Here is a 55205-nt window from a genome sequence, read left to right as displayed (position 1 = left end):
AGCGGCGTCGAGTGGGACGCGGTCGAGCTCCCGAGCCAGTTCATGGAAAACTTCTGCTGGGAGTGGGACGTGCTCAGCCACATGACGGCCCACGTCGATACCGGCGAGCCGCTGCCGCGCGCGCTCTTCGACAAGATGACCGCCGCCAAGAACTTCCAGAGCGGCCTGCAGACGCTGCGCCAGATCGAGTTCTCGCTGTTCGACATGCTGCTGCACACCGAGTACCACGCGGCAGCCGCGAAGCCGGGCGACGTGATGGCGCTGCTGGGCAAGGTGCGCAGCGAAGTCGCCGTGATGCCCTCCCCGGCCTTCAGCCGCACACCGAATACCTTCAGCCACATCTTCTCGGGCGGCTACGCGGCCGGCTACTACAGCTACAAGTGGGCCGAGGTGCTGAGCGCCGACGCCTACGCAGCTTTCGAGGAAACCGTGGGTGCCGACGGCGAGCCGAACATCGAGACCGGCCGCAAGTACCGCCAGGCCATCCTGGAGGCCGGCGGCAGCCGCAGCGCCATGGATTCGTTCAAGGCTTTCCGCGGCCGCGAGCCCCAGCTTGATGCATTGCTGCGACATCAGGGCATGGCCGAGGCCCAGCCTGCTTGATGCGGCGCTGAAGATTGCGATACTCGGGAGATGTATCTGACCCCTTACAAATCCCTGTCGCCTCGCCTGACCGGCCTCGCCCTGCTGCTCGTCGCCGCAGGCGCGATGGCCCAGCCGATCTATCGCAACGTCGACAAGAACGGCAAGGTCACGTTCTCGGACCGGGCGCCCGCCGCCAGCACCGAGCCGGCAGCGGGCCCGCAAGGCGCCGCCACGCCGGCCAACACGGCGGGGCTGCCCTACGAACTGCGGCAGGTGGCACAGCGCTACCCCGTCACCCTCTACACCAGCGAAGACTGCGCGCCCTGCAGCGCGGCCCGCACGCTGCTCACCACGCGCGGCGTCCCGTTCGAGGAGCGCACGGTCAAGAGCAACGAAGAGATCGAGGCGCTGCAGCGCCTGAGCAGCCAGAGTTCGCTGCCGCTGCTCACCATCGGTTCGCAGCAGCTCAAGGGCTACGGGGATGCCGAATGGTCGCAGTACCTCGACGCGGCCGGCTACCCCAAGAGCAACAGCCTGCCCGCCGGCTACCGCAATGCGCCGGCCCGGCCGCTGATCGCTGCGCAACAGGCAGCACCCGCGCCCCGCGCTGCGGCACCCGTCGCGCAACCTGCGCCACCGCCCGCTGCGCCGAGCGATCCGGGTGCGGGCAACCCGGCAGGCATCAAGTTCTGACCCGGGCGGCGCCTCGCCCTCAGGCGAACTGCATCGTCTGCACGCCCGAGGGCGTGCCCAGCAGGCACACATCGGCCTTCTGGTGGGCGAAGACACCGACCGTCACCACGCCGGGCCACTGGCTCACCTCGGACTCGAACGCGAGCGGGTCGGCGATCTTCAGCCCCGTCACGTCCACGATGTGCTGGCCGTTGTCGGTGACCAGCGGCAGGCCGTCCTTCTCGCGCACCTGAGCGATTCCCCCCATTGCAGCGAACTGGCGCATGACGCGCTGCGCTGCCATCGGGATCACTTCCACCGGCAGCGGGAAGGCACCCAGTGTCTCGACCAGCTTGGAAGCATCGGCGATGCAGACGAAGCGCTTCGACTGGGCCGCCACGATCTTCTCGCGCGTGAGCGCCGCGCCGCCGCCCTTCACCATGAAGCCCCGGTGATCGATCTCGTCGGCGCCGTCGATGTAGACGGCCAGTTCTTCGACCTCGTTGCTGTCGAACACCGGAATGCCCAGCGCGCGCAGGCGTTCGGTCGATGCGACCGAGCTCGAGACGGCGCCCTTGATCTCGTCCTTGATCGTCGCCAGTGCGTCGATGAACTTGTTGACCGTCGAGCCGGTGCCAACGCCGACGATCTCGCCCTTGACCACGTAGGCCAATGCGGCGCGGCCCACCTGGGCCTTGAGTTCGTCCTGCGAAAGAGTGGCGGGCGCGGAAGATGGGGAGGCGGGTGCGGTCATCGCGGAGAATCCTTGGCTCATTGAAGTCGAGAATTATCCGATGCCCCTGCTGCTGCCCTCTTCGCTCTACGGCCTGGCCCGCCCTTTCCTGTTCGGTTTCGATCCCGAACACGCCCACGAAATCACCCTGGACGGCCTCGCGCGCACGCAGAACACGCCGCTGGCCTGCGCCTATTCCGCTTCGCGCGTGGACGACCCCATCACCCTGGCCGGGCTGACCTTTCCGAACCGCGTGGGCCTGGCAGCCGGACTCGACAAGAACGCCCGCTGCATCGACGCCTTTGCCGCCATGGGTTTCGGTTTCGTCGAAGTCGGTACGGTGACGCCCAAGGCGCAGCCGGGCAATCCCAAGCCGCGCATGTTCCGCCTGCCGCAACGCGATGCGCTGATCAACCGGCTCGGCTTCAACAACGACGGGCTCGACGCCTTCCTGGCCAATGTGCAGAAGGCGCGCTTTCGCAAGAGCAGCGGCGGCAAGACGCCGATGCTGCTCGGCCTGAACATCGGCAAGAACGCCGCGACGCCGATCGAACGCGCGGTGGACGACTACCTGGCCTGCCTGGATGGCGTGTACCCGCACGCCGACTACGTGACGATCAACATCTCGAGCCCCAACACGGCCAACCTGCGCACGCTGCAGAGCGACGAGGCGCTCGATGCGCTGCTGGGTGCGGTGGCCGAGCGGCGCGAGGCGCTGGCCACGCGCCACGGCAAGCGCTCGCCGCTGTTCGTGAAGATCGCGCCCGATCTGGACGAGGCCCAGGTCGCAGTCATCGCCGCCACGCTGCAGCGCCACCGGATGGACGGCGTGATCGCCACCAACACCACGCTGGCGCGCGATGCGGTGGCGGGCCTGCCGCATGCCGATGAAGGCGGTGGCCTGTCAGGCGCGCCGGTGCGCGAGGCGAGCAACCGCGTGATTGCGCAGCTGCGCGCGGCATTGGGGAAAGACTTTCCGATCATCGGCGTGGGCGGCATCCTGAACGCGGCCGATGCCAAGGCCAAGATCGCCGCCGGCGCGGACGCGGTGCAGATCTACACCGGTCTGATCTATCGCGGCCCGGCGCTGGTCCGCGAAGCGGCCCAGGCGCTGCTGCGCGATCGCAGCAAGGCCTGAGACCTTTTCACTTTTTCTTCAGCGCATGCGCCAGAGGATCGGCGCAATGACGGCCGCCCAGCGCAGCAGGCGCTTCGGACGGATCACCACCACGGCAGCTGCGGCGACGACGCCAGCAGCCACCGGATGCGCTCGCGCGATCCGCAGTGCGGCGGCCGTGGCCGTTTCGTTCGGCGGAGGTGCCTCGCGCTCGGTGCTCGCCGGCTGCGTCTCGCGACCGCCCTGCAGGGTTGCAATGCGCTCGCGCTGACGTTCCATGCGCGCCAGCAATTCCTCGCGCGTGGCCGGCCGAGGGGGACGCGGCGCTTCCTCGTCTTCCGGGTCCTTGCCGAGCCCGAAGCTGTCCTGCACCCAGGCCCAGTCGCGCTCGAACTCCTGGCGTGCCGGAATGAAGCTGTTGGAGGCATTGCGCAGGGTCAGCAGCAAGCCAGAGGCTGCGCCCACCCAGAGCACGATCCAGACGCCAGCCACCGACCAGGCGGCCGTGATGCGGTAAGGCGTTTCCCAGAAATGCACCACCACCGCCATCGACAGCAGGGCCACCGTGACGGTGGTCAGCCCCAGCACGGCCACCACGAGGATGAGCATCAGCTTCAGGCGCTGCTTCTCGTCCTTCCAGGCCATGCGCAGCAGCTGCACCCGGTCTTCGGCTGCCAGCGCGCCTTCGGCGGCGGCAATGCGCAGTTGGCGGATGCGGCTGCCCAGCCCGAACAGGGAGAGCAGCCTCATGGGCATGCGCCGGCCCCGCTCAGCGCGCGGCAGCGAATGGTCCGGCAGTGCGCGCTTGGGTCGGCGCGATCAGCGGCGGCCAAGCAACAGACCCACCAGCACGCCGACGGCCAGTGCGGCGCCTGCGATCTGCCAAGGTTCGTCGTGGGCGTAGGCGTTGGTGGCGGAGGCGGCCTCGCGCGCCTTCTTGGCGGCGAGCTTGCTCTTCTCGGCGGCGAGCTCGCGCGCGATGGCGAGCTTGGTGTCGATGCGCTGGCGCAGCGCCTTGATGTGGGGAACCGAATCCAGGTCCTTGCTGGCCAGCACGCCGCGCACGTCGCTTGCGATGTCTTCGGCTGCTGCTTCAAGATTGTTGGATGCACTCATTGGAATCTTTCCTCCGTGATGACACCGGCACCGCGCCGGCGGCTTCACGCCAGCAAATGGCGTGGTGTCATGTTACAGGCTCGAAAGCCCCTCATGCGCGGCAGATGTGCAGACTTGTGCACGCGTTTGCCTCACGCATCGGCCAGCAGCCGGGCCACGTGGGCACCGATCGCAAGGCTGCTGGTGAGCCCCGGCGATTCGATGCCGAACAGGTTGACCAGGCCCGGCACGCCGTGCGACGCGGGGCCGTCGATCCTGAAGTCGGCGGCCGCCTCGCCAGGGCCCGAGATCTTGGGTCGCATGCCGGCGTAGCCCGCGATCAGTCCGCCCTCGGGCAGCGCGGGCCAGTACTTGCGCACCTCTGCATAGAAACCGTCGCCGCGGGCGGGGTCCACCACGAGGTCATCGGCTGAATCGACCCATTGCACGTCAGGGCCGAACTTGGCCTGGCCGCCCAGGTCGATCGTCAGGTGCACGCCCAGGCCACCGGGCTCGGGTACCGGATAGATGAGCCGGCTGAACGGCGCGCGGCCCGAGAGGGTGAAGTAGTTGCCCTTGGCGAAGTGCTCCGTCGGAATCGCCGAGGCGGGCAAGCCTTCGAATCGGCGAGCCAGCGCCGGTGCGCAGAGGCCCGCTGCATTGACGACGCTGCGGCAACGCAGCGCCGTTCCGTCCTCGGCGATCAGGACGATGCCGCGGTCGGTGCATTCGGCGCGCGTGATGGGCGACTTCAATGCCAGCATGCCGCCTGCGTTCTCCAGGTCGCCGAGCAGGCTCAGCATGAGCGCATGGCTGTCGACGATGCCGGTGCTCGGCGAATGGAGTGCCGCCGTGCAATGCAGTTGCGGCTCCATCTCTTGAGCTTGCTGCGCGGTGATCTGCACGAGATCGTCGACGCCATTGGCCGCGGCCTTCATGCGGATCGCCTCGAGTTGGCCCACCTGCTCGGCGGAGGTCGCCACGATGAGCTTGCCGCAACGCTGGTGCGGCACGCCGCGCTCCGCCGCATAGGCGTAGAGCGCATGCCGCCCTTCGACGCACAGGCGCGCCTTCAGCGAGCCCTCGGGGTAATAGATGCCGGCATGGATCACTTCGCTGTTGCGCGAACTGGTCCCGGTGCCGATGGCGCCTTCGGATTCGAGCACCAGCACGTCGCGGCCTGCGAGCGCCAAGGCGCGCGCCACTGCCAGCCCCACCACACCACCGCCGATGACGGCGCAATCGAGTTCGTCCATGGCGCGAGCTTAGCGTGGCCCGCGCGGCGGATTCACGACACGCTGGGCGGAGGCTCCGGATCGGTGGGCTCGTCGGGCGGTGTGCTCGGCCCTTCGTCAGGCTCCACGGGCAGATTGGGCGTGACGGGGGTCGGAAGGTCGGGATGGGTGGCCATGGTCGTCTCCTTTTCCCTCTTCTATGCCGTTGCCGCAGACGGCCAGCCAGCATGCATCGGCACTTGGCGTCAGTGCGAGCCGACAGTTCGATCGACGGGCGCCCTCGCTGGCAGAGCAGCAGTGTGCCGCCCCCCGAACAAACTAGAGCTAGAGCCGGCAAGCGCCGGTGAACACGGCCCTCGTCTCCCCGGCCGTGCACAGGGCGACAGTGCGAGAACTCTTCTTCCAGAGAAACTTGCAGTTGGCCAGTCCGGTGCCGGCGCACGCGACCATCTCGGGCCTGTTGGCGCACCGCGCATCGCCGGAGCCGCATCTGTCGGCATCGCGCGCGTGGAACGGTTTCCACCCGGCATTGATCATTTTCGTGCGCACCGCGCCGTAGTCTTCGCCCGCCCTCAAAGAAGGAAGGTCGTTCGCCGCCAATGCGAATGGACCCAGCATGAGCGCAGCGCCCCAGATCACCAGGACTCGAATGGAAACGCTATTCAGGAAATTGGGCATTTCAATTTTTGGGGATTAAACAACGCGATCAATACCGCCATAACCAATTCGATTGGATCCTGCGAAATCTCGCCAAGAATTAGATGCGGTGATGAACCCATCGATTTTCCAACACGCTCGCTTGCGATCCGGACGTGCGCTGCTGTTTAAGATCGCCTTTGACGTTATTCAGCGGGCATCCAATCCGGATGCATTCATTTGTTTTAAAAAAACTGGAGGGAAATCAATGGGCATCAGAGACACGCTCGGGCATGCGCTGCTCGACAACGACAAGCTTCATTTCAGCACCGCGGAGACGCTCACGACAGAAGAGCAATGGCTGGTCACGCTGAGCGCGCCGCTGTCCGCGTTCAATGGCGATTACGTCAATGCCGTCGCCACAGGAAAAGACGACGACGAGTTGCGCGAGGGCATCGCGGAAGTGTGGAACGTGCACGACCGTGAGAGCTTTGAGGAAACGGCCCATTGGCTCGTAGAGGAAGGGCAGCGCTCGACCTACCTGTCCACGTGGCAAGCCATTGCCGCCATCGACGCGGCAACCCAGAGCACGCCGGCCGTGCTGCGCCTGGTCATGGATGCGTGGTTCCCCGCGTTCTTCCAGATCAAGGCGCGCAAGAGCCTGGACTACCGCGCGCTGGCGGCGGAGAGCGGGCGATCGGTCACGGACCTGACCCAACTGACGGCAGGCAGCTCAAGCTGGGTCAACGCCTTGCGCAAGCACTTCAAGGCGTCGCCGCCCCAGATTTCCAACCTGGTCGCCTGGGATGCCGTGCGATTGGCCAGCCTGTCGCGGTGGGCGGTGCAACTGGGCTTCATCGAACGCGGGGAATTCGCGGGCTTCGCCGGCGCACTGGCCTCGCAGGTGCGCGAGGCCTATGCCGACTGGTCGCAAGTGAGTGCCGCGTACATCGCCGGCGGCCTGATCTGGCGGTATTCCGACGCGCGCGAAGAACACCTCTTGCGCACGAACCGCATGCTTCTGAGCGATGCCCGCAGCCCTTACCGCGGCGTGCCTTTTCGCTGACATCGGCGGCACCAACGAAAACGGCACCCGAAGGTGCCGTGTCGTGGAATTGTGGTGGGCGGTGGAGGTTTCGAACCTCCGACCCCAGCAGTGTGAATGCTGTGCTCTACCCCTGAGCTAACCGCCCGTGGCACCGCGAGTGCAGTGCCGTGGAATTAATCGCGTTGCGCGAAGCCTTCGATTATGCCACAGCATTTCCGCCGCTTTGGCGAAAGAGCGTGCGGCCGTTGCTTGATTTGTCGAGCTGCGACAACACCGCTTCGTGTGCTGCCAGTTCCTGTTCGCCGGCCGTGATCACCGGCAGTTCGAACTGGCTCAGGTCGATCGTCACCTGGGTGGTGCCCTGCGCCGGCTCGTTCGATGCGACGTCGATCAGCAGCGCGTCCTGGCCGCGCGTGAGGTTGATGTAAACGTCGGCCAGCAGCTGCGCGTCGAGCTTGGCGCCGTGGAAGGTGCGGTTCGAGCGGTCGACGCCGAAGCGGTCGCACAACGCGTCGAGCGAATTGCGCTTGCCCGGATAGACCAGCTTCGCCATGGCCAGCGTGTCGGTCACTTCGCTCACGAAGGTGCGCAGGAGCGGCAGGCCGGCGCGCTCGAATTCCTTGTTGAGGAAGCCGACGTCGAACGCCGCGTTGTGAATGATCAGCTCGGCACCGCGCAGGTACTCGATGATGTCGTTGCCCAGCGTCGCGAACTTCGGCTTGTCGCGCAGGAAGTCGGTCGTCAGGCCGTGCACCTTGAGCGCGTCTTCATGGCTCTCGCGCTCCGGGTTGAAGTAGATGTGCAGGTCGTTGCCGGTGAGCTTGCGGGCGAACAACTCCACGCAGCCGAGCTCGATGACACGGTCGCCGTTCTCGGCAGAGAGACCGGTGGTTTCGGTATCGAGGACGATCTGGCGACTCATGCGTGCCCCCTGTCTCGGCACTTCGTGTCCTCGCCTTCCCCCAAGGGGGGGCGAGCTTGCCTGGGGCGGCCCGGCGCTGCGCTCATCAGTGGTTTTCCTTGGCGTGGTTGATCGAATACTTCGGAATCTCGATCGTCACATTCTCCTGCGCCAGGATCGATTGGCAACTCAGCCGCGATTGCGGCTCCAGGCCCCAGGCGCGGTCCAGCAGGTCTTCTTCGCCCTCTTCCGCCTCGTTGAGCGAGTTGAAGCCCTCGCGCACGACCACGTGGCAGGTGGTGCAGGCGCAGCTCATCTCGCAGGCGTGCTCGATGTTGATGTGGTTGTCCAGCAGCGCCTCGCAGATCGACGTGCCGGCGGGCGCGGTGATTTCGGCGCCTTGCGGGCAGTACTCGGGATGCGGGTAGATCTTGATCGTGGGCATGTTGTTGTTCTAGAGGGATTCGACCTTGCGGCCGGCCAGGGCGCGCGCAATGCCCGCGTTCATGCGTTGGGCGGCGAAGGCCTCGGTGTCGTTGGCCAGCGCCTTGGTGGCGGCCTCGATGGCGGCGGCTTCGCTGCTGCTCTTGGCGACTTCGCGCAGCTTCGCCATCGACGCGTCGATGACGGCACGCTCGTCTTCGTTCAGAAGATCGCCATCGGCATCGAGCGCGCTCTGCGTGGCGAGCAGCATGCGGTCGGCGTCGACACGCGCTTCTACCAGGGCACGGGCCTGCATGTCCTGCTGCGCGGTGGAGAAGCTCTCCTGCAGCATGGTGGCGATCTGGTCGTCGGACAGGCCGTACGACGGCTTGACTGCGACGCTGGCCTCGACGCCGCTGCCCTGCTCCTTGGCACTCACGCTCAAAAGGCCGTCGGCATCGACGGTGAAGGTCACGCGGATGCGCGCCGCGCCGGCCGTCATCGGCGGGATGCCCCGCAGCGTGAAGCGCGCCAGGCTGCGGCAGTCGGACACCAGGTCGCGCTCGCCCTGCACCACGTGCAGCGCAAGGGCGGTCTGGCCGTCCTGGTAGGTCGTGAAGTCCTGCGCCATCGCGGTGGGGATGGTCTGGTTGCGCGGCACGATGCGCTCGACCAGGCCGCCCATCGTTTCGATGCCGAGCGAGAGCGGGATCACGTCCAGCAGCAGCAGTTCGCCCGCGCCGTTGTTGCCGGCCAGCTGGTTGGCCTGGATCGCGGCGCCCAGGGCGACGACTTCGTCGGGGTTCAGGTTGACCAGCGGCTCGCGGCCGAAGAACTGGGCCACCGCCGTGCGGATCTGCGGCATGCGGGTGGAGCCGCCGACGAGCACGATGCCCTGCAGGTCGTCGGCCTCGAGCTTCGCGTCACGCAGCGCCTTGCGGACGGCCACGATGGTCTTGTCCGTGAGCGATTTCGTCGCTGCGTCGAAATGCGCGCGCGTCAGGTCGAACCGGGCGGCACCACCAGCCACATCGGCCTTGAATTCAACGGCGTCCGAATCGGTCAGGGCCTCCTTGGCTGCACGAGCGGCCACGAGCATGGCTGCCTTGTCGCTGTCACTGCCGACCTGCAAGCCGGCCTGGGTGCGCACGAAGTCGGCGAGCGCGTGGTCGTAGTCGTCGCCGCCGAGCGCCGAGTCGCCGCCAGTGGCGATGACCTCGAACACGCCCTGCGTGAGCCGCAGGATGGAGATGTCGAAGGTGCCGCCGCCAAGGTCGTAGACCGCGTAGACGCCTTCGCTCGCGTTGTCCAGGCCGTAGGCGATCGCCGCGGCCGTGGGCTCACTGATCAGGCGCAGCACGTTGAGACCGGCCAGTTGCGCGGCGTCCTTGGTGGCCTGGCGCTGGCCCTCGTCGAAGTAGGCCGGTACGGTGATGACGGCGCCGTAGAGCTCGTCGTCGAAGGTGTCTTCGGCGCGAAAGCGCAGCGTCGCCAGGATCTCTGCGCTGATCTCGACGGGCGACTTCTCACCCACCGTGGTCTGCACCTTCACCATGCCGCCGTCGTCGCCGCCGATGCGGTAGGACATGGCTTCGCGGTTCGCGATGTCGGCAAGGCCGCGGCCCATGAGGCGCTTGACCGAGGTGATGGTGTTGGCGGGGTCCTGCGCGCGTGCGGCGAGCGCATCGAAACCGATCTGCCGGCGATCGCCTTCGAGGTAGCGCACAGCCGAAGGCAACAGCACGCGGCCCTGGTCGTCGGGCAGGCACTCGGCCACGCCGTTGCGCACCGCGGCCACCAGCGAGTGCGTGGTGCCGAGGTCGATGCCCACGGCAATGCGGCGCTGATGCGGATCGGGCGCCTGGCCGGGTTCGGAAATCTGAAGAAGAGCCATAAGGGCCTATTGTCCCAACTGATCGAATTTGGCTTCGACGTCCTGTCCGAAGCGCTCAATGAACATGAGGGCTCTCACCTGTTGCGCGGCAGCCGGATAGTCGCCCTTCTCGTCGATTAGCCAATCGAGCGAGGACAGGGTACGGGCGCGGCCGGCATCGACCTCGGCTTGCAGCTTCTCGACGGCGGCGATGTCCCCGGCGTCGTCGAGCGCCTCGCGCCATTCCATCTGCTGCATCAGGAAGTCGGGCGGCATGGCCGTGTTGTTCTCTGCGTTCAGCGGCGCGTCGTGCAGTTCGCAGATGTAGCTCGCGCGGCGGATCGGGTCCTTCAGGCGCTGGTAGGCCTCGTTGATGCGCACCGACCACTGCATGGCCACGCGCTGCGCCGCGGCGCCCTGCGCGGCGAAGCGGTCGGGGTGGGCCTCGCGCTGCAGTTCTTTCCAGCGCGCGTCGAGCGCGGCGCGGTCCTGCGCGAAAGTCGCCGGGACGGCGAACAGTTCAAAGTCGGTGTCGTTCAGGTTCATGGCAAGAAAAAACCGCCAGCACATGACATGGTGGCGGCTGTGGTCGCGGTCAGCGACGACGCATCAGATGCGAAAGCTTTCTCCGCAGCCGCAGCGATCGCGCTCGTTCGGATTGATGAACTTGAAGCCTTCGTTCAGGCCCTCGCGCACGAAGTCCAGTTGCGTGCCGTCGATGTAGGCCAGGCTCTTCGGGTCGACCAGCACCTTCACGCCGTGGTCTTCGAACACCACGTCTTCAGGCGTGAACTCGTCGACGTACTCGAGCTTGTAGGCCAAGCCGGAGCATCCCGTGGTCTTCACGCCCAGCCGCACGCCCACGCCCTTGCCCCGTTTGCCGAGGTAGCGGGTGACGTGGCGCGCAGCGGCTTCGGTCAGCGTGACGGCCATTTCAGTGAACAGCTTCGGCGGCCGACTCGGTGGTCTTGGCGCCGTGCTTGGCCTTGTAGTCGTTCACGGCCGCCTTGATGGCGTCTTCCGCGAGGATCGAGCAGTGGATCTTGACCGGCGGCAGCGCCAGTTCTTCGGCGATCTGCGCGTTCTTGAGCGCAGCCGCCTCGTCGAGCGTCTTGCCCTTGACCCATTCGGTCACGAGCGACGACGAGGCAATGGCCGAGCCGCAGCCGTAGGTCTTGAAGCGTGCGTCTTCGATCACGCCGGTTTCCGGGTTGACCTTGATCTGCAGCTTCATCACGTCGCCGCAGGCCGGCGCGCCGACCATGCCGGTGCCTACCGAGTCGTCGCCCTTTTCGAAGGAGCCGACGTTGCGTGGATTTTCGTAGTGGTCGATGACCTTGGAAGAATATGCCATGGTGTACCTCTCAAACTTTGTTCAATCGTGGAGCCTCGGGGCGGGCCGTTCGTGTCTGCGCTTGTATGTGTGTCAGTGGGCCGACCACTGGATCGTGCTGATGTCGACGCCGTCCTGGAACATCTCCCAGAGCGGGCTCAGCTCGCGCAGCTTGGCTACGTTGTGCTTGATGGTCGAGATGGCGTAGTCGATTTCTTCTTCGGTCGTGAAGCGGCCGATGGTCATGCGAAGGCTGCTGTGGGCCAGCTCGTCGCTGCGGCCCAGGGCGCGCAGCACATAGCTGGGCTCCAGGCTGGCCGAGGTACAAGCCGAACCCGACGACACCGCCAGGCCCTTGATACCCATGATCAGCGATTCGCCTTCGACGTAATTGAAGCTCATGTTCAGGTTGTGCGGCACGCGGCGTTCGAGGTCGCCGTTGATGAACACCTGCTCGACATCCTTCAGGCCGTCCAACAGGCGTTGCTGCAGGCGGCGCGCATGGGCGATGTCGTCCTTCATCTCGAGCTTGGCGATGCGATAGGCCTCGCCCATGCCGACGATCTGGTGCGTGGGCAGGGTGCCCGAGCGCATGCCGCGCTCATGACCGCCGCCGTGCATCTGCGCTTCCAGGCGAATGCGGGGCTTCCGGCGCACGTACAGGGCGCCGATGCCCTTGGGACCGTAGGTCTTGTGCGAGGCGAGGCTCATCAGGTCGATGGGCAACTTCGTGATGTCGATGTCGACCTTGCCGGTGGCCTGGGCCGAGTCGACGTGGAAGATCACGCCCTTCTCGCGGCAGACGTTACCGAGCGCGACCACGTCCTGGATCACGCCGATTTCGTTGTTCACGAACAGCACGCTGGCCAGGATGGTGTCGGGGCGGATCGCCGCCTTGAACTTGTCGAGATCGACCAGGCCGTTTTCCTCGACGTCCAGGTAAGTGACTTCAAAGCCCTGGCGCTCGAGTTCGCGCATGGTGTCGAGCACAGCCTTGTGCTCGGTCTTCAGCGTGATCAGGTGCTTGCCCTTGCCCTTGTAGAACTGGGCCGCGCCCTTGAGCGCGAGATTGATCGACTCGGTGGCGCCCGAGGTCCAGACGATCTCGCGAGGGTCCGCATTGATCAGGTCCGCCACTTGGCCGCGCGCCTTCTCGACCGCCTCTTCAGCTTCCCAGCCCCAAGCATGGCTGCGCGACGCCGGGTTGCCGAAGTGCTCGCGCAACCAGGGAATCATGGCGTCGACCACACGCGGGTCGACCGGCGTAGTCGCGCCGTAATCGAGATAGATCGGAAAATGAGGAGTGACGTCCATGGCTGGCTCGGGCTGGCGTGGGGGTTGTTCTTTGATCTGGGCTTCTGGCGGCGGCGCTCTTCGGCGCCGCTCGCAACTCAGGACTTGGCGAAGACGTTGCCGAGGGCAAACACCGAATTCGGCGCATTCACGCGAATCGGCTTGACCACCGGCTGCGCCGAGATCGCGCGCTTGACGACCGGCTTGTTCTCGATCTGCACGCCCTTGGCGATCTGGTCGTCGACCAGCTTCTGCAAGGTGACGGAATCGAGAAACTCGACCATGCGCTGGTTCAGCGAAGCCCAGAGCTCGTGCGTCATGCAACGGCCGGCTTCGCCCAGGCAGTTTTCCTTGCCGCCGCATTGCGTGGCATCGATGGGCTCATCGACGGAAACAATGATGTCGGCCACGGTGATATCCGCAGCCTTGCGGCCGAGGCTGTAGCCGCCGCCGGGGCCACGGGTCGACTCGACCAGTTCGTGGCGGCGCAACTTGCCGAACAGCTGTTCGAGGTACGACAACGAAATCTGCTGCCGCTGACTGATTGCAGCCAAGGTGACCGGACCGGTGTTCTGGCGCAGGGCCAGATCGATCATGGCGGTGACCGCAAAACGGCCTTTGGTAGTGAGACGCATCGCAAGCTCCTTCAAGTGCTTACCGTTGAAATGACACCATGGTCCTGGACCGCGGTGACTTCGTCTCCGCCCTGCCCGACCCTTGACACTGGTGAACCAGTCGGTAGGAGTCGGTCCTTCATCGCGAAGTTCTAGTTTTTGTTGTTGAGTGTTTCGGTCAAGTATAGCAGAAGGCCCTCAACTCTGCTGGGGTAAACCCCAGCGCCAACCCCTTGAAGAACGCGGACTTCCGGCCTACGACGGCAAGATCGCGATGTTGTCGCCGCCCGCCGCCCCGAACGCCTGCTCGCGCAGCAGCGCCAGCTGATCCCGAACCCTTGCCGCCTTCTCGAATTCGAGGTTGCGGGCGTGCTCGAGCATGAGCTTCTCCAGCCGCTTGATTTCCCGCGCGAAGTCCTTCTCACTCATGTCCTCGACCTTGGCGCGTTCCAGGTCGAGCTTGGCCATTTCCTTGCCTGTCTTCTCGCTGTAGACCCCGTCGATCAGGTCGCGCACCTGCTTGACGATGCTGCGCGGCGTGATGCCATTGGCCTCGTTGTGGGCGATCTGTCGGACGCGACGGCGCTCGGTTTCGCTGATGGCCTTCTTCATCGAGTCGGTCATCCGGTCGGCGTACAGGATCGCCTTGCCGTTCAGGTTCCGCGCCGCGCGGCCGATGGTCTGGATCAGCGAGCGCTCCGCACGGAGGAAACCTTCCTTGTCCGCATCGAGGATCGCCACCAGCGACACCTCGGGAATGTCCAGCCCCTCGCGCAGCAGGTTGATGCCCACCAGCACGTCGAAGGCGCCCAGGCGCAAGTCGCGCAGGATTTCCACCCGCTCGACCGTGTCTACGTCGCTGTGCAGGTAGCGCACCTTCACGCCGTTGTCGCCCAGGTAGTCGGTCAGTTGCTCGGCCATGCGCTTGGTCAGCGTGGTGATGAGCACACGCTCGTTCTTGTCGACGCGGATGCGGATCTCGCCCAGTACGTCGTCGACCTGGTGTGTCGCGGGACGCACCTCGACCTCGGGGTCGATCAGGCCCGTCGGGCGCACGAGCTGCTCGACGACATTGCCCGAATGATCCTTCTCGTACTGCGCCGGCGTGGCCGAAACAAAGATCGCCTGCCGCATGCGCTTTTCGAATTCCTCGAACTTGAGCGGCCGGTTGTCCATCGCCGAAGGCAGCCGGAAGCCGTACTCGACCAGCGTGGTCTTGCGCGCCCGGTCGCCGCTGTACATGGCGTTGAGCTGGCCGATCATCTGGTGGCTCTCGTCCAGGAACATCAGCGCGTCCTTCGGCAGGTAGTCGGTCAGCGTGGCCGGCGGGTCGCCGGGCGCCGCGCCCGAGAGGTGGCGCGAGTAGTTCTCGATGCCCTTGCAGTGGCCGATCTCGGCGAGCATCTCGAGGTCGAAGCGGGTGCGCTGCTCCAGGCGCTGCGCCTCCACGAGCTTGCCCTGCCCCACGAACTCCTTGAGCCGTTCGGCCAGTTCGATCTTGATGGTCTCGACCGCGCCCAGCACCTTGTCGCGCGGCGTCACGTAGTGGCTCGACGGATACACCGTGAAGCGCGGGATCTTCTGGCGAATTCGGCCGGTGAGCGGATCGAACAGCTGCAGCGTCTCGATCTCGTCGTCAAACAATTCGATGCGGATCGCCAGTTCGCTGTGTTCGGCCGGGAACACGTCGATCGTGTCGCCGCGCACGCGGAACGTGCCACGCGCAAAGTCCTGCTCGTTGCGCGTGTACTGCATGCGGATCAGCCGGCTGATCACGTCGCGCTGTCCGATCTTGTCGCCCACCCGCATGATGAAACGCATCTGCGTGTAGTCCTCGGGCGTGCCGATGCCGTAGATCGCGCTCACCGTCGCCACGATGACCGTGTCGCGCCGCTCCAGCACGCTCTTGGTGGCCGACAGGCGCATCTGCTCGATGTGCTCGTTGATCGAGGAGTCCTTCTCGATGAACAGATCGCGCTGCGGCACGTAGGCCTCGGGCTGGTAGTAGTCGTAGTAGCTCACGAAGTACTCGATCGCGTTCTTCGGGAAGAACTCGCGAAACTCGCTGTAGAGCTGCGCGGCCAGCGTCTTGTTGGGCGCGAACACGATGGCCGGGCGGCCCAGCCGCGCGATCACGTTGGCCATGGTGAAGGTCTTGCCCGAGCCCGTCACGCCCAGCAGCGTCTGGAAGACCTCGCCGTCGATCACGCCCTCGACCAGCCCGTCGATTGCCTTGGGCTGGTCCCCGGCCGGCGGATACGGCTGGAAAAGCTCGAACGGCGAGTCGGGATACTTGATGAACTGGCCTTCTTTCGCCGGACCGATCGGGTCCAGTTTCTTCAGGTCTGCTATGGCTTCGGTGTTCTCTGGCATGGCTGTTCCCGACAGGTGGCGATGGCGCCGGTAAAATTCAAGGCAACCGGAAAGCGTAGCGCAAGTCCGGTTGCCAGCGAAGCTTTCATCCCAAAGGACCTTTCCATGTCTATGTTCACCGCGGTCGAAATGGCACCGCGCGACCCGATCCTCGGCCTCAACGAGCAATTTGGAGCCGATACCAATCCCAACAAGGTCAATCTCGGCGTCGGCGTCTATTACGACGACAACGGCAAGCTGCCCCTGCTGCAGTGCGTGCAGGCCGCCGAACAGGACATGATGAAAGCGCCCACGGCGCGCGGTTATCTCCCCATCGACGGCATCGTGGCGTACGACAACGCCGTGAAGACACTGGTTTTCGGTGCCGACAGCGAGCCCGTGCAATCGGGCCGCGTGGCCACGATCCAGGCCATCGGCGGCACCGGCGGCCTGAAGGTCGGCGCCGACTTCCTGAAGAAGCTCAACCCCAAGGCCAAGGTGCTGATCAGCGACCCGAGCTGGGAAAACCACCGCGCCCTGTTCACCAACGCGGGCTTCGACGTCGAAAGCTATCCCTACTACGACGCCGCCAAGCGCGGGGTCAACTTCGAGGGCATGCTGGCCGCGCTGAACGCAGCGCCCGCGGGCACCGTCGTCGTGCTGCACGCCTGCTGCCACAACCCGACCGGCTACGACATCACCGCAGCCCAGTGGGACCAGGTCGTCGCCGCAGTCAAGGCCAAGGGCCTCGTGCCCTTCCTGGACATGGCCTACCAGGGCTTCGGCTACGGCCTGAAGGAAGACGGCGCCGCCGTCGCCAAGTTCGTAGAAGCGGGTCTGACGTTCTTCGTCTCGACCTCGTTCTCCAAGAGCTTCAGCCTCTACGGCGAACGCGTGGGCGCCCTCTCGGTGCTGTGCGAGAACAAGGAAGAAGCCGGCCGCGTGCTGTCGCAGCTGAAGATCGCCATCCGCACCAACTACAGCAACCCGCCGATCCACGGCGGCGCGGTGGTGGCCGCGGTGCTCGGCAATGCCGAGCTGCGCGCCCTCTGGGAAAAGGAACTCGGCGAGATGCGCGTGCGTATCAAGGCCATGCGCCAGAAGCTGGTCGATGGCCTGAAGGCGGCCGGCGTGAAGGAAGACATGAGCTTCATCACCACGCAGATCGGCATGTTCAGCTACTCGGGCCTCACCAAGGACCAGATGGTGCGCCTGCGCAATGAATTCGGCGTGTACGGCACCGACACCGGCCGCATGTGCGTGGCCGCACTGAACAGCAAGAACATCGACTACGTCTGCGCGTCGATCGCCAAAGTCATCTAGGTGACAGCAAAGTGTGAAGGAATCCGTCTTGCGACGATTCCTTCACACCTTTCGCCAGAAGGGGCCCTGTCGCGAGGTCGGACTAGGGGTTAGGCCCCCTGCATGGCGGCAGATGCGCTGATATATTGCACCGCAACATTCCACTCCAAGACCAGCGATGCTCTATCAACTCTACGAAGCCCAGCGTTCCCTGATGGAGCCGTTCTCGGACTTCGCGCAAGCGGCCTCCAAGCTCTACGGCCAAGGCGCCGTGTGGGGGCAGTTGCCCATGGCCCAGCGCATGGCCGCGGGCTACGACCTGCTCTACCGCCTGGGCAAGGACTACGAGAAGCCGGAGTTCAACATCAAGTCGGTGAAGGTCGATGGCGAAGAAGTCGTCATCCAGGAGGCCGTCGAGCTCGACAAGCCCTTCTGCGAGTTGCGCCGCTTCAAGCGCTTCACCGACGAGCCGCACATCCTCAAGACGCTCAAGAGCCAGCCCGTGGTGCTGATCGTGGCGCCGCTGTCGGGCCACTACGCCACGCTCTTGCGCGATACCGTGCGCACCATGCTGCAGGACCACAAGGTCTACATCACCGACTGGAAGAATGCGCGCCTCGTGCCGATGTCCGAGGGCGAGTTCCACCTGGACGACTACATCAACTACGTGCAGGAGTTCATCCGCCGCCTGCAGGCCGAGTACGGCAACTGCCACGTGGTGAGCGTGTGCCAGCCCACCGTGCCGGTGCTCGCGGCCGTGTCGCTCATGGCCAGCCGCAAGGAGCCGCTGCCGCTCACGCTGACGATGATGGGCGGCCCGATCGACGCCCGCAAGTCGCCCACCGCGGTCAACAACCTCGCGATGAACAAGAGCTACGAATGGTTCGAGAACAACGTGATCTACCGCGTGCCCCAGGGCTTCCCCGGTGAAGGCCGCCGCGTGTACCCCGGCTTCCTGCAGCACACCGGCTTCGTGGCCATGAACCCCGACCGCCACGCGACCAGCCACTACGACTACTTCAAGGACCTCATCAAGGGCGACGACGCCAGCGCCGAGGCCCACCGCAAGTTCTACGACGAGTACAACGCCGTGCTGGACATGGATGCCGATTACTACCTGGACACCATCCGCACCGTGTTCCAGCAGTTCGAACTCGTGAACGGCACCTGGGACGTGAAGAACCCCGAAGGCCAGATCGAGCGCGTGCGTCCGCAGGACATCCGCACGGCCGCGCTGCTGACGGTCGAAGGCGAGCTGGACGACATCTCCGGCTCGGGCCAGACCGAAGCCGCGCACAGCCTGTGCACCGGCGTCGCCGACTCGAAGCGCGAGCACTATGAAGTCAAGGGCGCGGGCCACTACGGCATCTTCAGCGGCCGCCGCTGGCGCGACCTGGTCTACCCGAAGCTGGTGAAGTTCATCGCTGCAAACGACCAGCCGCAAAGCCGTGCCGGTGCGCGCGAAAGCCTCGCAGCCGAAGACCGGATCAAGCCAGGCCAGAAGGTTGCGGCCGTTGCGGCCAAGAAGTCACCGGCCGCGAAGAAGGCTGTCGTGGCCGCCCCCGCCAAGAAACCCGCGGCCGCTGCCAAGAAGCCGCGCGCCCGCACCGCGCGCTGAGGCGCGCGCAACCCACAGTGAACGGGCTGGCCGCACGCATCAACGACGCACTGCCGCAAACGCAGTGCACACGGTGCGGCTACCCCGATTGCGCCGGCTACGCGCAAGCCGTGGCCGATGGCGAGGCCGGCATCAACCAATGCCCGCCGGGCGGCGCCGAAGGCATAGCCCGCCTTGCGCAACTCACGGGACGGCCGCTTCTGCCGCTCGATCCGCAATTCGGCATCGAAGGCCCACGCGCCATGGCGGTCATCGACGAGGCCTGGTGCATCGGCTGCACGCTCTGCCTCGACGCCTGTCCGACCGATGCGATCGTCGGCATCAACAAGCGCATGCACACGGTGATCGAGGCGCACTGCACGGGCTGCGAACTCTGCATTCCGGTCTGCCCGGTCGATTGCATTTCGCTCGAAGTCGAGACGCCGGGCCGCAGCGGCTGGCAGGCGTGGTCGCAGGCACAGGCCGAAGCCGCGCTGCAGCGCTACAAGCTGCATGGCCAGCACCGCGACGCTGCAAAGCGCGAAGCCGAACCGCCCCCCGCCATCGCCGAGCCGCAAGCCGCCGACACGCGCAAGCGCTCCATCGTCGAAGCCGCCCTCGCGCGCGCCCGCGCCGCCGCCGAACAACGCGAAAAAAACACCCCCAAGCCATGACACTCGACACGCTGCTGATCTACGTCGTCGCCTCGCTCGCCCTCGCCGTGATTCCCGGCCCCACGATGCTGCTGGCGCTGTCCAACGGCATCGACGGCGGCATGCGGCGCGCGAGCTGGGGCATTGCGGGCGCATCGCTCGGCAGCATCACGCTGATCGCGGTGGTCGCACTCGGTTTGGGCTCGCTGCTCGCCGCATCGGAACTGCTCTTCAACGCGATCCGCGTGGCGGGTGTCGTCTACCTCGTCTGGCTCGGCATCAAGCTCTGGCGCAGCGAAGCGACCGACCTGGGCACCGCGCTCGCCAGGTCCGCCAGCGAAGTCCGCCCGCACGGCCGCGTGGCGCTGATGCGCAGCCTGCTCGTGGCGCTGTCGAACCCGAAGACGGTGCTGTTCTTCGCGGCTTTCCTGCCGCAGTTCATCGACATCACGAAGCCGCAGGGCCCGCAGTACCTCTTGCTCGGCGCGATCTTCGTGGTGCTCGACACCTGCGTGATGCTGGCCTATGCGGCCGCCGGAACGCAGGCCGTGCGCTGGCTCTCGCGCCGCGGCCTCAAGGTGCTGAACCGCAGCTGCGCGGCCGGCATGTGGCTGCTGGCAGCCACGCTCGCCTTCTGGCGCCGTCCGGGCACCTGAGCGGCCCAGCGCTCAGCTCTTCATCGGACGTTTGAAGAGCAGCAGCAACACGCCTGCCAGCACGACGGCCACCGCGTACCACTCGAAGCGCGTGACGGTCTCGCTGGCGATCCACACGCCCAGCAGCATCGCGATCACCGGATTCACGAAGGTGTAGCTCGCCGCCAGCGCGGCCGGCGCCTTCGCGAGCAGCACCATGTAGGCGTTGAAGGCGATCAGCGAGCCGAACACCACCAGGTACAGCCAAGCCCAGACGGCCTCGGGCGCCGGAGGCCACGCGAGGCTCTCGCGCGAGACGGCCGCCAGCACCAGCAGCACCACGCCGCCGCAGATCATTTCGCTCGCGAAGCCCATCGCGCCGGGCGCGAGCGGCAGGCTGCGCTGGCTCAGCACGCTGCCCATCGACCAGCAGATGCAGGCAATCGAAATCGCCACCAGCCCCGCGGGCGAAGACTGGAAGCCGCTCCCCTGCGTCAGCATCAGCACGCCGACGAGCCCGAGCGCGATGCCCGCCGCCTCCATGCGTGTCGGCTTGATGCCCCAGATCAGGTTCAGCAACGCGATCAGCAGCGGCACCACCGCGATGAACGCCACCACGAGACCCGAGCCGATCGTCACCTCGGCATGCGCCGTGCCGCCCATGCCACCGCCGAGCATCAACGCGCCGACGACCAGCGCATTGCGCCACTGCACCTTCGAAGGCCACGCGGCACCGCGCCAGCGCATCCACGCGGCGAGCACCAGGCCCGCGAACAGGAAGCGCGAGCCCATCTGCAGGAACGGCGGAAAGCTGATCAGCGCGTACTTGATCGCAAGATACGTCGAGCCCCAGACCACCCAGGTGGCGGCCAGGCAAAGCCATAGCAAAGGCGGCAGCGCGCCGCGTGCCGAGCCGGGCGCGGCCTGGGCGGGAGAAGCAAGGGTCGGCATATCGAGGTCTCTTGTTTTATTGGTATTGAAGCGCAGCCCATGGTATGAAAGCCGCCTTCGGCGAACCATGGACATTCCACGGTTCTGCCGCTCCCCTACCGTCGATTTAAAGGAGTTCCATGGACTTCACTTTGAACCCCGCGCTGGACGCGCACGACACCCGCATCCTCGCCGAACTGCAGGGCGATGCGCGCCTCACCATGGCCGAACTCGGCCGCCGCGTGCACCTGAGCCAGCCGGCCGTGACCGAGCGCGTGAAGAAGCTGGAGGCCGCGGGCGTCATCAGCGGCTACCGCGCCACCGTCAACCTGGGGAAGCTGGGCTACGGCATCCGCGCGATCATCCGCGTCGGCCGCGCCGACTACGACCTCGTCGTGAAGCTGGTGCAGGACACGCCCGAGTGCGTCAACGCCTACAACGTGACCGGCGAGGACAGCTGGATCCTGGAGATCGCGGTGATCGACGTGAGCCACCTCGATGCGGTGGTCACCAAGTTCTGCATCCTCACCGAGACGGCGACATCGATCATCCTGAACCCGGCGCGCGAGCACCAGCCGATGCTGCCGCCTCGGCGCTCCGACGTGAAGCCGCCGATCAGGAAAGTGCTCAATGCGTAGTCGAAGCGGAGGCGAGCGCGTTGAAGGCCGTCACCACCTCGGGCGGCGCCTGGACCATTTCGATCAGAACGCCCTCTCCCGCGATCGGGAATTCGTCGTTCGCCTTCGGATGCAGGAAGCAGATGTCGAAACCCGCCGCGCCCTTGCGGATGCCGCCGGGCGCAAAGCGCACGCCCTGCGCCGTGAGCCATTCGACGGCCTTGGGCAGGTCGTCGATCCACAGCCCCACATGGTTGAGCGGTGTGGCGTGCACCGCGGGCTTCTTCTCCGGGTCCAGCGGCTGCATCAGGTCGACCTCGACCTTGAAGGGCCCGCTCCCCATCGAGCAGATGTCCTCGTCGACGTTCTCGCGTTCACTCTTGAAGGTGCCGGTGACTTCGAGCCCCAGCATGTCGACCCAGAGCTTCTGCAGGCGCAGCTTGTCGGGGCCGCCGATGGCGATCTGCTGGATGCCCAGCACCTTGAAGGGGCGTGGCGTGGCTGTCATGCGCAAGCCCCGGCTTCTTCTGTCGCGGTGGTGCGGCGCGACTGCAGCCCCAGCTTGCGCAGCAGCTGCACGTCGGCCTCCACATCGGGGTTGCCCGTGACCAGCAGCTTGTCGCCGTAGAAGATCGAATTCGCACCGGCCATGAAGCACAGCGCCTGCACCGCATCGCCCATCTGCTGGCGCCCGGCCGACAGCCGCACGCGCGCCGTCGGCATCGTGATGCGCGAGACCGCAATGATGCGCACGAAGTCGAACGGATCGACCGGCTCCGAATCGGCCAGCGGCGTGCCCGGCACCCGCACCAGGCTGTTGATGGGCACCGACTCCGGGTACGGATTCAGGTTGGCCAGTTGCGCAATCAGCCCCGCGCGATGCACCGGCTGCTCGCCCATGCCCACGATACCGCCGCAGCACACGCTGATGCCGGCGCTGCGCACGTTGGCCAGCGTGTCGAGCCGGTCCTGGTAGCTGCGCGTGTCGACGATATCGGTGTAGTACTCGGGGGCGGTGTCCAGGTTGTGGTTGTAGTAGTCCAGGCCCGCGGCCTTCAGCTGGTGCGCGTGGTGCGGCTCCAGCATGCCGAGCGTGGCGCAGGTCTGCATGCCGAGGCCCTTCACGGCCTCGATCAATACGGCCACCTTCTCCACGTCGCGGTCCTTCGGTGCGCGCCAGGCGGCGCCCATGCAGAAGCGCGTGGCGCCGGCCTCCTTGGCGGCCTGCGCGGCGCGCAGCACCTCGTCGACCTCCATGAGCTTTTGCGCCTTCACGCCGGTGTCGAACTCGGCCGATTGCGGGCAGTAGCCGCAGTTCTCGGGGCAGCCGCCGGTCTTGACCGAGAGCAGCGTCGCGAGCTCGATGTCGCCTTCGGGGAAGTGCTGGCGGTGCACCGTCTGCGCTTCGAACAGCAGGTCCATCAGCGGCTTGTCGAGCAGCGACTGGATCGCTTCCACGGACCACAGGCCCTGCGGCGTCACCGGCTTTGCGGGCCGGTGCAGCGTGATCGTCTGTTGCAGGTCGTTGGCACCCATCAGTTGAACTCCAGAATGATTTGATCGACGGCGAGCGATTCGCCCTTGCCTGCCGAGATTTTTCCGACCACGCCGTCCTGCGTGGCGAAGAGCACGTTTTCCATCTTCATCGCCTCGATGACGGCCAGCTTCTCGCCGGCCCGCACCTGCTGGCCCGGCTCCACCGACACCTCGACCAGGAGCCCAGGCATCGGCGACATCAGGAACTTGCTCAGGTCAGGCGGCGCCTTGTAGGGCATCAGTTCGAGCAGGCGCGCGCCCAGCGGCGACAGCACCATCGTCTCGATCTGCGTGCCGTCGTGCGACACGCGCAGCGCCAGCGGGTTCTTGCCCGCCCCGCGCTCGACCTGCGCGGTGAAGGGCTTGTCGTTGACCATGCCCTGCACGCGGATCGCGCCAAGCGCAAAGCTGCTGTCGATCTTGTAGTTCCTGTCGCCCACCGCGATCGCGCTCGCGCCGGTCTTGCCGTGGAAGTCGGTGACCGAGACCGGGTGGTGCACATGCTTGCCCTCCGCCCCCAGCTCCACCACGACGAACTGCTCGCCCACCTTCACGCCGTGGCCTTCCAGCTGCCCGCTGATGCCCGAGGCGCGCGCGCGATAGCGGCGGTGCACATAGGCCGCGAGCGCCACGAGGAACGACGGATCGGTGTGCGGCACGTCCTCCGCATGGAAGCCCTTGCCGTAGTGCTCGGCGATGAAGCCGGTGTTGAAATCGCCCGCCACGAACTTCGGATGCGCGAGCAGCGCCGCCTGGAACGGGATGTTGCTGCTGATGCCGCGAATCACGAAACCGTTGAGCGCCTCGCGCATGCGGGCAATCGCATGCTGGCGGTCCTTGCCGTGCACGATCAGCTTGGCGATCATCGAGTCGTAGTACATCGGGATCTCGCCGCCGTCGTACACGCCGGTGTCCACGCGCACGCCGTTCAGGTGCTCGGAGTCGCTCGCGAACATGGTCTCGGCGGGCGGCTGGAACTTCACCAGGCGGCCGGTCGAAGGCAGGAAGTTGCGGAACGGGTCTTCGGCGTTGATGCGGCACTCGATGGCCCAGCCGTCGCGCTTGACCTCTTCTTGCGTGAGCGGCAGCGGCTCGCCGGCCGCGACGCGGATCATCAGCTCGACAAGGTCGAGCCCCGTGATGCATTCGGTGACCGGGTGCTCCACCTGCAGCCGCGTGTTCATCTCCAGGAAGTAGAAGCTCTGGTCCTTGCCGACCACGAACTCCACCGTGCCCGCGCTCTGGTAGTTCACGGCCTTGGCCAGCTGCACGGCCTGCGCGCCCATGGCCTTGCGCGTCTCGTCGCTGATGAAGGGCGAAGGCGCCTCTTCGATCACCTTCTGGTGCCGGCGCTGAATGGAGCATTCGCGCTCGTTCAGGTAGATGACGTTGCCGTGCGAATCGCCCAGCACCTGGATCTCGATGTGGCGCGGCTCCTCGACGAACTTCTCGATGAACACGCGGTCGTCGCCGAAGCTGTTGCGCGCCTCGTTGCGGCACGAGGTGAAGCCCTCGAAGGCCTCCTTGTCGTTGAAGGCCACGCGCAGGCCCTTGCCGCCGCCGCCGGCCGAGGCCTTGATCATCACGGGGTAGCCGATGTCCTTGGCAATCTCGACGGCGCGCTCGGCCGTCTCGATGGCGTCGTTCCAGCCCGGAATGGTGTTGACCTTGGCTTCGTTCGCGAGCTTCTTGGAGGCGATCTTGTCGCCCATCGCCGCGATCGAATAGTGCTTGGGGCCGATGAAGGCAATGCCCTCTTCCTCGACCTTGCGGGCGAAGGCTTCGTTCTCCGAGAGGAAGCCGTAGCCCGGGTGTATGGCCTCGGCGCCGGTCTGCTTGGCGGCAGCGATGATGCGGTCGGCCAGCAGGTAGCTCTCGCGGCTGGGCGCGGCGCCGATGTGCACGGCCTCGTCGGCCAGCTCGACATGGCGCGCTTCCTTGTCGGCGTCGGAGTAGACGGCGACCGTGAGGATGCCCATCTTCTTGGCCGTTTGAATCACGCGGCAGGCGATTTCGCCGCGGTTGGCGATCAGGATCTTTTTGAACATGTTGTCGTCCTGCGTCTTCAGAGGGGGATGTTCCCGTGCTTGCGCCACGGGTTCTCGAGCTTCTTCTCGCGCAGCATCACCAGCGAACGGCAGATGCGCTTGCGCGTCTCGTGCGGCAGGATCACGTCGTCGATGTAGCCGCGGGCGCTCGCAACATAGGGGTTGGCAAAACGCGCCTTGTATTCGGCCTCGCGTGCGGCCAGCTTCTCGGGGTCGTTCTTGTCTTCACGGAAGATGATTTCCACCGCGCCCTTCGCGCCCATCACCGCGATCTCTGCACGCGGCCACGCAAGGTTGACGTCGCCGCGCAGATGCTTGGAAGCCATCACGTCGTACGCACCGCCGTAGGCCTTGCGCGTGATGACGGTGATCTTGGGCACCGTGCACTCCGCATACGCGTAGAGCAGCTTGGCGCCGTGCTTGATGATGCCGCCGTACTCCTGCCCCGTGCCGGGCATGAAGCCGGGCACGTCGACGAAGGTGACGACCGGAATGTTGAAGGCATCGCAAAAGCGCACGAAGCGCGCCGCCTTGATGCTGCTCTTGATGTCCAGGCACCCCGCCAGCACCAGCGGCTGGTTCGCCACGATGCCGATGGTCTGCCCTTCCATGCGCGCGAAGCCGATCACGATGTTCTTCGCGTAGTCGGGCTGCAGCTCGAAGAAGTCGCCGTCGTCCACCACCTTGAGGATCAGTTCCTTGATGTCGTAGGGCTTGTTCGGGTTGTCGGGCACCAGCGTGTCCAGCGAGTAGTCGGGCCGGTCGGCCGGGTCGCCCTGGCCGTTGTTGCCCAGGCGCACCGGCGGCTTCTCGCGGTTGTTGAGCGGCAGGTAGTTGTACAGGCGGCGCAGCATCATCAGCGCCTCGACGTCGTTCTCGAACGCCATGTCGGCCACGCCGCTTCGGGTGGTGTGGGTGATGGCGCCGCCCAGCTCTTCAGCCGTCACGGTCTCGTGCGTCACCGTCTTCACCACCTCGGGGCCGGTGACGAACATGTAGCTGGAATCCTTCACCATGAAGATGAAGTCGGTCATGGCCGGCGAATACACCGCGCCGCCCGCGCAGGGGCCCATGATCATGCTGATCTGCGGCACCACGCCCGAGGCCATCACGTTGCGCTGGAACACGTCGGCGTAGCCGCCGAGAGACGCCACGCCCTCCTGGATGCGCGCGCCGCCCGAGTCGTTCAGGCCGATGACCGGTGCGCCGACCTTCATGGCCTGGTCCATCACCTTGCAGATCTTCTCGGCATGCGCCTCGCTGAGCGCGCCGCCGAAGACGGTGAAGTCCTGGCTGTAGACGAACACCAGGCGGCCGTTGATCATGCCGTAGCCGGTGACCACGCCGTCGCCCGGGATCTTCTGCTCGGCCATGCCGAAGTCGACCGAGCGGTGCTCCACGAACATGTCCCACTCTTCGAAGGTGTTGTCGTCGAGCAGGAGCTCGATGCGCTCGCGCGCCGTGAGCTTGCCCTTGGCGTGCTGCGCATCGATGCGCTTGTGCCCGCCGCCAAGCCGCGCCTTGGCGCGGCGCTGTTCGAGTTGTTCAATCAGTTCTTGCATGGTGTGCTTCCGAAGCTGTGGTCCTGAAATTCGTGTGGTGATGTCATGGCCTGGCGGTGATGGCCGCCGCCGCGAGCAATTGGCGCGCCGCGGTCGATGCGGGCAGCGCACCCGCCGCCACCTGCCCGGTGAGTTGCGGCAGCAGTTCACGCACCTGCGGGTGGTGCCTGAAGGCCTGCTTGAGACCGGCGTCGATGCGTTCCCACATCCACGCGGTGGCCTGTTTTTCGCGGCGCTTGGCGAGCTTGCCGTTGGCGGTCTGCAGTTGCCTGAATTGCGTGACGGCTTCCCAGAAAGCGTCGACGCCGGTGCCCGCGAGCGCGCTGAGCTGCAGCACCCTGGGCAGCCAGAAGCGGATCTCCGCGCCGCTGTGCGCGTCGTGCACCGCATGCGCGTGGTCCGGGTTGCCCTGGTGGCCGAAGAGGCGCAGCGCCGAGGTGATCTGGGCCTGCGCGCGCGTGGCGGCGTCCTTGTCGATGTCGGCCTTGTTGATGACGACCAGGTCGGCCAGCTCCATCACGCCCTTCTTGATCGCCTGCAGGTCGTCGCCCGCGTTGGGCAGCTGCATCAGCACGAACATGTCGGTCATGGCGGCCACGGCCGTTTCGCTCTGGCCTACGCCCACGGTCTCGACGATGACGATGTCGTAGCCGGCGGCTTCGCACACCAGCATCGCCTCGCGCGTCTTCTCGGCCACGCCGCCCAGCGTGCCGCTCGACGGGCTGGGCCGGATGTAGGCGCGCTCGTGCACCGAGAGCCGCTCCATGCGCGTCTTGTCGCCGAGGATGGAGCCGCCCGAGACAGTGGACGATGGGTCGATGGTGAGCACCGCCACGCGATGCCCCTTGTCGATCAGCAGCAGGCCCAGCGTTTCGATGAAGGTCGATTTGCCGACACCCGGCACGCCCGAGATGCCGAGGCGAAAGGAACTGCCGGTGCGCGGCAGCAGCGCGGTGAGCAGTTCGTCGGCTTGCGTGCGATGGTCGGCGCGGGTCGATTCGAGCAGCGTGATCGCTTTGGCGATGGCCCGGCGTTGCGCCATGCCGTCCGAATCGGCAATCGCGCGTTCCAGCGCCTCGGCCGACTTCAGCACGCGGCCTCCGCGGTGACGCGCCAGCGGTAGTGCAGGTCGACGCCCTCTTCGCCTTCGAGCACGAAGCCGTGCCGCAGGTAGAAGCGATTGGCATCGCTCTGCACGAGCGCGGTGAGCTTGATGTCCAGCTGTTTCTCGCGCGCCTCGGCCTTGGCCCAGCGCATCACCCATTCGCCGATGCCGCGGCCCTGGAAGCCGGTGCGCAGGTACAGGTGATCCAGGCGCAGCGCGTCCGTGCCCTCGGGCTTGAGCGTGACGAAGCCCACGCGCTGGTCGCCGTCGAGCACGATGTGGTGCATGTACGGCACGACGAAACCGGCGCTCAACCGTTCGCGCGAACGCGCAAGGTCGAAGCGCCCGACACGCTCCAGGCTCGGACGCATCGCATCGATGCGCACGGCCAGCATGTCCTCGAAATCGCTGGAGTCCACCGGCTGCAGCGACAGCCGCGACAAGAGATCGCCCACGTCGCTGCTTCTCAGGCCGAGACCGCCGCGCGGATCTGCTCGAGCACATCCTTGGCGCTCGCCGGAATGGGCGTGCCCGGTCCGTAGATGCCCTTGACGCCGGCCTCGTAGAGAAAGTCGTAGTCCTGCCGCGGAATCACGCCGCCGACGAACACGATGATGTCGTCCGCGCCCTGCTTCCTCAACTCGTCGATGATGGCCGGCACGAGTGTCTTGTGGCCCGCTGCGAGGGTGCTCACGCCCACGGCATGCACGTCGTTTTCAATCGCCTGTCGCGCGCACTCTTCGGGCGTCTGGAACAGCGGCCCCATGTCCACGTCGAAGCCCAGGTCCGCGAACGCGGTCGCGACGACCTTGGCGCCACGGTCGTGCCCGTCCTGGCCGAGCTTGGAGATCATCACGCGCGGACGGCGGCCCTGCGCTTCGGCGAAGGCGTTGATTTCGGTCTTGAGGGCTTCCCAGCCCTCGGCGGAGTCATAGGCAGCTGCGTACACACCGGTCACCTTTTGCGTGTCGGCCCGATGGCGGCCGAAGATTTTTTCGAGCGCATCGCTGATCTCGCCCACCGTGGCGCGCAGGCGCACCGCGTCGATGCTCAGCGCAAGCAGGTTGCCCGTGCCGTTCTCGGCCGCTTCGGTGAGCGCATCGAGCGCGGCCTGTACCTTGGCCGTATCGCGCGAGGCGCGAATCTGCTGCAGCCGCGCCACCTGCTGGTCGCGCACCATCACGTTGTCGATGGAGAGGCTGTCGATCGCGTCTTCGTTTTTCAGCTTGTACTTGTTGACGCCGACGATCACGTCCTTGCCCGAGTCGATGCGCGCCTGCTTCTCGGCGGCGGCCGCTTCGATCTTGAGCTTGGCCCAGCCGCTGTCGACCGCCTTGGTCATGCCGCCCATGGCCTCCACCTCTTCGATGATGGTCCAGGCCGCATCGGCCATGTCCTGCGTGAGCTTCTCCATCATGTAGCTGCCGGCCCAGGGGTCCACCACATTGGTGATGTGCGTCTCTTCCTGGATGATGAGCTGCGTGTTGCGCGCGATGCGCGAGCTGAATTCGGTGGGCAGCGCAATGGCTTCGTCCAGCGCGTTGGTGTGCAGGCTCTGCGTGCCGCCGAACACCGCGGCCATCGCCTCGATGGTGGTGCGCACGATGTTGTTGTACGGGTCCTGCTCGGTGAGCGACCAGCCCGAGGTCTGGCAGTGCGTGCGCAGCATCAGGCTCTTGGGGTTCTTGGGTTCGAACTCCTTCATGATGCGGCACCACAGGAGGCGCGCGGCGCGCATCTTGGCCACTTCGAGGTAGAAGTTCATGCCGATGGCCCAGAAGAAGCTCAGGCGTCCGGCAAAGCCGTCCACATCGAGCCCCTTGGCCAGCGCGGTCTTCACGTATTCCTTGCCGTCGGCCAGCGTGAAGGCCAGCTCCAGTGCCTGGTTCGCGCCGGCTTCCTGCATGTGATAGCCGCTGATCGAGATCGAGTTGAACTTGGGCATGTGCTCTGCCGTGTACTCGATGATGTCGCCGATGATCCGCATGCTCGGCGCGGGCGGAAAGATGTAGGTGTTGCGGACCATGAACTCCTTGAGGATGTCGTTCTGGATCGTTCCGCTCAACTGGTCCTTCGCCACGCCCTGCTCTTCGGCCGCGACCACGTAGCCCGCGAGCACCGGCAGCACGGCGCCATTCATCGTCATGGACACGCTCACCTTGTCCAGCGGGATCTGGTCGAACAGGATCTTCATGTCCTCCACCGAATCGATGGCCACGCCGGCCTTGCCGACGTCGCCGGTCACGCGCGGGTGGTCGCTGTCGTAGCCGCGGTGGGTGGCCAGGTCGAAGGCCACGCTCACGCCCTGCCCGCCGGCGGCCAATGCCTTGCGGTAGAAGGCGTTCGATTCTTCGGCGGTCGAGAAGCCCGCGTACTGGCGGATGGTCCAGGGGCGCACTGCGTACATGGTGGCCTGCGGGCCGCGCAGGTAAGGCTCGAAGCCGGGCAGCGTGTCGGTGTACTTCAGGCCCTGCAGGTCGGCCGCGGTGTAGAGCGGCTTGACGGTGATGCCGTCGGGCGTGATCCAGTTCAGCGCGTTCACGTCGCCGCCCGGGGCGGACTTGGCAGCGGACTTGGCCCAGGCACCGAGGTCGGCGGGCTTGAAGGTGGGTTCGGGTTTGCTGCTCATGGAAGGCGCCGCTTTGCAGTTGTCTTGCAGGGGATTACGGGGAATTTGCAATTTCGCCCGCAGGGATTTGCAGGCCGGCAGCGAGTCTAACCGATCCATAATTATTAATTCAAACCCGTTTTTTGAAGTACAGTCCTGCCCATGTCCGCTGTCACCCTCACCCCGCGCGCCCTCTACGAAGAGGTGGCCGAGCTGCTGCGCCAGCGGATCTTCCGCCGCGAGCTGGAGCCCGGCAGCTGGATCGACGAACTCAAGCTGGCCGAGGAATACGGTATCAGCCGCACCCCGCTGCGCGAGGCGCTCAAGGTGCTGGCCGCCGAAGGGCTGGTGACGATGAAGGTGCGGCGCGGCGCCTACGTGACCGAGGTGTCGGAGCAGGACCTGGCGGACGTCTATCACCTGCTCTCGCTGCTGGAGAGCGATGCGGCCGGCGTGGTGGCCGAGCGCGCCACCGAGGCCGAGCGCGCGGAACTCAAGCGCCTGCATACCGAGCTCGAAGCCGCCGCGGCCCCGGGCAAGGAAGACCGCGAGCACTTCTTCGCGCTCAACGAGCGCTTCCATATGCAGCTCCTGGCCATCGCCAACAACAAGTGGCGCGACCAGATGGTGGCCGACCTGCGCAAGGTGATGAAGCTCAACCGCCACAACTCGCTGCTCAAGGCGGGGCGCATTGCAGAGTCGCTGGCCGAGCACCGCTCGGTGATGGCGGCCATCGAGGCGCGCGACCCCGCGGCCGCCATGGCTCGGATGCGCGAGCACTTCAAGAACGGCCTGGAAGCCGCGAACTGAGTTCTCCCGCCAGGCGGGAGGTGGTCAGTACGGGTTGAAGGTGCCGGCTTCGGCGGCGATCCGCTGCGCCACGTCGAGCAAGCGGGGGGCGACCCGCTCTAGCATCGCTTCCTTGGGCAGCAGGTAGGCCGGGCCGCCGCAACTCACGCCGTAGCGTTCGCCGCGCGGGCCTTGCAGCGCAAAGCCGATGGCGTGGATGTGGGGATGCCACTCGCCGAAGGAACTGCAATAGCCGACGCGCCCGTATTCCTCGATGCCAGCCAGGAGGCGAGGCGCCATGGAGGGCCAGTTCTCGCCGGTCTCCAGGCGAATCTGCTCCAGCAGCGCGGCCTGCTCGGGCTCGGGCAGCGCCGCCAGGTAGGCCCGGCCGGCGGCCGAGGTGGCGATCGACAGGCGCGAGCCCACCTCGATGCGCGAACTGATGAGCGCAGAACGCGGACGCAGCGAATCGATGACGAGCAGGTCGAGCTCGTCGCGCACGCCCATGTGGATGCTGGCGCCCGCGAACTCCGACAGCTCCGTCAGATACGGACGCGCCACCGTTCGCAAATCGAAATGCCGCAGGTAGCGGCTGCTCATGTCGAGCAGGGCCGGCCCCAGGGTGAACCGCTCGCTGTCCCGCGACTGGCGCAGGTAGCCGGAGCCCACCAGCGTCGCCGTCAGCCGCGACACCGTGGCCTTGGGAATGCCCGTCGCGTCGGCCAGATCCCGATTGCCCATCGGTGCGGCTGCCATTCCGATCGCCTTGAGCAATGCCAAGCCGCGCGCCAACGCACTCACTTCTTCCTTGCTGCCCACAGCTTCACTCATACGAACCTCTTTTTTTGTTTCCCTGACCTCTTTATTCTTCAGCAAAAACACATTGCTAATCACAATTGTTGTTGAATTGTTTCGGAACCGTGTTTTATTAAATGGCGATGCATCCCCTGCTGCGGGAACAAAAGGGAGGCGAAATCGGGCCGTGGGCATGCAGGCGGGCACGAGATTGCCAGCCCTGAGGACTTGTCTGGATGGGGTATTCGGAAAAGACGGCCTCAACGGCCGTCGGCTCAGGCGGCCTGCGCGACAGGCTCGTGCGCCAGCGCCATCACTTCATGCGGCGGACGCGTCTTCAGGCGATGGTCGCTCCAGACCTGGCGCCAGCGGCGCGCGCCGGGCAGGCCATTGCGCAGGCCCAGCATGTGGCGCGCGATCGACGACCACTGCGTGCCGTGCTCGGCCGCCTCGCGAACCATGTAGTCGCACATCAGCGACTCCACCTCTTCGCGCGTGAGCGGCTGCGGCGCGGCGCCGAAGAACTCGGCGTCCCACTCGGCGAGCCACCAGGGGTTGTGGTACGCCTCGCGTCCCACCATCACGCCGTCGAGCAGCCGCAGATGCTCGTGCACCTGCTCGTTCACGGAGATGCCGCCGTTGATGGACAGCTTCAGCGCGGGAAAGTCGTGCTTCAACCGGTGCACCAGCGCGTAGCGCAGCGGCGGGATCTCGCGGTTCTGCTTCGGGCTCAGGCCCTGCAGCCATGCATTGCGCGCGTGCACGATGAAGGTGCCGCAGCCCGCTTCGCTCACCTGGCCGACGAAGTCGCGCACGAATTCGTAGCTCTCGATCTTGTCGATGCCGATGCGGTGCTTGACCGTGACCGGCACATCGACCACGTCGACCATCGCCTTCACGCAGTCGGCCACCAGTTGCGGCTCGTTCATGAGGCAGGCGCCGAACGCGCCGCGCTGCACGCGTTCGCTCGGGCAGCCGCAGTTCAGGTTGATCTCGTCGTAACCCCACTCTTCGCCCAGCTTCGCGCAGTGCGCGAGGTCGGCCGGCTCACTGCCGCCCAACTGCAGGGCCACGGGGTGCTCTTCGGCGTGGAAGCGAAGGTGGCGGGGAACGTCGCCATGCACCAGCGCGCCGGTCGTCACCATCTCGGTGTAGAGCAGCGCATGACGCGACATCAGGCGATGGAAGTACCGGCAGTGACGGTCGGTCCAGTCCATCATCGGAGCCACGGAAACGCGCATGGCCTCGGCAGGACCCGCTTCCTGAGGGAAATCAAGCACTGGCGCGGGGTTGCCGCTGTTCTCTTTCGGTGTCATTCGATATCGTTTGTCGCTATTTCTTTGGGCTTCATCGGTACATTCCTGCCGCAAATTTGGCTTGTACCAACGAGAGGCCCCCCTTGGGCGGCATCACCAAGCGCAAGCGCGCGGACCGAAGCGTAGCGCAGATGGCACGCATCCGAATTCAGAAGGACGGGCTGCCTGTCGGCAGCGATCAGAGTGGCTGACAAGGCGGAATGAGCGAAGAGGCTTGCAACGCCAGGCAGTTGCACTCGGCGCCCGTCTTCCGTCCGCCCAACGAATTCGAATCTCGACTCGCTCGATTTTCCACCCAGCCGGGGGCCTATCGACGCCCCCACCCGCCGATGGGCGTGACATCCGAAAGGAAAATCAGCCCGTCGCCTGGCGGTTGTTCCATCGCTCCATGTAGTCGCGGTGCAGTCTTTCGAGGAAGCGCGTGATCTCGCTTGTCGCCGCGTCCGCGTCGCGGTCGCGCAGGTGCTTGAGCAATCGGCGTCGGGACGATTGGGTCGACACCTTGTCGGTCGGGCCGATGCTGTCGACGAACTTGCCCATGACCTCCATCACGCCCTCCATCATGATCGCGATGACCGGATTGCGCGTGGCCGCGCCGAGCATCACGTGGAACTGACGGTGCAGCCGGGCGCTTTCCACGAAATCGCTCGCCTTGTAGGCATCGGCTGCAGCCGTGACGTTGAGTTCCAGCGCGTCGATCTCCTGCGCCGTGAGGCGCTCGCACGCGATGCGCACCACCATGCTTTCGAGCCAGATCCGGGCTTCGGTCAACTCGGCGGGAGAAATGGCACCGAGGTGGTACAGGTCGCGCATGCCGTTGACCACCACATCGGAATTGCCCGGGATCACGAATGCGCCGCCGCTGGCTCCCTTGCGCAACTGGATCATCCCGGAGAGCTCCAGCGCCCGCAGCGCTTCGCGCAGCGTGTTGCGGCTGACGTTGAGCTTGACTGCAAGATCGCGCTCGGCCGGCAGGCGGTCGCCCGGCTTGAGCTTGCCGCGCGCGACCAGTTCGCGGATCTGCGCGGCAATGTCCTCGAAGGCGCGCTGCGGCGCGATCGGCGCAAAACCGAAGGAGGAAGGCACCGCCTCCTTCATGCGGGCACCCTGCGATTCGATGCGGGCGTTGCTGCCGGGCCGAACCCTCCCCGCTCCCGCGGTCTCGTCTTGAAATCCGATTGTCTTGCTCTCATTCTGGCTCCAGCATGCCGGGGTACGGCATCAAAACCAGTGTAGCGCAGGGCATCAAACGGTTAGACCAATGAAAATCAAATGAATCGACCCGTTTGCGCCCGCACGAGCCGGCCCCGCCTCAATCGAAAAAACCGCCGAAACCGGTCTGCGGCTCGTAGCGCTCATGGCGCACGAAAAGACGCAGCGGTCCCGGCATCGCGCGCCGGCGTACCGGATGCGCTTCGTCGCCGGGATAGCACATCACCCGCGTCTGACCATCGCCCAGGATGCACGGCTGGATCAGCGGCGGCCGACGCGCCAGGGCGGCCTGGAGCACCGCATCGACGCTTCCGTATCTCGCCAGTTCGGCGAGCGTCATGATCTGCGGCGGCACCAGCGTCATGCGGCCCGCCCAATAGGCTTGCAGCGCTGCGCGGGGTTCCACCCAGACGGACTCGGTGGTTTCATGGCCGTCGTGGCAGGCCACGTGATCCGCGGGCACGCGCGCCACGAAGAACCGCGTATCGAAGCGCCTGTTCGACGAGCGCTCCGGCGTTATCCATCGCGACCACGGCACCATGCGCCCGGTCATCAGGCGAAGGCGCATTTGCGACAGCACCTCGTTGAAGCTGCTGCCCGCGCGCAGCAGCAAAGCCGCCGCGCCGCGGGCTTCGGCGCCGACGCCGTGGGCCAGCAGCACGCCGCACTCCTCCATGGTCTCGCGCAGCGCGGCCACATAGAGGCCGCCGGCCGTCGCGGCGTCGATGTCGGGTTCGTCGAGCCGTTCATGCAGCAGGGCCGCAGTCGCATCGAAGTGCGCCGATGCATCGAGGCGCCCGTCGTTCGCATCGACCTTGCCGCCCGGAAAGACGAAAGCGCCGCCCAGCGTTCGCGATGCGCCATGACGCTTGAGCATGAGCACCTCGATCCCGGGCGCGGCATCGCGCAGCAGGATCAACGTGGAGGCCGCACTCGGAAGGCGTGCAGTCCAGTCCGTTTCCAGGTTCATCCGAGATTCTGCGCGAACCAGTCGGTAACGAGTTCGGCCGCGCGCGGCAGGCCTTCGTCGTAGAAGAGCCAATGGTTGCCGACCTCGAAGGCCTCCAGGCGCTTGGGCGCTGTCACGCGCTCGAAGAACATCGTGGTCTGCTCGTAGGGCACGAGCGAATCGTCCCTGGCGCCGAGCATCAGCACGGGGATCGCCAGAGCGGAGGCATGTGCGATCGGCTCGTGGTTCAGCACGTGAAAGGCGGTCTCGATGGCCATCGGCGTGTGTTCCGCATAGCGCGTCATGGCGCGCGGGTCGGGCACCATGATCTCCAGGCGCTCGCCGATCTCGATCTCGCCTGTCGCGGCCTTGTGCGCGATGGCCGCGACGGCGCGCTGCCTGAGCATCTCGAACTCGTACCAGCGGCAGATGCTGCGCAGCCAATGGCTGCCCGAGGTCACCGGCACCGTCATCACCAACGCCCTGGGCCGCGTGCTCTGCGCGGCCGCCACGGCCGCGATGCCGCCGCCGAAGCTGGTGCCGTAGATGCCGATGCGCGCCGGGTCGATGCCCGGAACCTGCGTGGCCAGGTATTCGAGCGCGGTCACCGTGTCCTCGATCTGGTCCTGCGGCAACAGGAGCGCGCGTTGCCCCTCGCTCGCACCGAAGCCGCGGTAGTCGAAGCTCAGCATGGTGTAGCCGGCTTGCGCGAGCCTGGTGCACAGGCCGACCGGCACGCCCTCCTTCACGCCGCCGAAGCCGTGGCAGAACACCGCGCCCGCGTGCAGGTCGTTGTGCGCATCGGGCAGGTAGAGGCGGCCTGCGAGCCGCAGACCCGGGCCTGAGAAGAAGTGAAAGTCCCGGGTCTTCATCGCACCTCGGTCAAGAAGGAATTCAGGAGAAGCCGGCCACCGCGTGCGGCACGTACGGCGCCTCCAGCGCAGCGATCTCGTCGGCCGTGAGCTTGAGCGACAGCGCAGCGACCGCGTCGTCGAGGTGCGAGGCCTTCGACGCGCCGATGATCGGCGCCGTCACGGGCGACTTCTGCGCAACCCAGGCCAGCGCCACCTGCGCCCGCGGCACACCGCGCGCGGCGGCCACCGAGGCCACCGCATCCACCACGCGGCGGTCGGCGTCGCCCAGGCTCTTGTGCAGCAACTGGCCGAACTTGTCGGTCTGCGTGCGGAAGGTGGTCTCGTCGAAATCGCGCGTGAGCCGGCCGCGCGCGAGCGGGCTCCACGGGATGACGCCGATGCCCTCTTCGGCGCACAGCCGCATCATCTCGCGCTCTTCCTCGCGGTACAGCAGGTTGTAGTGGTTCTGCATCGAGGCGAAGCGCGTCCAGCCGTTCATGTCGGCCACGTGCAGCGCCTTGGCGAACTGGTAGGCGTACATCGACGAGGCGCCGATGTAGCGCGCCTTGCCGGCCTTCACCACGTCGTGCAGCGCCTCCATCGTCTCCTCGATGGGCGTCGTGTAGTCGAAGCGGTGGATCTGGTAGAGATCGACGTAGTCGGTGCCCAGGCGCCGCAGGCTGTGGTCGATCTCCGTCATCACGGCCTTGCGCGAGAGGCCCTGCGCGTTCGGGTCCTTGCGCATTGCGCTGTTGAGCTTGGTGGCGATCACCACTTCCTCGCGCCGCGCGAAGTCGCGGATCGCACGGCCGAGGAACTCCTCGCTGGTGCCGTCCGAATAGATGTTGGCGGTGTCGAAGAAGTTGATGCCGGACTCGATCGCCTGGCGGATGAGCGGGCGGCTCGCCTCTTCGGGCAGCGTCCACTCGTGCGTGCCGCGCTGCGGCTCGCCGTAGGTCATGCAGCCCAGGCACAGCCTGGACACCTTCAGGCCGGTCCGGCCGAGTCGCACGTAGTCCATGGTCATTCGAATCCTGCGGGAGTTGTTGCGTGCGCGATTGTCCCGGCATCGCCGCTGTCGTGCAGCGCGACGCTCATTTCGCGGTCGCCTCGCCGATGGCCGCGACGATGCGATCGAAGGCGCGCCCGGCGCTCGGCGCGTAGTTGATCATTGCGAGAAAGCCGTGCAGCAGCCCTTCGCAGCGCACGACCTCGGCCTGCACGCCGGCCTGCCTGAGCTTCCGGCCATAGGCCTCGCCCTCGTCGCGCAGCGGGTCCCGGCCGGCCGTGAGCACCAGCGCGGCGGGCGATGCCGACAGGTCTTGGGCATGCAGCGGCGATGCGTCCGGATGCGACCGCTTCGACACATCGGGCAGGTAGTGGTCCCAGAACCATTTCATGTCGTTGCGCGTGAGCAGGTTGCCTTCGGCGAACTCGATGTAGCTGGCCGTATCGAAATCGTGGCCGGTCACCGGGTACGCCAGCACCTGCAGGTCGACCTTGCGGCGCGGCTTGCCCTCGTTGTGCAGGCGCGAGGCCACGGTGGCGAGGTTGCCGCCCGCGCTGTCGCCCATGGCGATGAGCGCGCGCGGCTCGAGCCCGATGGCTCCCGCGCCGTGCGCCGCGGCCCAGCCGATGGCGGCCAGCGCGTCCTCCACCGGCACGGGATACGGGTGCTCGGGCGCGAGCCGGTAGTCGACCGACAGCACCGCGCACCCGGTGCGATTGGCCAGCGTGGCCGTCATCGGGTGGAAGCCCTGGACGGTGCCGATCACCCACCCGCCGCCGTGGAAATAGACGATCAAGCCTTTCGGCTCGGCCGACGGCACGTACAGGCGCACCGGCAGCGCGAAGCCGCCCGACGAAGGGACGGTGAAGTTCTCCACGCGCGCCACGGCCGGCGCGTCGCCGAACAACAGCGCCATCAGCATCGGGCCGCTGCGCGCGGCCTCCGGCGTGCCCTGCCAGTACGGCGCGCGATTGGCCTGCTTCACCTTCTGCAGCAATGTCTCGATTTCCTGGTCCATGGGCGTTCCGCGTGCGTTGATTCGGTCTCGAAGGTATGTGGGAAGAAGGGTATTTGTCAATGGCCTTACCATTGTTTTCACGGATATCAGGGTAAGCATCAGGTTTCATCGTCAACCTGTTTAGGTTGATTTCTCAACTTATCGGTCGTACCATTTGAACCGATACGAACCACCATTCGAGACAAGACCTCCAAGGATCCGGCCATGACCACCACTGAACCATCCACCCCCGCCCGCCTGGACATGCTGATCGTCGGCTGCGGCTTTGCCGGGCTCTACCAGCTGTACCGGGCGCGCAAGCTCGGGCTGTCCGTTCGCGTGCTGGAGGCGGGCGACGGCATCGGCGGCACCTGGTTCTGGAACCGCTACCCGGGCGCGCGCTGCGACGTGGAGAGCCTGGACTACTCCTACTCGTTCAGCGACGAACTGCAGCAGGAATGGAACTGGACCGAGCGCTACGCACCGCAGGCCGAGATCCTTCGCTACGTCAACCACGTGGCCGACCGCTTCGACCTGCGCAACGATATCCAGCTGCGCACCCGCGTGAGCGCCGCGCATTACGACGATGCATCGCGGCGCTGGACCGTCACGACGAAAGACGGCGAGCGCTTCGAGGTGCAGTACCTCGTCCTCGCCACCGGTTGCCTGTCGATCCCGCAGGCCCCCAGCTTCCCCGGCCTCGAAAGCTTCAAGGGCAAGTGGTACCACAGCGCCGACTGGCCGACCGAGGGCGTGGATTTCACGGGCAAGCGCGTCGGCCTCATCGGCACCGGCTCCAGCGGCGTGCAGATGACGCCGCTGCTCGCCGCGCAGGCCAGCCACCTCACCGTGTTCCAGCGCACCGCCAACTACAGCGTGCCGGCGCAGAACGAGCCGCTCAGCGAAGCGGTGCTCAACCAGGTCAAGGCCAACTACGCGCACCGCCGCGCGCTGGGCCGGGAGGCGATGACGGGGCAATACCTCAACGCCAACGACAAGTCGGCGCTGGAGGTGTCCGACGAAGAACGCCTGAAGGAGTTCGAGTTCCGCTGGCGCGGCGCGGGCGGCGGCTTTCGCATGCTGCGCGCGTTCTCCGACCTGCTGCGCCACCCGCAGGCCAACCAGTACGCCGCGCAGTTCGCCCGCTCCAAGATCCGCCAGATCGTGAAAGACCCGGCCACCGCCGAGCTCCTGTGCCCGCGCGACGACCTGCCCTTCGGCACCAAGCGCCTGTGCGTGGACACCGACTACTACGAGACCTTCAACCGCGAGAACGTCTCGCTGGTCGACGTCAAGGCATCGCCCATCACCGGGATCACGCCCGCGGGCCTGCGCACGGCGCAACAGGACTACGCGCTCGACGCCATCGTCTTCGCCACGGGGTTCGACGCCATGACGGGCGCGGTGCTCGCCATCGACATCCGCGGTGTCGACGGCCAGTCGCTGCGCGAGAAGTGGGCCGGCGGCCCGCGCACCTACCTCGGACTGTCGATCGCGGGCTTTCCGAACCTGTTCGTCATCGCCGGGCCCGGCAGCCCCTCGGTGCTCAGCAACATGGTGCATTCGATCGAGACGCACGTCGACTGGATCTCTTCGCTGATCCGGCAGACGCGCGCCGACGGCATCACGCGCATCGAGGCGCTGCAGCCGGCCGAAGACGACTGGGTCGGCCACGTCAACGAGGCCGCCAACAAGACGCTCTACCCGGTGGGCAACTCCTGGTACATCGGCGCGAACATGCCCGGCAAGCCGCGCGTGTTCATGCCCTATGTGGCGGGCGTGCCGGCCTACAGGCGAATCATCGAAGGCGTGGCGGCCAAGGGCTACGAAGGCTACTCGCTGCGCTGAGCCGGCGGCCCCGCGGCCCCGGTACCATCCGTGGCCATGAAGCTCGAACTCGATCGCTACGTCCCTGGCCTGCTGCTGTGGCTGTCGAACAAGATCGCCGCCAGTGCCTCGGCGCTGTACCGCGAGCGCTTCGACCTCGGGGTGACCGACTGGCGGGTGCTCTCGTATTTCGAGATCTACGAATGGTCCACCGCCTCCCAGGCCTGCGAACTCATGGGCCTGGACAAGGCCGCGGTGAGCCGCAGCGTCTCGGCACTCAAGGAAGGCGGCTGGCTCAAGTCGCGCCCGAACGGTTTGCGCAAGATCGAGTACGCCACCACCGCCAGTGGCAAGAAGCTGCACGAACGCATCATCAAGCTCGCGGTCGCGCGCGAAGAGGCGCTGCTGACCGGCTTCTCCAGGCAGGAGCGCGAGACGCTGGTCCGCAGCCTGAACCGCATGCTCGGCAATCTGGAAGCCGTGCAGAAAGTCGGCCACGGCGACGAGTAGACCGCCGGCCGGCGCGGCTCAGGACCCGTTGAGCGTGCCGCCGTCCACCGTGATGAGCTGGCCGGTCACGTAGGAAGAATCGGGCCCGCACAGGAAGCGCACCACGCCTGCGATGTCTTCGGGCTGGCCGAAGCGGCCGAGCGGGATTTCCGACAGCCGCTGCTCGCCGGCGCTCGCGATCAGTCCCGCCGTCATGCGCGTTTCGATCAGCCCCGGCGCGATCGCGTTGACCCGGATGTGCGGCGCGAATTCGCGCGAGAAGGTGCGCGTGAGGCCCACGATGCCGCCCTTGGCCGCCGTGTAGGCCGCGCGGCCCGGCGCGCCGCGCTGGAAGGCGCGCGAACTGCACAGCACGATGCGCCCCGGCTGCTTCGCGCCCTGGTGCTGGGCGCGAAAGGCAATGGCCATCTCGTACGCATTGGTAAGGTTGCTGCCGATGGCGCGCAGCCACACCTGGCGGTCGTCCGCATCCAGCGGATCGGGCTCGAACACGCCGGCCATGTGCACCAGCGCATCGGTCCTGCGGCCGAACGACGCGCAGGCGGCGCGGCATTCCGCCGGCGTGTCCAGTGCCGAGCAATGCGCCGTGACCGTGCCCAGCGGCGACAGTGCGGCGTGCGCCTGCCCGAGCCGGTCGCGGTCGATGTCGGCCAGGTGCACGTGGGCGCCTTCGCCGAGAAAAAGGCGCGCGCACGCCATGCCGATCGCGCCGGCGCCGCCGGTGATGAGAACGCCCTGTCCCTCGAAGCTGCGCATGGCGCGGGCCTCAGGCGATCGGCGCCATCTTGCAGCCCAGTTGCACCGGGTCGCCGTACAGCTTCTCCAGCGCCTCCTGGTTGGCCGGGGCCGATGACTTGACGTCGACGACGTCCCATTTGTCCGCCGGATTCGGCTTGTGCGCCGTGCCCACCACCAGGCGGCGCAGCAGCTGGTGGTCGCCCTTGCGAAAGAGCACGGAGTTGGCGCCATCGGGCACGCGCACTTCTTCCAGTGCCTTCGTGAGGCGGATCGGCTCCGTGCTGTTGCCCTGCTGCGCGGCCGCGAGCAGCAGCTTCATCGAGTGCCAGCCGAAGAACACCCGGTCCGACGGCGGCTTGCCCTCCTTGGCGCGGTAGGCCGCGACGAAGGCCTTCTCGGCCGGCGAATTGTTCGGGTCGTTGTAGTACCAGGACTTGCCGAAGATGCCGGCGAGCGCATCGGGGCTCGCGCTCCACAGGTCGGTGTCGCTCACGGCCGGGCCGGCGATGGCGATGTTGCCGGTCAGGCCCAGTTCCTTGAACTGCTTGAGCAGCGGCTCGACGTTGGCCGCACCGCTGATCACCACATCGGGCTTGGCGGCGCGGGCCTTCAGCACGAAGGAGCTGTAGTCGGTGGTGGCGACCGGCGTGCGGTCCACACCCACCACCGTGCCGCCGCGCGCCTTGAGCACCTCGCTGAAGGTCGACACCACGTCTTCGCCGAACGCGAACGAACCCACGATGAAGTACCACTTCTTGCCCACCGCCAGCATCTGATCGGCCATGGCCTGCGCATACACCGGCACCGAGGCCGGCGCGCGAAACATGAAGGGGTTGCAGTCCTTGCCCGTGATCTCGCGCGCGGCGCCGTTGACCGAGATGAAGGGCACCCTGGCGCGCAGCGCGACCGAGCCCATGGCCAGCGACGTGGCGCTCGAGGTACCGCCCAGCACCGCGATCGCCTTTTCCTCCTCGATCAGCTTGGTGATGTTCTGCACCGCGCCCTGCGGGTTGGCCTCGTCGAGCCACATCAGCTCGGCCGGGCGGCCCAGCACCTTGGCGCCGGCCTCGTCGAAGGCGATCTGCACACCCTTGGCGAGGTCGCCGCCCTGCTGGGCGAACGGGCCCTGCTTGGCGATCACCATGCCGATCTTGAGCGTCTGCTGCGCGGCGGCGCTGCCGATGTAGAAGCCGGGCAAGGCGGCCGCTGCGGCGGCGCCCTGGATGAGGCGCCGACGGCGCAATCCGGTGTTGTCGAAGCTCATGTGTCGTGTCTCCTCTTGTTTGAAGTTGCGCGGCGCCGTGGTGCCCGGCTAGGGCGCCACGCGCTTTTCCTTGACCGTGCCCAGCTTGGCCGGCGGCGCGCCGAAGGCCTGCCATCCGCCGTCCACCGGCAGCGTCACGCCGGTGATGAAGCTCGCGCGCGGCGATGCCAGGAAGGCGATGGCCTCGGCGATTTCGGCGGGCTGCGCCGTGCGGCCGATGGGCGTTCGCTCCTCGATGTCCCCGAGGTTGAGCGCGCCCCTGGCCACCAGCGACTTGACGAGCTCGGTCAACACATAGCCCGGCGCCACCGCGTTCACGCGGATGCCGTCGCGCGCCCATTCGCAGGCCATGGCCTCGGTCATCGACGCAATGCCGGCCTTGGCCGCGCCGTAGGCGTTGCGGCCCGGGTGCCCCTGCAGCCCGGCGATGGAACTGATATTGACGATCGCGCCCGACTGCTGGGCCACGAACACCCGCGCCGCCTCGCGGCTGCAGAGAAAGGCGCCGCGCAGGTGCACCGCGAGGATGCGGTCGAACGCGTCGACCGTCTGCTCCAGCGTCATGACCGATTGCTCGCCGATACCCGCGTTGTTGACCAGCGCGTCGATGCGCCCGAAGCGCTCGCGCACCTGCTGCATCAGCGAGACCACGCTGGCCTCGGAGGTCACGTCGCAGGCCATGCCCGCGTGGGCTGTGCCGAGTTCGGCGGCACGGGCGCCGGCGGCCTCGGCGCGCACATCGGCGATGACCACGTGGGCGAAGTCGCGGGCCAGCCGCTGGGCCGTGGCCCAGCCGATGCCGTCGCCGGCTCCCGTGACGATGGCCACGGTCGAGCGGGAAGAGGTGTCGGGTGTCGTCAAGTCATGTCTCCGGAAGGCGCTGTCGCGCGCTTGCGTAGATTATGCGCCGAATTCACCATTGGTCAGTCCAATGTACGGAAGGACCTATAACGAAAAAAGCTACAGGACCGGCGTGCCCTTCGCGTGCATGGCGGCGCGGTAGCCGAACACGATCGCCGGCCCGATGGTCGTGCCCGGTCCGGCGTAGGCGCCGCGCATGGCCGACGCCATGTCGTTGCCGGCGGCGTAGAGCCCTTCGATCACGCGGCCCTGGGCGTCGAGCACGCGCGCATCGGCATCGGTGCGCAGGCCCGCGTCCGCCGCCGCGTCGGCCGGCCACAGCGCCATCGCGCAGAAAGGCGCCCGCGCGATCGGACCGAGGCAGGGGTTGGGCCTGTGGCCCGCATCGCCGTTGAAGCGGCTGACCTCGGTGCTGCCTTTGCCATGGTCTTCGTCGATGCCCGTGGCGGCGAATTCGTTGTTGCGCGCCACCGTGCGCGCCAGGCCTGCAGGGTCGACGCCGATGTCGCGGGCGAGCGCTTCGATGGTGCCGGCGCTCTTGAGGTAGCCGCTCCTCACGTGGGCCGAGACATCGGTCGTGCCCGGATGCACCAGGCCCAGGCCGTACTTGCAGAGGAAGTCGGCATCGCACACCACCCACGCGGGAATCGCAGGCACCGTCGCGTGCCGCTGGACCATGTCGCGGCAGAAGTAGTGGTACGAGTTGCCCTCGTTGGTGAAGCGCTGGCCGGCCGAATCGACCGCGATGAGGCCCGGCTTGGCGCGGTCGAGAAACAGGTGCGCGAACAGGCCCGCGGGCTGGCCCTGTTTGTTCCGCGTGATCGACACGGGCTGCCAGAAAACGCCCGCGCCTTCGGTGTTGTCCATGGCCGCCCCCACGCGCAGCGCCGCATCGACGCCGCCGCCCTCGTTGCCTTCGAAGATCAGCGAAGGCCAGTGCGCATGGCCGCGCGGCATGAGCTGCTCGCGCAGATGCGCATGGCGCCCGAAGCCGCCCGTGGCCAGCACCACGCCGCGCCGCGCCCGCACCTCGAAGCGCTGCCCGCCGCGCAACAGGTGCGCGCCGACCACGCGGCCGTTCTCGAGCATCAGCCCGTCGATGCGCGTGCCGAACGAGACCGGCACCCCGGCGGCTTTCAGGCTGGCATAGAAGCGCGCCACCAGCGCATTGCCCATGACCAGGCGCGTTCCCCGCGCATGCCGCAGGCGATCGCCCATGTAGCGCAGCACCAGCCCCGCGGTGTGCTTGAAACTTGCGAACGACTTGAAGCGCCCCACGAGATGGCCGATGTCGGCCTTGCCGACCATCATGCCGCCCAGCACCATGAATTCCTTCATGGGTGCGCGAATGCGTGCGAACTCGCTGCCCAGCGTGCGCCCGTCGAAGGGCAGCGGCGCCAGCGCGCGGCCGAACACGCGCGAGCCGGGAATGTCGACGTAGTCGGGGTGCCTGCCGGCCGGCACGAACTGCAGCGCAGTGCGCCGCGCCAGGTCGTCGACGATCGCCGGCCCGCTGCGCAGGTACGCCTCGCGCAGCGCGCGGCCGGCGCCCGAAGGAATGAGTCCGTCCAAATAGCGCGTCGCGTCTTCCACGCTGTCCTCGAAGCCGGCTTGCCGGCTGGCGCTGCTGTTGGGCACCCAGATCGTGCCGGCCGACGTGGCCGTCGTGCCGCCGACCTGCTCGGTGGCCTCGCACAGCAGCACGTCGCAGCCTTCGAGCCCGGCCACCAGCGCGGCCGTCATGCCCGCAGCCCCGGCGCCGATGACGATCAGGTCGACCTCTTCCTTCATTGTTCTGCTCCAGGCATGGCACGAAGGGGCGAACCCATCGCGCCGTTGAAATCGTCGGCGCGCATGAAGTGAGCCGCGGGCATCGTCGCGATGGCGTCGGCCAGCTGCGGCATGAAATCCATCTGGTCGAGCACGTCGCGCTGCAGGTCGATGCCGGGCGCGAGCTCGAACAGCTCCGTGCCGTGCGCCGTCAGCCGGAAGCTCGCGCGCTCCGTGAGGTACAGCACCTCCTGGCCGCGCGCCAGCCCCTGCGGCCCGCTGTAGGTGACCTGCTCGACCGCGCGCACCAGCTTGCGCACGCCGCCCTGCTGCGCCACGCGCATCGCGCCGTCGCCGGTTTCCAGCCGCACGCCCTTGGCCGAGAAGGTGCCGCAGAACACGACCTTCCGCGCGTTCTGCGCAATGTCGATGAAGCCGCCCGGCCCCACGGCCAGGCCGCCCAGGCGCGACACGTTCACGTTGCCCTCTGCATCGAATTCGCCGAAGCCCAGGAAGGCGATGTCGAGGCCGCCGCCGGCATAGAAGTCGAACTGTGTCGGCGCATCGAGGATCGCCGACGCATTGCGCGCGTAGCCGAACAGCTCGCCGTCCAGCAGCGAGCCGCCGTACGTGCCGTGTTCGATGGTCTGGTAGATGCGGCCGAGCTCGCCGCGCCGCGCCACCAGCCGCGCCACGGCATCGGGCACGCCCACGCCGTAGTTCACGACCGCGCCTTCGAAGAGCTCGCAGGCGGCGCGCCGCGCCACGGCCTGGCGTTCGCCGAAGGGCTCGTCGCCGGGTGCTTCCACCTCGAAGCGTTCGGCGCCCGTGAGTTCGCCCGACAGCCGCGCATCGAACGGAATGGCGTAGCTGCTGCGCTGCTGCGGATCGACGACGATCGCATCCACCCACGCGGCCGGGATGCGCACCTCGCGCGCCTTGAGCGCGCCGCGCGCGAGCCGCTCGCGCACCTGCACGATCACGCGGCCGCCACCGGCGCGCGCGGCCAGCGCGATGGCCTGCGCGTCGAGGTTGGCCGCTTCGTGCTCGAAGCTGATGTTGCCGTCCTCATCGGCGGCAGAGGCCCGCACCAGCGCCACATCCACCTTGTAGGGCTTGTAGCGCAGGTACTCGCGTCCATCGATGTGCACCACCTCGGCCAGGTCTTCCTTCGCGCTGGCATTCATGCGCCCGCCGCCATGCCGCGGGTCGCAGACCGTGCCGAGCCCCACGTGCGTGAAAAGCCCCGGCCGGCCGCCGCCTATTTCGCGCAACAACTGCGACGACACGCCGCCCGGCAGGATGTAGGCCTCGATCTTCTCTGCCGCCACCAGCTGCTGCATGCGCGGCGACCACACCCAGTGCCCGCCGATCACCTTGCGCACCATGCCCTCGTGCGCGAAGCAGTTCATGCCCAGCGATTTCTTGTCGCCGATGCCCAGCGCATGGACGACCGTGAGGTTCGACGGATGCCCCGAGGCGAGAAATCGCCGCTCCACCGCCTGGAAGAGGCATGTGGCTTCCATCAGCCCGCCGCCGCCGCCCATGAGCGCGAGCGTGGCGCCGTCTTCGATCAGCGTCGCCGCGGCATCGGCGTCGATGAACTTCGACTGCATGCGCGGGCTCACCGGTGCAGCTCGAACAGGGCCGCGCCGCGCTTCAGCACGCTGCGCGCGATCACGGTGCGATGGATTTCCGAGGTGCCGTCGAAGATGCGGTAGATGCGCGCGTCGCGGTAGTAGCGCTCGATCGGCAAGTCCTTGCAGTAGCCCATGCCGCCGAAGAGCTGCACGCCGCGATCCACCACGCGGCCCAGCGTTTCCGCCGCGTGCACCTTCACCATCGCGATCCAGTCGCGCGCGTCGCGCCCTGCATCGAGCATCCACGCGGCCTGCAGCACCATCAGCCGCGCGGCGTTGATCTCGATCACGCTGTCGGCCAGCATCTGCTGCACCAGCTGGAAGCTGCCGATGGGCTGGCCGAACTGCTTGCGGTCGTTGGCGTAGGCCGTCATCAATTCGAGCACGTGGCTTGCCTTGCCCACCGCGCGCGCGCCCACTTGCGCCAGCCGCACCTTGCCGAGCACGCCCATCGCCATCTTGAAACCGTGGCCGCGCTCGCCCAGCAGCGCCAGCGGCTCGAGCGGCACGTTGTCGAAGAAGAGCTCCACGTGCGGCGTGCCGCGAATGCCCATCATGGGCTGGTTCTTGCCGATGGTGAAACCCGGCAGGCCCTTGTCGACCATGAAGAGCGAGATTTCCTTTTCGCCCGTGCGCGCCGACACCAGGAAGAAATCGGACCACAGCCCGTCGCTGATGAAATGCTTGCTGCCGTTGAGCACCCAGCCCGTGGCGGTTGGCCTGGCGTGCGTCTGGATGCCCTGCGCATCGGAGCCGGCGCCGGGCTCGGTGATGGCGATGGCGCAGGTGCGCTCGCCCGCCACCGAAGGCAGCAGCCAGCGTGCCACCTGCTCGCCCTGGCAGGCCAGCAGCGCCTCGTACACATTGCCGAAGGCGCGGCGGATGAGGATGTCGGTGGTGTGGCCGAACTGCTCTTCGCACAGCATCGCATCGACGGCGCCCAGCCCGGCGCCACCCAGTTCGGCGGGCATGTTGAGCGCATAGAGCCCGAGGGCCCTGGCCTGCGCATGCACGGTGCGCGCGGTGTCGTCGTCGAGCACGCCGGTGGTCTCGATGCCCGCCTCCAGCGGCTGCAGCTTGTCGGCGATGAAGCGCCGCACGGTGTCGATGAGCATGCGCTGCTCGTCGCCGAGATCGAAATTCATGTCGCTTGTTCCAGGTAGAAATCGACGATGCCGTCGCGCACCGCCTCGAACATGCCCATGCCGGTCATCGTGGGGCAGCCGCGCTCGCGCGCGATGGCCAGCAGCGGCGTGACCTCGGGCACCGTGACCACGTCGCCCACGAAGGCCGATGGCTCGAGCAGCGCGGCATCGACCGGCAGCGTGTCGGACGGCGACATGCCCATCGGCGTCGCGTTGATCACGAGATCGAAGCCGCGCGGATCGCCCGATCCCGCGCGCGGCTGCAGCGCGCTGTACGTCGCGAGCTTGCCGAGCAGCGCATCGCGCCGCGCGGCATCGATGTCGTGCACCGACAGCGCGTTCACGCCGGCATCGACCAGCGCATGCGCGATGGCCGAGCCCGCGCCGCCCGCGCCGACCAGGAGCGCCCGGCGGCCGGCGGGCTCGCACCCGGCCTTGCGCAGCGCGGTGACGTAGCCCTGGCCATCGCACATGTCGCCGAACCAGCGCCCCTGTGCATCGCGGCGCACGATGTTGACCGCACCGATCGACGCGGCGCGCGCGGACGTTGCGTGGCACAGCCGGGCGATCGCGAACTTGTGCGGCACGGTGGCGATCACGCCATCGACATTGGGCATGCGCGCGGCAACGTCCATGAAGGCCGCGAGATCGGCCGGCCGCACGTGCGCGGGCACCACCACGGCGTCTGCGCCGCGCGCACGCAGCGTGCGGGTCGCGAAGGCCGGCGCCTTCACCTGGGCGATGGGGTCTCCGACGATGAAGATGATGCGCGTGGCGCCGCTGTAGGTGTCGAGCATGGCAAGAAAAGGATCGGCTGCGGCCGTGGTCAGACCTTGGACAAACCGCGGCCGGACGGTGGTTGGAACGGTCAGACCTTAACATTGAAAATTCGAAAATGGAACTCTGTTCAGATTTCGAAGTTGGTTCCATAATTCGGCCAAATGACCTCCTCTGCTTTCCCCGCCGCCCGCATGCCCGTCGCCGTCATCGGCGCCGGCGCCATCGGCCGCATGCACCTCGAACGCATGCTCGCCCACCCCGACATCGCCCCCGCCGCGGTCGCCGATCCCGGCGAAGGCGTTCGCGCCTACGCCGAACGGATCGGCGTGCCGTGGTTCGCCGATTACCGCGACATGCTGGAGCGCACGCCGCTGGGTGCCGCGATCGTCGCCACGCCCAACCACACGCACGCCGACGTGGGCCTGGCCTGCATCGCGCGCAAGCTGCCGGTGCTGATGGAAAAGCCGGTCACCGACACGGTCGCGCAGGGCCGCACGCTGTGCGATGCCGCCGAGGCGGCGGGCGTGCCGCTGATGGTCGGGCACCAGCGCCGCCACAACCCGATCCTGCGCAGCGCGCGCCAGCTCATCGCCGACGGCGCGGTCGGCAAGCCGGTCAGCGTGACGGCCATGGCCACCTGGCTCAAGCCCGACACGTACTTCGAGCCGCTGTGGCGGCGCCAGGCCGGCGGCGGGCCGGTGCTCATCAACCTCATCCACGACATCGACCTGCTGCGCTTCCTGATCGGCGAGATCGAATCGGTGCAGGCCATGACATCCAATGCCGTGCGCGGCTACGAGGTCGAGGACACGGCCGGCGTGCTGATGCGCTTTGCCTGCGGCGCGGTGGCGGTGCTCGCGGTGTCCGACGCCACGGTCGCGCCCTGGAACTGGGACTTGGCGGCCGGCGAGGCCGCGCATTACGCGCAGCTGGACGTCAACTCGCACCACATCAGCGGCACCGAAGGCTCGCTCACGCTGCCGCGCCTGGAGGTATGGCGCTACGCGGGGCGGAGCGGCTGGCACGAGCCGCTCACGCAAACGCGCACGCCGGTGCACCGCGCCGACCCGTACGTCGAGCAGATGCGCCACCTGCGCGCCGTTGCCGAGGGGCGCGAAACGCCCGTGTGCTCGGGACTGGACGGGCTGCGCACGCTCGAGGCGGCGCTGGCCGTGCACGAGGCCGCGCGGCTGCAGCGCACCGTGGTGCTGTGACGCCATGCGTTGCGCATCGGTGAAGATCGCAGCTTTGCATCAAGGAGACAGCACATGGCCGGCGTGATGGAGCGAACCCTGGCGATCCTGGAACGGCTCGCCGCCGACGTGGGCGGCGTGCCGATCGCGGTGCTGGCGGACGACATCGGCATGCCGCGCAGCGCCGCGCACCGCCTGCTCACCGAACTCGCCGACAACGGCTACGTGCGCCAGTCGCGCAAGCGCGGCGACTACGTGCTGACTACCAAGCTGGTGTCGCTGGGCCTGAACTATCTGAAGAACTCCGGCGTGGTCGACCTGTGCCAGCCCGTGCTCGACCGGCTGGCCGAATCCAGCGGCGAACTGGTGCGCCTGGGCGTGGTCGACGTCGACCACCTGACCTGGGTGGCGCTGTCGCAGGGGGCGCGCAAAGGCCTGCGCTACGACCCCGACATGGGTATCGATGCCCAGCTCTCGTGCACCGCCACCGGCTTCGCGTGGCTGTCCACGCTCGACGAGGACGACGCGATCGCGCTCGTGTCCAGGCAGGGCATCGGCAAGCCCGAGCGCTTCGGCCCGAACGCGCCGACCTCGATGGCCGCCGTGCTGAAGGCGGTGCGCCAGGCCGGCAGGCAGGGCTTTGCGATCGCCTCGGAATCCTATGCACGCGGGCTCTCGGCCATCTCGGCGCCGATCGTGCGCGACCGCCTCGGCGCGGTGGGCGTGATCGCGATCTCGGGGCCTTCGGCGCGCCTGACCGACCAGAAGCTGCGCACGCTCGTGCCCGACCTCCTGGCCGCCGCCGGCGACATCGCCGCGGCGAGCAAGGCCTCGCCGCTGTTCGACCGCGCATATGCAGCCGCTGTCGAAGACGAAGCCCTTGCGACCTGAATGAAGACCGCATGAAGCACCTGTACTCGCTCGCGCAGCTCATGGCGCTGCCCTTTTCCCCGCCCGAGATGGTTCAGCTCGCGGCCGACACCGGTTGCGCCGCGGTGGGCATCCGCCTGCTGCCGACCACGCCCGGCGGCCTGCACTACCCCCTGATGACCGATGCGCCCATGCTGCGCGAAACGCTGGCGCGCATGCAAGGCACCGGCGTGGCCATCCTCGACCTGGAGGTGCTGCGCATCGACGCCGCGTTCGATGCCGGCCGGTACCCCGCCTTCCTGGAGACCGGCGCGAGGCTGGGCGCCCGGCACATCCTCGTGGCGGGCGACGACCCCGACGAATCGCGCATGGCCGATTCCTTCGCGGCGCTGTGCGACGCGGCGCAGCCCTTCGGCCTCACGGCGGACCTGGAATTCATGCCATGGACGAACGTGCCCGACGTACAGGCGGCCGCGCGCATCGTGGCCAACGCCGACCGGCCCAACGGCGGCGTGCTGGTCGATGCGCTGCATTTCGCGCGCTCCGGCAGCAGTCTCGACGACGTGGGCGCGCTGCGCCGCGAGTGGCTGCACTACGGCCAGATCTGCGACGGCCCGATGCCCGGACCCGACACGGCCGAAGGCCTGATCCACGCCGCGCGCTGCGAGCGCATGGTGCCCGGCGAGGGCGGCATCGACCTGGCGGGGCTCTTCGCGCGGCTGCCGTCCGACCTGCCCATCAGCATCGAGGTGCCGAGCGACACGCGCGCGCCGGCCATGGGGTATGCCGCCTGGGCGCGGCTGTCGATCGCGGCCGCGCAGTCGATCCTGGAGTGAGCAGAGCGCGCGGCTTGCCGCTCAGCTGCGGGCCTTGCCGAGCACCCCGGCTTCGCGCAGTTCGCGAATGCGCAAGGCGTCGTAGCCCAGCACATCGGCGAGCACCTCTTCGCTGTGCTGCCCCAGCGTCGGCGCCGCAATGGGCGGCACTACCGGCGTCTCGCTGAAGTACAGCGGCAGCGCGACATTCGGCACCTTTCCCGCCGTGGGATGCGCAATCTCGGTCACGATGCCGCGCGCCTTCGTCTCCGGCGAGACGAGCGCCTCGGACAGGCTGCGCACGGCACCCGCCGGAATGTTGCCCTTCGCAAGGCGCGCGAGCCAGTTCGCCTGCGTGTCGGTGCGAAAGAGTTCGTCGAGCATGTCGATGATGCGGTCGCGCGCGGCCATGCGCCCGTCGATCTTCTGCAAGGCCGGCTCCTCACCGATCGCGGGCATGTTCGCCACCTCGATGAAAAGCCGGCGGAACAGCGCCGTGCTCGTGCAGGTGACGAAGATCGGGTGGTCGGCCGTCTGGAACACGCCGCTGGGCACGGCGTCGTTGCTCACGTTGCCGTTGCGCCGCGGCACCTTGTGGCTGAAGAGGTACTGCGCCGTCATGAAGCCGGTCATGAGAACTGCGGTGTCGAACAGCGGCACGTCCACGTGCTGCCCTCTGCCCGTGCGGTGGCGCGCGGCCAGCGCGATGAGGATCGCGTTGCTGGCCATCATCGCCGTCGCCATGTCCATCACCGCCGGTCCCGCGCGAACGCCTTCTCGGTCGGCGTGGCCGTTGAGCGACATGAAGCCGCTCTCGGCTTGCATGATGGTGTCGAAGCCCAGGCGCGAGGCGTAGGCACCGGTGCGCCCGAAGGCCGACACCGAGCAATAGATGAGCTCGGGGTGGGCGCCAGAGAGCGTCTCGTAGTCGAGCCCGTACTGCGCCATCACGCGCGAGGAGAAGTTCTCGACCACCACGTCGGCACTGCGCACGAGCGCCTGCGCGATCTCGCGCCCCTCGGCGGTCTTCAGGTCGAGCGTGATGCTGCGCTTGTTGCGATTGGCCCAGAGAAAGCTCGCGCCCTCGCCGTCCAGTCGCGCTTCCGATGGCGCGAAATGGCGCTGGTCGTCGCCCTGGGGCTTCTCGACCTTGATCACGTCCGCGCCCGCGTCGGCCACGATCATGGTCGCCAGCGGCCCGGCGATGAAGTGCGTGAAATCGATGATGCGCAGGCCGCCCAGCGCGCTGGCAGCAAAACGTTCGGTGTTGGATGAGGTCATTGCGAAGAAGAGGAATTGAAGACTCGGCTCAGGTCCCGTCGAACCGGGGTGTGCGTTTTTCCGCGAAGGCCGCGAGGCCTTCCGCGCGGTCGCGCGAAGCCTGGTGCGTCTGGACCGTGGTGCACTCCGCGCGCAGCGCGACGTCCAGCGGCTGTTCGAGTCCATCGTCGACCAGTTGCTTCATGCGGGCAAGGCCGAGCGGGCTCTTGTCAGTGATGCGATCGCACAGTGCCTGTGCGGCCTCGTGCAGTTGCGCCGCCGGCACAACCTGATTCACGAGTCCCCACTCGGCCATCGTGCGCGCGGGCACGTGCTCGGCCGTGAACATCATCTGCTTGGCCCGGCTCGCACCGATCTTGCGCGGCAGCCGCACGGAGCCGCCCCAGCCCGGGATCAACCCGTATTTCGCGTGAGCATCGCCGAACTTCGCGTCTTCCGAGGCCACGACGAGATCGCACACGAGCACGGTCTCCAGCCCACCCGCCAGGGCCAGCCCGTTGACCGCCGCGATCACCGGCAGCGGCAGCCGCTCGATACGCCGCAGCAGTGCGCCCGCCTCGTCGAGGAATCGCCGCGTGGCGGATTCCCGCTGTGCCTGCCCGCCCAGATCCTTCACCGTCTTGAGATCGGCGCCGGCGCAAAAGGCACGGCCGTTGCCCGTGATCACCACGGCGCGCAGGCCGGCGTCCGACTCGATGCGGTCCAGTGCCTCGCCGAGTTCGCGGACCATCTGCGGACTCATGCTGTTCATGGCCTCGGGGCGGTCCAGGAAAAGCCAGGCCACTGCCCCGCGGCGCTCCAAGCGGATCGTTTCTGCCTTCGCGGTTTCGGATGGAGTCATCGGATCAGCGCCTCCACGCTTTTCAGCAGGCTCGAATGGCCCAGGAACTCGTCGAGCACGGCCTCTGCCCCATCCGCATCTCGCGCCCGCAGCCGCTCAAGCAGCCTTCGCCGCAGCGGCACCACGACCGCATTGACGAGATCGGCCGACGGATGCATCTGCCGGGCCCGCACGATCTGGGCTTGGAGCGCGTGCGTCAACAGCGTGTTGAGCGACTCGGCCACCAGCGACAGCACCTCGTTGTGGGCCGCGCCGGCCACCAGGCGAAAGAAGTCCACGCCGGCCTGCATGCGCTTTTCGATGTCCGCCGCGGCCGTGAAGGCTTCAAGCCGCGCCAGGTGGGTTTCGATCGCGTCGAAGTCGCCGTCGCTGCCGTTCTCGCAGGCCAGCCGCAGCAGCACCGCATAGACGCGGCCGCGCGCGTCGTGGATGTCCTGAGGCGATATCCGGCCCTTCGTCACGAACTCGCGCAGCGACTGCGTGAGCATCATGTAGGCGCCCTTGCAGAACACCAGCGGCTCCTGCTGGCCCCCATGGTCGAAGCGCTGCACCTCGCCGATGAAGATCAGGTGGTCGCCCGCTTCGTGCACGGCGAAGGTGGCGCACTCGAAATGCGCGAGCGAGCCATCGATGACGGGCGCCCCGCCATACCCGGGCCACCAGCCCACGCCGTCGAACTTGTCGGCGACCTTGCTGCTCGCGAACCGGCCGGAGAACTCGTGCTGGTCGTCCGCCAGGATGTTGATCGTGAAGCACGGCGCACAGCGGAACACCTCCAGCGACTTGCTGGCCTTGCGCAGGCTCCAGGACACCAACGGCGGGTCGAGCGATACCGAACTGAACGAGTTGCAGGTCAGGCCCACGGGTGCGCCCTGGGCGTCGACGGTGGCGATGACGGCCACGCCTGTGGGGAAAGTGCCGAGCGCGTCGCGGAATTCGCGCGCGTCGAACAGAGGGGCGTCCACGGGACGATCGATCACAGTTGTCATGGTTGTTCCTTTGGCTTATTCGTTCATTGCCTGCCGAACTGCCGCCCCGGCTACCAGGCCATCTCCAGCACCTCGCGCACCTGCGAGGCCGATTCGACCTTGCGCGCGCAGTTGGCGGTCAGCGGGTCGTGCAGGGTGCGCTCGGCGATCGTGGCCAGCAACTCCTGGCGCACGCCGACGTCGCGCAGCCGCGCGGGCAAGCCCAGCGACGCCACGAGATCGGCCACCGCCGAGGCCGCGTCGGCCCCCTCGCGCCC

At 67.1% G+C, this 55205-nt stretch carries 56 protein-coding genes and 1 tRNA gene (2 of these 57 only partly in view); 15 read left to right on the top strand and 42 right to left on the bottom strand.

What is annotated here, in order from left to right; translation table 11 throughout:
• On the top strand, window positions 1-603 hold the final stretch of the coding sequence (locus BM133_RS04130; RefSeq protein ID WP_093431844.1) for a M3 family metallopeptidase. The gene continues 1455 nt to the left of window position 1, outside the view; the window shows 603 of its 2058 coding nt (coding positions 1456-2058); its start codon lies beyond the left edge, outside the window; it ends in the stop codon at window positions 601-603.
• Window positions 604-633: 30 nt separating this feature from the next.
• The gene (locus tag BM133_RS04125) at window positions 634-1278 is read left to right on the top strand and encodes a glutaredoxin family protein (RefSeq protein ID WP_093431842.1); all 645 of its coding nucleotides are present in this window, start codon (window positions 634-636) and stop codon (window positions 1276-1278) included.
• A 19-nt stretch (window positions 1279-1297) separates the two neighbouring features.
• On the opposite strand, the gene rpiA is transcribed toward BM133_RS04125, so the two are convergent.
• A complete protein-coding gene (gene rpiA, locus BM133_RS04120; RefSeq protein ID WP_093431841.1) occupies window positions 1298-2011 on the bottom strand; it encodes a ribose-5-phosphate isomerase RpiA in 714 nt (237 codons plus the stop codon).
• 40 nt (window positions 2012-2051) lie between these two features.
• On the opposite strand from rpiA, the gene BM133_RS04115 reads away from it, so the two are divergent.
• Window positions 2052-3128 (top strand): quinone-dependent dihydroorotate dehydrogenase, encoded by a 1077-nt coding sequence (locus BM133_RS04115; protein WP_093431839.1) that lies wholly within the window; start codon window positions 2052-2054, stop codon window positions 3126-3128.
• An 18-nt stretch (window positions 3129-3146) separates the two neighbouring features.
• Here BM133_RS04115 and BM133_RS04110 read toward each other — a convergent pair whose 3' ends face one another.
• The 5 genes from BM133_RS04110 to BM133_RS04090 form a co-directional block, all read right to left on the bottom strand.
• Entirely contained in the window at window positions 3147-3857 is a 711-nt protein-coding gene (locus BM133_RS04110) for a phage holin family protein (protein ID WP_093435027.1), read from the bottom strand.
• 69 nt (window positions 3858-3926) lie between these two features.
• Window positions 3927-4223, bottom strand: coding sequence for a glycine zipper domain-containing protein (locus BM133_RS04105; RefSeq protein WP_093431838.1), 297 nt, complete (start codon window positions 4221-4223; stop codon window positions 3927-3929).
• 131 nt (window positions 4224-4354) lie between these two features.
• Window positions 4355-5458: an NAD(P)/FAD-dependent oxidoreductase gene (locus tag BM133_RS04100; protein ID WP_093431836.1), complete on the bottom strand. Its 1104-nt coding sequence runs from the start codon at window positions 5456-5458 to the stop codon at window positions 4355-4357.
• A gap of 32 nt (window positions 5459-5490) precedes the next feature.
• Entirely contained in the window at window positions 5491-5613 is a 123-nt protein-coding gene (locus tag BM133_RS04095; RefSeq protein ID WP_093431835.1) for a stereocilin, read from the bottom strand.
• A gap of 148 nt (window positions 5614-5761) precedes the next feature.
• A complete protein-coding gene (locus BM133_RS04090; RefSeq protein ID WP_093431833.1) occupies window positions 5762-6115 on the bottom strand; it encodes a hypothetical protein in 354 nt (117 codons plus the stop codon).
• A gap of 91 nt (window positions 6116-6206) precedes the next feature.
• Here BM133_RS04090 and BM133_RS04085 point away from each other — a divergent pair, with 91 nt between their 5' ends.
• Window positions 6207-7139: a DUF1266 domain-containing protein gene (locus BM133_RS04085; protein ID WP_093431832.1), complete on the top strand. Its 933-nt coding sequence runs from the start codon at window positions 6207-6209 to the stop codon at window positions 7137-7139.
• A 52-nt stretch (window positions 7140-7191) separates the two neighbouring features.
• On the opposite strand, the gene BM133_RS04080 is transcribed toward BM133_RS04085, so the two are convergent.
• From BM133_RS04080 to uvrB, 10 genes are all read right to left on the bottom strand, one after another.
• Window positions 7192-7266: transfer RNA gene (locus tag BM133_RS04080), tRNA-Val, on the bottom strand.
• A gap of 54 nt (window positions 7267-7320) precedes the next feature.
• The gene (dnaQ, locus tag BM133_RS04075; RefSeq protein WP_093431830.1) at window positions 7321-8043 is read right to left on the bottom strand and encodes a DNA polymerase III subunit epsilon; all 723 of its coding nucleotides are present in this window, start codon (window positions 8041-8043) and stop codon (window positions 7321-7323) included.
• Between the two features lie 85 nt (window positions 8044-8128).
• Entirely contained in the window at window positions 8129-8467 is a 339-nt protein-coding gene (gene fdx / locus BM133_RS04070) for an ISC system 2Fe-2S type ferredoxin (protein ID WP_093431829.1), read from the bottom strand.
• A gap of 9 nt (window positions 8468-8476) precedes the next feature.
• Window positions 8477-10339 carry a Fe-S protein assembly chaperone HscA gene (hscA, locus tag BM133_RS04065; protein ID WP_093431827.1) on the bottom strand — a complete coding sequence of 621 codons (1863 nt, stop codon included), beginning with the start codon at window positions 10337-10339 and terminating at the stop codon, window positions 8477-8479.
• Between the two features lie 6 nt (window positions 10340-10345).
• Window positions 10346-10864, bottom strand: coding sequence for a Fe-S protein assembly co-chaperone HscB (gene hscB / locus BM133_RS04060; protein WP_093431826.1), 519 nt, complete (start codon window positions 10862-10864; stop codon window positions 10346-10348).
• A 63-nt stretch (window positions 10865-10927) separates the two neighbouring features.
• Window positions 10928-11251 carry an iron-sulfur cluster assembly protein IscA gene (gene iscA, locus BM133_RS04055; RefSeq protein ID WP_007828190.1) on the bottom strand — a complete coding sequence of 108 codons (324 nt, stop codon included), beginning with the start codon at window positions 11249-11251 and terminating at the stop codon, window positions 10928-10930.
• A 1-nt stretch (window position 11252) separates the two neighbouring features.
• A complete protein-coding gene (gene iscU / locus BM133_RS04050; protein WP_093431824.1) occupies window positions 11253-11672 on the bottom strand; it encodes a Fe-S cluster assembly scaffold IscU in 420 nt (139 codons plus the stop codon).
• A 72-nt stretch (window positions 11673-11744) separates the two neighbouring features.
• A complete protein-coding gene (locus BM133_RS04045) occupies window positions 11745-12965 on the bottom strand; it encodes an IscS subfamily cysteine desulfurase (RefSeq protein WP_093431823.1) in 1221 nt (406 codons plus the stop codon).
• A 77-nt stretch (window positions 12966-13042) separates the two neighbouring features.
• On the bottom strand, window positions 13043-13579 hold the full coding sequence (iscR, locus tag BM133_RS04040; RefSeq protein WP_093237517.1) for a Fe-S cluster assembly transcriptional regulator IscR: 537 nt from the start codon (window positions 13577-13579) through the stop codon (window positions 13043-13045).
• 234 nt (window positions 13580-13813) lie between these two features.
• Window positions 13814-15931: an excinuclease ABC subunit UvrB gene (gene uvrB / locus BM133_RS04035; RefSeq protein ID WP_093431821.1), complete on the bottom strand. Its 2118-nt coding sequence runs from the start codon at window positions 15929-15931 to the stop codon at window positions 13814-13816.
• A 105-nt stretch (window positions 15932-16036) separates the two neighbouring features.
• Here uvrB and BM133_RS04030 point away from each other — a divergent pair, with 105 nt between their 5' ends.
• The 4 genes from BM133_RS04030 (at window position 16037) to BM133_RS04015 (ending at window position 20118) form a co-directional block, all read left to right on the top strand.
• Window positions 16037-17233, top strand: a complete 1197-nt coding sequence (locus tag BM133_RS04030; protein ID WP_093431820.1) for an amino acid aminotransferase — start codon at window positions 16037-16039, stop codon at window positions 17231-17233.
• A gap of 157 nt (window positions 17234-17390) precedes the next feature.
• Entirely contained in the window at window positions 17391-18830 is a 1440-nt protein-coding gene (locus BM133_RS04025) for a polyhydroxyalkanoate depolymerase (protein WP_093431818.1), read from the top strand.
• 17 nt (window positions 18831-18847) lie between these two features.
• Entirely contained in the window at window positions 18848-19483 is a 636-nt protein-coding gene (locus BM133_RS04020) for an RnfABCDGE type electron transport complex subunit B (RefSeq protein ID WP_093431817.1), read from the top strand.
• The gene (locus BM133_RS04015) at window positions 19480-20118 is read left to right on the top strand and encodes a LysE family translocator (protein ID WP_093431815.1); all 639 of its coding nucleotides are present in this window, start codon (window positions 19480-19482) and stop codon (window positions 20116-20118) included. The genes BM133_RS04020 and BM133_RS04015 overlap by 4 nt, the downstream gene beginning before the upstream one ends.
• 12 nt (window positions 20119-20130) lie before the next feature.
• On the opposite strand, the gene yedA is transcribed toward BM133_RS04015, so the two are convergent.
• Complete coding sequence (gene yedA / locus BM133_RS04010) at window positions 20131-21048, bottom strand: drug/metabolite exporter YedA (RefSeq protein WP_093431814.1); 918 nt, start codon at window positions 21046-21048, stop codon at window positions 20131-20133.
• Window positions 21049-21167: 119 nt separating this feature from the next.
• Here yedA and BM133_RS04005 point away from each other — a divergent pair, with 119 nt between their 5' ends.
• Complete coding sequence (locus BM133_RS04005) at window positions 21168-21665, top strand: Lrp/AsnC family transcriptional regulator (protein WP_042577193.1); 498 nt, start codon at window positions 21168-21170, stop codon at window positions 21663-21665.
• Here the strand turns inward: BM133_RS04005 and BM133_RS04000 are convergent.
• Genes BM133_RS04000 through scpA form a run of 7 tightly spaced genes read right to left on the bottom strand, consistent with a single transcriptional unit; the run spans window position 21655 to window position 30524 of the window.
• Window positions 21655-22152 carry a VOC family protein gene (locus BM133_RS04000; RefSeq protein WP_093431812.1) on the bottom strand — a complete coding sequence of 166 codons (498 nt, stop codon included), beginning with the start codon at window positions 22150-22152 and terminating at the stop codon, window positions 21655-21657. The two genes, BM133_RS04005 and BM133_RS04000, sit on opposite strands and share 11 nt — an antisense overlap.
• The gene (bioB, locus tag BM133_RS03995; RefSeq protein WP_093431811.1) at window positions 22149-23180 is read right to left on the bottom strand and encodes a biotin synthase BioB; all 1032 of its coding nucleotides are present in this window, start codon (window positions 23178-23180) and stop codon (window positions 22149-22151) included. Before bioB ends, BM133_RS04000 begins: the two co-directional genes overlap by 4 nt.
• A complete protein-coding gene (gene accC / locus BM133_RS03990) occupies window positions 23180-25228 on the bottom strand; it encodes an acetyl-CoA carboxylase biotin carboxylase subunit (protein WP_093431809.1) in 2049 nt (682 codons plus the stop codon). Before accC ends, bioB begins: the two co-directional genes overlap by 1 nt.
• A gap of 17 nt (window positions 25229-25245) precedes the next feature.
• Complete coding sequence (locus tag BM133_RS03985) at window positions 25246-26790, bottom strand: acyl-CoA carboxylase subunit beta (RefSeq protein ID WP_093431808.1); 1545 nt, start codon at window positions 26788-26790, stop codon at window positions 25246-25248.
• A gap of 43 nt (window positions 26791-26833) precedes the next feature.
• Complete coding sequence (gene meaB / locus BM133_RS03980; RefSeq protein ID WP_093431806.1) at window positions 26834-27883, bottom strand: methylmalonyl Co-A mutase-associated GTPase MeaB; 1050 nt, start codon at window positions 27881-27883, stop codon at window positions 26834-26836.
• Window positions 27877-28350, bottom strand: coding sequence for a GNAT family N-acetyltransferase (locus tag BM133_RS03975; RefSeq protein WP_093431805.1), 474 nt, complete (start codon window positions 28348-28350; stop codon window positions 27877-27879). Before BM133_RS03975 ends, meaB begins: the two co-directional genes overlap by 7 nt.
• A gap of 11 nt (window positions 28351-28361) precedes the next feature.
• A complete protein-coding gene (gene scpA, locus BM133_RS03970; protein WP_093431803.1) occupies window positions 28362-30524 on the bottom strand; it encodes a methylmalonyl-CoA mutase in 2163 nt (720 codons plus the stop codon).
• 141 nt (window positions 30525-30665) lie between these two features.
• On the opposite strand from scpA, the gene BM133_RS03965 reads away from it, so the two are divergent.
• Window positions 30666-31313 carry a GntR family transcriptional regulator gene (locus BM133_RS03965; protein ID WP_093431802.1) on the top strand — a complete coding sequence of 216 codons (648 nt, stop codon included), beginning with the start codon at window positions 30666-30668 and terminating at the stop codon, window positions 31311-31313.
• Between the two features lie 24 nt (window positions 31314-31337).
• Here the strand turns inward: BM133_RS03965 and BM133_RS03960 are convergent, their stop codons facing one another.
• The 7 genes from BM133_RS03960 to BM133_RS03930 all read right to left on the bottom strand — a co-directional run bounded on the left by BM133_RS03960 (window position 31338) and on the right by BM133_RS03930 (window position 38445).
• The gene (locus tag BM133_RS03960; RefSeq protein ID WP_093431800.1) at window positions 31338-32123 is read right to left on the bottom strand and encodes an IclR family transcriptional regulator; all 786 of its coding nucleotides are present in this window, start codon (window positions 32121-32123) and stop codon (window positions 31338-31340) included.
• 239 nt (window positions 32124-32362) lie between these two features.
• Window positions 32363-33328: a tRNA dihydrouridine(20/20a) synthase DusA gene (gene dusA, locus BM133_RS03955; protein ID WP_093431799.1), complete on the bottom strand. Its 966-nt coding sequence runs from the start codon at window positions 33326-33328 to the stop codon at window positions 32363-32365.
• 429 nt (window positions 33329-33757) lie between these two features.
• Window positions 33758-34489 carry a FadR/GntR family transcriptional regulator gene (locus BM133_RS03950; RefSeq protein ID WP_256219046.1) on the bottom strand — a complete coding sequence of 244 codons (732 nt, stop codon included), beginning with the start codon at window positions 34487-34489 and terminating at the stop codon, window positions 33758-33760.
• Between the two features lie 226 nt (window positions 34490-34715).
• Window positions 34716-35585: an NUDIX hydrolase gene (locus BM133_RS03945; RefSeq protein WP_093431796.1), complete on the bottom strand. Its 870-nt coding sequence runs from the start codon at window positions 35583-35585 to the stop codon at window positions 34716-34718.
• On the bottom strand, window positions 35582-36436 hold the full coding sequence (locus BM133_RS03940; RefSeq protein WP_093431794.1) for an alpha/beta hydrolase: 855 nt from the start codon (window positions 36434-36436) through the stop codon (window positions 35582-35584). Before BM133_RS03940 ends, BM133_RS03945 begins: the two co-directional genes overlap by 4 nt.
• 22 nt (window positions 36437-36458) lie before the next feature.
• Complete coding sequence (locus BM133_RS03935; RefSeq protein ID WP_093435025.1) at window positions 36459-37439, bottom strand: aldo/keto reductase; 981 nt, start codon at window positions 37437-37439, stop codon at window positions 36459-36461.
• A gap of 73 nt (window positions 37440-37512) precedes the next feature.
• Window positions 37513-38445: an alpha/beta hydrolase gene (locus BM133_RS03930; protein ID WP_093431793.1), complete on the bottom strand. Its 933-nt coding sequence runs from the start codon at window positions 38443-38445 to the stop codon at window positions 37513-37515.
• A 204-nt stretch (window positions 38446-38649) separates the two neighbouring features.
• On the opposite strand from BM133_RS03930, the gene BM133_RS03925 reads away from it, so the two are divergent.
• Together BM133_RS03925 and BM133_RS03920 are read left to right on the top strand one after the other, a co-directional pair.
• On the top strand, window positions 38650-40272 hold the full coding sequence (locus BM133_RS03925) for a flavin-containing monooxygenase (RefSeq protein WP_093431791.1): 1623 nt from the start codon (window positions 38650-38652) through the stop codon (window positions 40270-40272).
• Window positions 40273-40308: 36 nt separating this feature from the next.
• The gene (locus tag BM133_RS03920; RefSeq protein WP_093431790.1) at window positions 40309-40761 is read left to right on the top strand and encodes a MarR family winged helix-turn-helix transcriptional regulator; all 453 of its coding nucleotides are present in this window, start codon (window positions 40309-40311) and stop codon (window positions 40759-40761) included.
• 18 nt (window positions 40762-40779) lie between these two features.
• Here the strand turns inward: BM133_RS03920 and BM133_RS03915 are convergent, their stop codons facing one another.
• The 7 genes from BM133_RS03915 to BM133_RS03885 all read right to left on the bottom strand — a co-directional run bounded on the left by BM133_RS03915 (window position 40780) and on the right by BM133_RS03885 (window position 48976).
• Entirely contained in the window at window positions 40780-41517 is a 738-nt protein-coding gene (locus BM133_RS03915) for an SDR family NAD(P)-dependent oxidoreductase (protein WP_177224718.1), read from the bottom strand.
• A 10-nt stretch (window positions 41518-41527) separates the two neighbouring features.
• On the bottom strand, window positions 41528-42763 hold the full coding sequence (locus BM133_RS03910; protein ID WP_093431787.1) for an ABC transporter substrate-binding protein: 1236 nt from the start codon (window positions 42761-42763) through the stop codon (window positions 41528-41530).
• A 48-nt stretch (window positions 42764-42811) separates the two neighbouring features.
• A complete protein-coding gene (locus BM133_RS03905; protein ID WP_177224717.1) occupies window positions 42812-43624 on the bottom strand; it encodes an SDR family NAD(P)-dependent oxidoreductase in 813 nt (270 codons plus the stop codon).
• A 99-nt stretch (window positions 43625-43723) separates the two neighbouring features.
• Entirely contained in the window at window positions 43724-45415 is a 1692-nt protein-coding gene (locus BM133_RS03900) for an FAD-dependent oxidoreductase (RefSeq protein WP_093431784.1), read from the bottom strand.
• The gene (locus tag BM133_RS03895) at window positions 45412-47010 is read right to left on the bottom strand and encodes an acyl CoA:acetate/3-ketoacid CoA transferase (RefSeq protein WP_093431782.1); all 1599 of its coding nucleotides are present in this window, start codon (window positions 47008-47010) and stop codon (window positions 45412-45414) included. Before BM133_RS03895 ends, BM133_RS03900 begins: the two co-directional genes overlap by 4 nt.
• Before the next feature lie 8 nt (window positions 47011-47018).
• Window positions 47019-48179 carry an acyl-CoA dehydrogenase family protein gene (locus tag BM133_RS03890; RefSeq protein WP_093431780.1) on the bottom strand — a complete coding sequence of 387 codons (1161 nt, stop codon included), beginning with the start codon at window positions 48177-48179 and terminating at the stop codon, window positions 47019-47021.
• Window positions 48176-48976: a shikimate dehydrogenase family protein gene (locus BM133_RS03885; RefSeq protein ID WP_093431778.1), complete on the bottom strand. Its 801-nt coding sequence runs from the start codon at window positions 48974-48976 to the stop codon at window positions 48176-48178. The genes BM133_RS03890 and BM133_RS03885 overlap by 4 nt, the downstream gene beginning before the upstream one ends.
• A 144-nt stretch (window positions 48977-49120) precedes the next feature.
• Between BM133_RS03885 and BM133_RS03880 the strand changes: the two genes are divergently transcribed.
• Genes BM133_RS03880 through BM133_RS03870 form a run of 3 tightly spaced genes read left to right on the top strand, consistent with a single transcriptional unit; the run spans window position 49121 to window position 51858 of the window.
• Window positions 49121-50173, top strand: coding sequence for a Gfo/Idh/MocA family protein (locus BM133_RS03880; protein ID WP_093431776.1), 1053 nt, complete (start codon window positions 49121-49123; stop codon window positions 50171-50173).
• Window positions 50174-50227: 54 nt separating this feature from the next.
• Window positions 50228-51043 carry an IclR family transcriptional regulator gene (locus BM133_RS03875; RefSeq protein ID WP_093431774.1) on the top strand — a complete coding sequence of 272 codons (816 nt, stop codon included), beginning with the start codon at window positions 50228-50230 and terminating at the stop codon, window positions 51041-51043.
• 11 nt (window positions 51044-51054) lie between these two features.
• Window positions 51055-51858, top strand: coding sequence for a sugar phosphate isomerase/epimerase family protein (locus BM133_RS03870; RefSeq protein WP_093431772.1), 804 nt, complete (start codon window positions 51055-51057; stop codon window positions 51856-51858).
• Between the two features lie 21 nt (window positions 51859-51879).
• Here BM133_RS03870 and BM133_RS03865 read toward each other — a convergent pair whose 3' ends face one another.
• The 4 genes in view from BM133_RS03865 to BM133_RS03850 are tightly spaced (at most 50 nt apart) and all read right to left on the bottom strand, a layout consistent with a single transcriptional unit that may run on beyond the window.
• Window positions 51880-53118, bottom strand: a complete 1239-nt coding sequence (locus BM133_RS03865; RefSeq protein ID WP_093431770.1) for a CaiB/BaiF CoA transferase family protein — start codon at window positions 53116-53118, stop codon at window positions 51880-51882.
• Between the two features lie 28 nt (window positions 53119-53146).
• A complete protein-coding gene (locus BM133_RS03860) occupies window positions 53147-53959 on the bottom strand; it encodes an enoyl-CoA hydratase/isomerase family protein (RefSeq protein WP_093431768.1) in 813 nt (270 codons plus the stop codon).
• Complete coding sequence (locus BM133_RS03855; RefSeq protein WP_093431766.1) at window positions 53956-54948, bottom strand: flavin reductase; 993 nt, start codon at window positions 54946-54948, stop codon at window positions 53956-53958. Before BM133_RS03855 ends, BM133_RS03860 begins: the two co-directional genes overlap by 4 nt.
• Before the next feature lie 50 nt (window positions 54949-54998).
• Window positions 54999-55205 carry the 3' portion of an iron-containing alcohol dehydrogenase gene (locus BM133_RS03850; RefSeq protein ID WP_143100079.1) on the bottom strand. 957 nt of this gene lie beyond the right edge of the window, so only the last 207 of its 1164 coding nucleotides appear in the window; its start codon lies off the right edge, out of view; its stop codon occupies window positions 54999-55001.

The sequence above is a fragment of the Variovorax sp. 770b2 genome (assembly GCF_900115685.1).
In the GTDB taxonomy this organism is placed as follows: Bacteria; Pseudomonadota; Gammaproteobacteria; order Burkholderiales; family Burkholderiaceae_C; genus Variovorax.
This window is presented reverse-complemented; position numbering and strand designations above follow the sequence as displayed.

Excerpts from the sequence above, each read along its gene's own strand:
- BM133_RS04125 (WP_093431842.1), top strand. The coding sequence starts at position 634 with ATGTATCTGACCCCTTACAAATCCCTGTCGCCTCGCCTGACCGGCCTC.
- rpiA (WP_093431841.1), bottom strand. The coding sequence starts at position 2,011 with ATGACCGCACCCGCCTCCCCATCTTCCGCGCCCGCCACTCTTTCGCAG.
- BM133_RS04115 (WP_093431839.1), top strand. The coding sequence starts at position 2,052 with ATGCCCCTGCTGCTGCCCTCTTCGCTCTACGGCCTGGCCCGCCCTTTC.
- BM133_RS04110 (WP_093435027.1), bottom strand. The coding sequence starts at position 3,857 with ATGAGGCTGCTCTCCCTGTTCGGGCTGGGCAGCCGCATCCGCCAACTG.
- BM133_RS04105 (WP_093431838.1), bottom strand. The coding sequence starts at position 4,223 with ATGAGTGCATCCAACAATCTTGAAGCAGCAGCCGAAGACATCGCAAGC.
- BM133_RS04100 (WP_093431836.1), bottom strand. The coding sequence starts at position 5,458 with ATGGACGAACTCGATTGCGCCGTCATCGGCGGTGGTGTGGTGGGGCTG.
- BM133_RS04095 (WP_093431835.1), bottom strand. The coding sequence starts at position 5,613 with ATGGCCACCCATCCCGACCTTCCGACCCCCGTCACGCCCAATCTGCCC.
- BM133_RS04090 (WP_093431833.1), bottom strand. The coding sequence starts at position 6,115 with ATGCCCAATTTCCTGAATAGCGTTTCCATTCGAGTCCTGGTGATCTGG.
- BM133_RS04085 (WP_093431832.1), top strand. The coding sequence starts at position 6,207 with ATGAACCCATCGATTTTCCAACACGCTCGCTTGCGATCCGGACGTGCG.
- dnaQ (WP_093431830.1), bottom strand. The coding sequence starts at position 8,043 with ATGAGTCGCCAGATCGTCCTCGATACCGAAACCACCGGTCTCTCTGCC.
- fdx (WP_093431829.1), bottom strand. The coding sequence starts at position 8,467 with ATGCCCACGATCAAGATCTACCCGCATCCCGAGTACTGCCCGCAAGGC.
- hscA (WP_093431827.1), bottom strand. The coding sequence starts at position 10,339 with ATGGCTCTTCTTCAGATTTCCGAACCCGGCCAGGCGCCCGATCCGCAT.
- hscB (WP_093431826.1), bottom strand. The coding sequence starts at position 10,864 with ATGAACCTGAACGACACCGACTTTGAACTGTTCGCCGTCCCGGCGACT.
- iscA (WP_007828190.1), bottom strand. The coding sequence starts at position 11,251 with ATGGCCGTCACGCTGACCGAAGCCGCTGCGCGCCACGTCACCCGCTAC.
- iscU (WP_093431824.1), bottom strand. The coding sequence starts at position 11,672 with ATGGCATATTCTTCCAAGGTCATCGACCACTACGAAAATCCACGCAAC.
- BM133_RS04045 (WP_093431823.1), bottom strand. The coding sequence starts at position 12,965 with ATGGACGTCACTCCTCATTTTCCGATCTATCTCGATTACGGCGCGACT.
- iscR (WP_093237517.1), bottom strand. The coding sequence starts at position 13,579 with ATGCGTCTCACTACCAAAGGCCGTTTTGCGGTCACCGCCATGATCGAT.
- uvrB (WP_093431821.1), bottom strand. The coding sequence starts at position 15,931 with ATGCCAGAGAACACCGAAGCCATAGCAGACCTGAAGAAACTGGACCCG.
- BM133_RS04030 (WP_093431820.1), top strand. The coding sequence starts at position 16,037 with ATGTCTATGTTCACCGCGGTCGAAATGGCACCGCGCGACCCGATCCTC.
- BM133_RS04025 (WP_093431818.1), top strand. The coding sequence starts at position 17,391 with ATGCTCTATCAACTCTACGAAGCCCAGCGTTCCCTGATGGAGCCGTTC.
- BM133_RS04015 (WP_093431815.1), top strand. The coding sequence starts at position 19,480 with ATGACACTCGACACGCTGCTGATCTACGTCGTCGCCTCGCTCGCCCTC.
- yedA (WP_093431814.1), bottom strand. The coding sequence starts at position 21,048 with ATGCCGACCCTTGCTTCTCCCGCCCAGGCCGCGCCCGGCTCGGCACGC.
- BM133_RS04005 (WP_042577193.1), top strand. The coding sequence starts at position 21,168 with ATGGACTTCACTTTGAACCCCGCGCTGGACGCGCACGACACCCGCATC.
- BM133_RS04000 (WP_093431812.1), bottom strand. The coding sequence starts at position 22,152 with ATGACAGCCACGCCACGCCCCTTCAAGGTGCTGGGCATCCAGCAGATC.
- bioB (WP_093431811.1), bottom strand. The coding sequence starts at position 23,180 with ATGGGTGCCAACGACCTGCAACAGACGATCACGCTGCACCGGCCCGCA.
- accC (WP_093431809.1), bottom strand. The coding sequence starts at position 25,228 with ATGTTCAAAAAGATCCTGATCGCCAACCGCGGCGAAATCGCCTGCCGC.
- BM133_RS03985 (WP_093431808.1), bottom strand. The coding sequence starts at position 26,790 with ATGCAAGAACTGATTGAACAACTCGAACAGCGCCGCGCCAAGGCGCGG.
- scpA (WP_093431803.1), bottom strand. The coding sequence starts at position 30,524 with ATGAGCAGCAAACCCGAACCCACCTTCAAGCCCGCCGACCTCGGTGCC.
- BM133_RS03965 (WP_093431802.1), top strand. The coding sequence starts at position 30,666 with ATGTCCGCTGTCACCCTCACCCCGCGCGCCCTCTACGAAGAGGTGGCC.
- BM133_RS03960 (WP_093431800.1), bottom strand. The coding sequence starts at position 32,123 with ATGAGTGAAGCTGTGGGCAGCAAGGAAGAAGTGAGTGCGTTGGCGCGC.
- dusA (WP_093431799.1), bottom strand. The coding sequence starts at position 33,328 with ATGCGCGTTTCCGTGGCTCCGATGATGGACTGGACCGACCGTCACTGC.
- BM133_RS03945 (WP_093431796.1), bottom strand. The coding sequence starts at position 35,585 with ATGAACCTGGAAACGGACTGGACTGCACGCCTTCCGAGTGCGGCCTCC.
- BM133_RS03940 (WP_093431794.1), bottom strand. The coding sequence starts at position 36,436 with ATGAAGACCCGGGACTTTCACTTCTTCTCAGGCCCGGGTCTGCGGCTC.
- BM133_RS03935 (WP_093435025.1), bottom strand. The coding sequence starts at position 37,439 with ATGGACTACGTGCGACTCGGCCGGACCGGCCTGAAGGTGTCCAGGCTG.
- BM133_RS03930 (WP_093431793.1), bottom strand. The coding sequence starts at position 38,445 with ATGGACCAGGAAATCGAGACATTGCTGCAGAAGGTGAAGCAGGCCAAT.
- BM133_RS03925 (WP_093431791.1), top strand. The coding sequence starts at position 38,650 with ATGACCACCACTGAACCATCCACCCCCGCCCGCCTGGACATGCTGATC.
- BM133_RS03920 (WP_093431790.1), top strand. The coding sequence starts at position 40,309 with ATGAAGCTCGAACTCGATCGCTACGTCCCTGGCCTGCTGCTGTGGCTG.
- BM133_RS03915 (WP_177224718.1), bottom strand. The coding sequence starts at position 41,517 with ATGCGCAGCTTCGAGGGACAGGGCGTTCTCATCACCGGCGGCGCCGGC.
- BM133_RS03910 (WP_093431787.1), bottom strand. The coding sequence starts at position 42,763 with ATGAGCTTCGACAACACCGGATTGCGCCGTCGGCGCCTCATCCAGGGC.
- BM133_RS03900 (WP_093431784.1), bottom strand. The coding sequence starts at position 45,415 with ATGAAGGAAGAGGTCGACCTGATCGTCATCGGCGCCGGGGCTGCGGGC.
- BM133_RS03895 (WP_093431782.1), bottom strand. The coding sequence starts at position 47,010 with ATGCAGTCGAAGTTCATCGACGCCGATGCCGCGGCGACGCTGATCGAA.
- BM133_RS03890 (WP_093431780.1), bottom strand. The coding sequence starts at position 48,179 with ATGAATTTCGATCTCGGCGACGAGCAGCGCATGCTCATCGACACCGTG.
- BM133_RS03885 (WP_093431778.1), bottom strand. The coding sequence starts at position 48,976 with ATGCTCGACACCTACAGCGGCGCCACGCGCATCATCTTCATCGTCGGA.
- BM133_RS03880 (WP_093431776.1), top strand. The coding sequence starts at position 49,121 with ATGACCTCCTCTGCTTTCCCCGCCGCCCGCATGCCCGTCGCCGTCATC.
- BM133_RS03875 (WP_093431774.1), top strand. The coding sequence starts at position 50,228 with ATGGCCGGCGTGATGGAGCGAACCCTGGCGATCCTGGAACGGCTCGCC.
- BM133_RS03870 (WP_093431772.1), top strand. The coding sequence starts at position 51,055 with ATGAAGCACCTGTACTCGCTCGCGCAGCTCATGGCGCTGCCCTTTTCC.
- BM133_RS03865 (WP_093431770.1), bottom strand. The coding sequence starts at position 53,118 with ATGACCTCATCCAACACCGAACGTTTTGCTGCCAGCGCGCTGGGCGGC.
- BM133_RS03860 (WP_093431768.1), bottom strand. The coding sequence starts at position 53,959 with ATGACTCCATCCGAAACCGCGAAGGCAGAAACGATCCGCTTGGAGCGC.
- BM133_RS03855 (WP_093431766.1), bottom strand. The coding sequence starts at position 54,948 with ATGACAACTGTGATCGATCGTCCCGTGGACGCCCCTCTGTTCGACGCG.